The organism is Campylobacter sp. BCW_6461 (assembly GCF_001762735.1).
In the GTDB taxonomy this organism is placed as follows: Bacteria; Campylobacterota; Campylobacteria; order Campylobacterales; family Campylobacteraceae; genus Campylobacter_D; species Campylobacter_D jejuni.
Map to the genome: position 1 here is coordinate 1 of NZ_MJXJ01000002.1, position 43,931 is coordinate 43,931.

Annotated in this window: 49 protein-coding genes and 1 pseudogene; 43 read left to right on the forward strand and 7 right to left on the reverse strand. The window is 29.0% G+C overall.

Annotated features, from left to right (window positions below; genetic code table 11):
* From AJ882_RS00020 to AJ882_RS00170, 33 genes and pseudogenes are all read left to right on the forward strand, one after another.
* A pseudogene (locus AJ882_RS00020) lies at positions 1-186 on the forward strand (phage regulatory protein); the annotation flags it as partial.
* Positions 183-818 carry a hypothetical protein gene (locus AJ882_RS00025; RefSeq protein ID WP_002801682.1) on the forward strand — a complete coding sequence of 212 codons (636 nt, stop codon included), beginning with the start codon at positions 183-185 and terminating at the stop codon, positions 816-818. The pseudogene AJ882_RS00020 and the gene AJ882_RS00025, both read left to right, overlap by 4 nt.
* 33 nt (positions 819-851) lie before the next feature.
* Positions 852-1,274: a single-stranded DNA-binding protein gene (locus AJ882_RS00030; RefSeq protein WP_070279622.1), complete on the forward strand. Its 423-nt coding sequence runs from the start codon at positions 852-854 to the stop codon at positions 1,272-1,274.
* Between the two features lie 15 nt (positions 1,275-1,289).
* Positions 1,290-1,565: a hypothetical protein gene (locus AJ882_RS00035; RefSeq protein WP_002779630.1), complete on the forward strand. Its 276-nt coding sequence runs from the start codon at positions 1,290-1,292 to the stop codon at positions 1,563-1,565.
* 3 nt (positions 1,566-1,568) lie between these two features.
* Positions 1,569-2,546, forward strand: a complete 978-nt coding sequence (locus tag AJ882_RS00040; protein ID WP_070273470.1) for a type IV secretion system protein — start codon at positions 1,569-1,571, stop codon at positions 2,544-2,546.
* Complete coding sequence (locus AJ882_RS00045) at positions 2,543-3,541, forward strand: type IV secretion system protein (RefSeq protein WP_002790209.1); 999 nt, start codon at positions 2,543-2,545, stop codon at positions 3,539-3,541. Before AJ882_RS00040 ends, AJ882_RS00045 begins: the two co-directional genes overlap by 4 nt.
* Positions 3,531-3,695, forward strand: coding sequence for a hypothetical protein (locus AJ882_RS09405; RefSeq protein WP_002788514.1), 165 nt, complete (start codon positions 3,531-3,533; stop codon positions 3,693-3,695). Before AJ882_RS00045 ends, AJ882_RS09405 begins: the two co-directional genes overlap by 11 nt.
* Positions 3,685-4,344 carry a virB8 family protein gene (locus tag AJ882_RS00050; protein WP_002788516.1) on the forward strand — a complete coding sequence of 220 codons (660 nt, stop codon included), beginning with the start codon at positions 3,685-3,687 and terminating at the stop codon, positions 4,342-4,344. Before AJ882_RS09405 ends, AJ882_RS00050 begins: the two co-directional genes overlap by 11 nt.
* The gene (gene virB9 / locus AJ882_RS00055; RefSeq protein WP_070273471.1) at positions 4,341-5,234 is read left to right on the forward strand and encodes a P-type conjugative transfer protein VirB9; all 894 of its coding nucleotides are present in this window, start codon (positions 4,341-4,343) and stop codon (positions 5,232-5,234) included. The genes AJ882_RS00050 and virB9 overlap by 4 nt, the downstream gene beginning before the upstream one ends.
* A 9-nt stretch (positions 5,235-5,243) precedes the next feature.
* Positions 5,244-6,422, forward strand: a complete 1,179-nt coding sequence (gene virB10, locus AJ882_RS00060; RefSeq protein WP_002804394.1) for a type IV secretion system protein VirB10 — start codon at positions 5,244-5,246, stop codon at positions 6,420-6,422.
* Positions 6,403-7,416, forward strand: coding sequence for a P-type DNA transfer ATPase VirB11 (gene virB11, locus AJ882_RS00065; RefSeq protein ID WP_002804391.1), 1,014 nt, complete (start codon positions 6,403-6,405; stop codon positions 7,414-7,416). Before virB10 ends, virB11 begins: the two co-directional genes overlap by 20 nt.
* Entirely contained in the window at positions 7,409-7,975 is a 567-nt protein-coding gene (locus AJ882_RS00070) for a hypothetical protein (protein ID WP_002801292.1), read from the forward strand. The genes virB11 and AJ882_RS00070 overlap by 8 nt, the downstream gene beginning before the upstream one ends.
* Positions 7,976-9,787 (forward strand): type IV secretory system conjugative DNA transfer family protein, encoded by a 1,812-nt coding sequence (locus AJ882_RS00075; RefSeq protein WP_002804389.1) that lies wholly within the window; start codon positions 7,976-7,978, stop codon positions 9,785-9,787.
* Positions 9,768-10,199 (forward strand): cag pathogenicity island Cag12 family protein, encoded by a 432-nt coding sequence (locus tag AJ882_RS00080; RefSeq protein WP_002788520.1) that lies wholly within the window; start codon positions 9,768-9,770, stop codon positions 10,197-10,199. Before AJ882_RS00075 ends, AJ882_RS00080 begins: the two co-directional genes overlap by 20 nt.
* A gap of 2 nt (positions 10,200-10,201) precedes the next feature.
* Complete coding sequence (locus AJ882_RS00085; RefSeq protein WP_002779640.1) at positions 10,202-10,960, forward strand: TrbM/KikA/MpfK family conjugal transfer protein; 759 nt, start codon at positions 10,202-10,204, stop codon at positions 10,958-10,960.
* A 2-nt stretch (positions 10,961-10,962) separates the two neighbouring features.
* Complete coding sequence (locus tag AJ882_RS00090) at positions 10,963-11,760, forward strand: hypothetical protein (RefSeq protein WP_070279623.1); 798 nt, start codon at positions 10,963-10,965, stop codon at positions 11,758-11,760.
* A 75-nt stretch (positions 11,761-11,835) separates the two neighbouring features.
* The gene (locus AJ882_RS00095) at positions 11,836-12,456 is read left to right on the forward strand and encodes a hypothetical protein (protein ID WP_002834102.1); all 621 of its coding nucleotides are present in this window, start codon (positions 11,836-11,838) and stop codon (positions 12,454-12,456) included.
* 86 nt (positions 12,457-12,542) lie between these two features.
* Positions 12,543-13,184: a hypothetical protein gene (locus AJ882_RS00100; RefSeq protein WP_002779643.1), complete on the forward strand. Its 642-nt coding sequence runs from the start codon at positions 12,543-12,545 to the stop codon at positions 13,182-13,184.
* A 10-nt stretch (positions 13,185-13,194) separates the two neighbouring features.
* Positions 13,195-15,387 (forward strand): DNA topoisomerase 3, encoded by a 2,193-nt coding sequence (locus AJ882_RS00105; RefSeq protein ID WP_002779644.1) that lies wholly within the window; start codon positions 13,195-13,197, stop codon positions 15,385-15,387.
* A gap of 105 nt (positions 15,388-15,492) precedes the next feature.
* Positions 15,493-16,914 (forward strand): hypothetical protein, encoded by a 1,422-nt coding sequence (locus tag AJ882_RS00110; protein ID WP_002790581.1) that lies wholly within the window; start codon positions 15,493-15,495, stop codon positions 16,912-16,914.
* A gap of 18 nt (positions 16,915-16,932) precedes the next feature.
* Positions 16,933-17,112, forward strand: coding sequence for a hypothetical protein (locus AJ882_RS00115; RefSeq protein ID WP_002779751.1), 180 nt, complete (start codon positions 16,933-16,935; stop codon positions 17,110-17,112).
* Between the two features lie 358 nt (positions 17,113-17,470).
* A complete protein-coding gene (gene tet(O), locus AJ882_RS00120) occupies positions 17,471-19,390 on the forward strand; it encodes a tetracycline resistance ribosomal protection protein Tet(O) (RefSeq protein ID WP_002779752.1) in 1,920 nt (639 codons plus the stop codon).
* 51 nt (positions 19,391-19,441) lie between these two features.
* Complete coding sequence (locus AJ882_RS09130) at positions 19,442-19,615, forward strand: cysteine-rich KTR domain-containing protein (RefSeq protein WP_002779755.1); 174 nt, start codon at positions 19,442-19,444, stop codon at positions 19,613-19,615.
* A 203-nt stretch (positions 19,616-19,818) separates the two neighbouring features.
* Entirely contained in the window at positions 19,819-20,412 is a 594-nt protein-coding gene (locus AJ882_RS09475; RefSeq protein ID WP_228761947.1) for a relaxase/mobilization nuclease domain-containing protein, read from the forward strand.
* The gene (locus AJ882_RS00130; RefSeq protein ID WP_002790442.1) at positions 20,402-20,707 is read left to right on the forward strand and encodes a hypothetical protein; all 306 of its coding nucleotides are present in this window, start codon (positions 20,402-20,404) and stop codon (positions 20,705-20,707) included. The genes AJ882_RS09475 and AJ882_RS00130 overlap by 11 nt, the downstream gene beginning before the upstream one ends.
* Before the next feature lie 141 nt (positions 20,708-20,848).
* Positions 20,849-21,247, forward strand: a complete 399-nt coding sequence (locus AJ882_RS00135) for a hypothetical protein (protein WP_002790713.1) — start codon at positions 20,849-20,851, stop codon at positions 21,245-21,247.
* A complete protein-coding gene (locus tag AJ882_RS00140; protein WP_002779702.1) occupies positions 21,244-21,756 on the forward strand; it encodes a hypothetical protein in 513 nt (170 codons plus the stop codon). The genes AJ882_RS00135 and AJ882_RS00140 overlap by 4 nt, the downstream gene beginning before the upstream one ends.
* Positions 21,753-22,310 (forward strand): hypothetical protein, encoded by a 558-nt coding sequence (locus AJ882_RS00145; protein ID WP_002779703.1) that lies wholly within the window; start codon positions 21,753-21,755, stop codon positions 22,308-22,310. Before AJ882_RS00140 ends, AJ882_RS00145 begins: the two co-directional genes overlap by 4 nt.
* Positions 22,311-22,314: 4 nt before the next feature.
* The gene (locus AJ882_RS00150; protein ID WP_002779704.1) at positions 22,315-22,581 is read left to right on the forward strand and encodes a hypothetical protein; all 267 of its coding nucleotides are present in this window, start codon (positions 22,315-22,317) and stop codon (positions 22,579-22,581) included.
* Positions 22,582-22,639: 58 nt separating this feature from the next.
* Positions 22,640-23,200, forward strand: coding sequence for a hypothetical protein (locus AJ882_RS00155; protein ID WP_002790730.1), 561 nt, complete (start codon positions 22,640-22,642; stop codon positions 23,198-23,200).
* A 2-nt stretch (positions 23,201-23,202) separates the two neighbouring features.
* Entirely contained in the window at positions 23,203-23,469 is a 267-nt protein-coding gene (locus AJ882_RS00160) for a hypothetical protein (protein WP_002804244.1), read from the forward strand.
* A gap of 46 nt (positions 23,470-23,515) precedes the next feature.
* Positions 23,516-29,314, forward strand: coding sequence for an SNF2-related protein (locus AJ882_RS00165; RefSeq protein ID WP_014517311.1), 5,799 nt, complete (start codon positions 23,516-23,518; stop codon positions 29,312-29,314).
* A gap of 253 nt (positions 29,315-29,567) precedes the next feature.
* Positions 29,568-30,179 carry an NYN domain-containing protein gene (locus tag AJ882_RS00170; RefSeq protein WP_031263757.1) on the forward strand — a complete coding sequence of 204 codons (612 nt, stop codon included), beginning with the start codon at positions 29,568-29,570 and terminating at the stop codon, positions 30,177-30,179.
* 9 nt (positions 30,180-30,188) lie between these two features.
* Here AJ882_RS00170 and AJ882_RS00175 read toward each other — a convergent pair whose 3' ends face one another.
* Genes AJ882_RS00175 through AJ882_RS00185 form a run of 3 tightly spaced genes read right to left on the reverse strand, consistent with a single transcriptional unit; the run spans position 30,189 to position 32,855 of the window.
* Positions 30,189-30,893: a GNAT family N-acetyltransferase gene (locus tag AJ882_RS00175; protein WP_002790552.1), complete on the reverse strand. Its 705-nt coding sequence runs from the start codon at positions 30,891-30,893 to the stop codon at positions 30,189-30,191.
* Positions 30,894-30,915: 22 nt separating this feature from the next.
* Positions 30,916-32,304 (reverse strand): MobP1 family relaxase, encoded by a 1,389-nt coding sequence (gene mobP1 / locus AJ882_RS00180; protein ID WP_002790553.1) that lies wholly within the window; start codon positions 32,302-32,304, stop codon positions 30,916-30,918.
* Positions 32,304-32,855, reverse strand: a complete 552-nt coding sequence (locus tag AJ882_RS00185) for a hypothetical protein (RefSeq protein WP_002779777.1) — start codon at positions 32,853-32,855, stop codon at positions 32,304-32,306. The genes mobP1 and AJ882_RS00185 overlap by 1 nt, the downstream gene beginning before the upstream one ends.
* A gap of 193 nt (positions 32,856-33,048) precedes the next feature.
* Between AJ882_RS00185 and AJ882_RS00190 the strand changes: the two genes are divergently transcribed.
* The 4 genes from AJ882_RS00190 (at position 33,049) to AJ882_RS00205 (ending at position 35,596) form a co-directional block, all read left to right on the forward strand.
* The gene (locus AJ882_RS00190; protein ID WP_002779778.1) at positions 33,049-33,330 is read left to right on the forward strand and encodes a hypothetical protein; all 282 of its coding nucleotides are present in this window, start codon (positions 33,049-33,051) and stop codon (positions 33,328-33,330) included.
* A 27-nt stretch (positions 33,331-33,357) separates the two neighbouring features.
* The gene (locus AJ882_RS00195) at positions 33,358-33,969 is read left to right on the forward strand and encodes a hypothetical protein (protein ID WP_002779779.1); all 612 of its coding nucleotides are present in this window, start codon (positions 33,358-33,360) and stop codon (positions 33,967-33,969) included.
* Between the two features lie 20 nt (positions 33,970-33,989).
* Positions 33,990-35,216: a DUF5710 domain-containing protein gene (locus AJ882_RS00200; RefSeq protein WP_070273472.1), complete on the forward strand. Its 1,227-nt coding sequence runs from the start codon at positions 33,990-33,992 to the stop codon at positions 35,214-35,216.
* A 116-nt stretch (positions 35,217-35,332) separates the two neighbouring features.
* Positions 35,333-35,596, forward strand: coding sequence for an EexN family lipoprotein (locus AJ882_RS00205; protein ID WP_057993026.1), 264 nt, complete (start codon positions 35,333-35,335; stop codon positions 35,594-35,596).
* Positions 35,597-35,683: 87 nt separating this feature from the next.
* Here the strand turns inward: AJ882_RS00205 and AJ882_RS00210 are convergent, their stop codons facing one another.
* Positions 35,684-35,959 (reverse strand): hypothetical protein, encoded by a 276-nt coding sequence (locus tag AJ882_RS00210; protein ID WP_070273473.1) that lies wholly within the window; start codon positions 35,957-35,959, stop codon positions 35,684-35,686.
* Positions 35,960-36,452: 493 nt separating this feature from the next.
* Here AJ882_RS00210 and AJ882_RS00220 point away from each other — a divergent pair, with 493 nt between their 5' ends.
* The 3 genes from AJ882_RS00220 to AJ882_RS00230 are packed head-to-tail and all read left to right on the forward strand — an operon-like array spanning position 36,453 to position 38,664.
* Entirely contained in the window at positions 36,453-36,671 is a 219-nt protein-coding gene (locus AJ882_RS00220) for a type II toxin-antitoxin system HicB family antitoxin (protein ID WP_002789241.1), read from the forward strand.
* Entirely contained in the window at positions 36,664-36,867 is a 204-nt protein-coding gene (locus tag AJ882_RS00225; protein ID WP_002790340.1) for a type II toxin-antitoxin system HicA family toxin, read from the forward strand. Before AJ882_RS00220 ends, AJ882_RS00225 begins: the two co-directional genes overlap by 8 nt.
* 3 nt (positions 36,868-36,870) lie before the next feature.
* Complete coding sequence (locus AJ882_RS00230) at positions 36,871-38,664, forward strand: AAA family ATPase (protein ID WP_070273475.1); 1,794 nt, start codon at positions 36,871-36,873, stop codon at positions 38,662-38,664.
* 129 nt (positions 38,665-38,793) lie between these two features.
* Here AJ882_RS00230 and AJ882_RS00235 read toward each other — a convergent pair whose 3' ends face one another.
* Genes AJ882_RS00235 through AJ882_RS00245 form a run of 3 tightly spaced genes read right to left on the reverse strand, consistent with a single transcriptional unit; the run spans position 38,794 to position 40,126 of the window.
* On the reverse strand, positions 38,794-39,408 hold the full coding sequence (locus tag AJ882_RS00235) for a recombinase family protein (RefSeq protein WP_002803413.1): 615 nt from the start codon (positions 39,406-39,408) through the stop codon (positions 38,794-38,796).
* The gene (gene vapD, locus AJ882_RS00240) at positions 39,405-39,812 is read right to left on the reverse strand and encodes a VapD family protein (RefSeq protein WP_002801138.1); all 408 of its coding nucleotides are present in this window, start codon (positions 39,810-39,812) and stop codon (positions 39,405-39,407) included. Before vapD ends, AJ882_RS00235 begins: the two co-directional genes overlap by 4 nt.
* Positions 39,803-40,126: a hypothetical protein gene (locus tag AJ882_RS00245; RefSeq protein WP_002779624.1), complete on the reverse strand. Its 324-nt coding sequence runs from the start codon at positions 40,124-40,126 to the stop codon at positions 39,803-39,805. The genes vapD and AJ882_RS00245 overlap by 10 nt, the downstream gene beginning before the upstream one ends.
* Positions 40,127-40,295: 169 nt before the next feature.
* Between AJ882_RS00245 and AJ882_RS00250 the strand changes: the two genes are divergently transcribed.
* Genes AJ882_RS00250 through AJ882_RS00260 form a run of 3 tightly spaced genes read left to right on the forward strand, consistent with a single transcriptional unit; the run spans position 40,296 to position 43,917 of the window.
* Positions 40,296-40,559: a TrbC/VirB2 family protein gene (locus tag AJ882_RS00250; protein WP_002779625.1), complete on the forward strand. Its 264-nt coding sequence runs from the start codon at positions 40,296-40,298 to the stop codon at positions 40,557-40,559.
* 12 nt (positions 40,560-40,571) lie between these two features.
* A complete protein-coding gene (locus tag AJ882_RS00255; protein ID WP_070273476.1) occupies positions 40,572-43,340 on the forward strand; it encodes a VirB4 family type IV secretion/conjugal transfer ATPase in 2,769 nt (922 codons plus the stop codon).
* Between the two features lie 10 nt (positions 43,341-43,350).
* Positions 43,351-43,917, forward strand: a complete 567-nt coding sequence (locus tag AJ882_RS00260) for a Rha family transcriptional regulator (protein WP_057991364.1) — start codon at positions 43,351-43,353, stop codon at positions 43,915-43,917.
* Positions 43,918-43,931 lie beyond the last annotated feature (14 nt).

Here is a 43,931-nt window from a genome sequence, read left to right on the forward strand (position 1 = left end):
ATTAAAAGCCCTAATAAATACTTAACAGATTTAATGGAACTTATTTATCCAAATTTACCACAAAACGATTACAAGGTTAGTGTGACTATCACAGATAACCCTTATTCCAAAGAAGCTAAAAATGTATTTTCTTTAAATTATCTTGTAGATAATCGCACACCAAAAGATCCAAAGAAGTTGCAATGAGTGATAAAGAATTACAAAAAGAAATATTAGCTTTAGAAAACGATGTTAAGCAACTAGAAGCAACTATTAATGTAATCAAGAAAAGAATTACTCATCTTAAAGACATTGCTTGGGATAAACAAAGCAAAAAAGAAAGCTCTCAAATGTATAAAGTGTTAAAAGAAGATAAAACACATACAAGGGTTAAAAGTAATGTGGGGGACATTAAAGTAGATAAAGACTTTATGGAAAAAGAAATCAAAAAACATTTAGATAATCCAAATTTAAGAGGAATGGTTACTACACAAGAAATGCTTTCATTCCCTAAGGTGGCTAAAGGTGTGGAGGCAGAGTATGATGAAAGATATCAGGGGTATAGTTGGAAAACCAAAGCAAATGATGGAAGTATTTTAAACTATGGTGAAAGAGATTTTGGAAAAGGACACAGATTATTAACTGCTCACAGCAAAACAGAGAGGGGCGAACGGGGTCAGCTTCGCCAAGAGTTTAACGACCGCGATTTTCACAACTCTGTTGAAAGTATTATACCACAACAAAACCAATCTGTGAATGATTTTAAAGCAAAATTAGAAGAATTTAGCACCAAAAAAACAAATGCAATTAAATCTATAAATAAGGAGTTTAAAAGATGAAAAAACATTATACAAATGAAAAGGAGTTAAACAATGAATAATGTAAATTTAATCGGATACTTAGGAAAAGATTTCGAAATAGGCACCACAAATAGTGGAAGAATTTTTGCAAAAAACTCTCTTGCCATTACTAAGCGTTGGAAAAATGAAAGAGGTAATGAAGAGAGTAGCACAGTTTGGATACCCATCGTTTTATTTGGCAAAAGTGCCGAAAGTGCGTCAACACATATTAGAAAAGGTTCGCAGTTTGCATGCAGTGGTGAATTATCTTCTAGTCAATATCAAGATGAATCAGGAAATACAAAAACAGCATTGAGCGTTATTGTTTCTAAATTTTATTGGCTTGGCAAAAAAGATAAAGATGACAATGGAGCACAAAATCCACAAGTCCCACCAAAAGAGCCAAATATTGATTATCAAAACACAAATATAGATGAAGAAACACAAGTATTTTAAGATTTAAGGATAAAAATGTCTATAAAAAATTTAAGTGTAGAAGAATTAGCACAAGAATTAGAAACTTCAAATCATGAAAAGCTGATTAAAGCTTTGTTTTTATTTGAAAAAAGTTCTTCAATGGAAGATCTTAATTCAGATCAAATAGAAATAATTTTAGATGAAGTATATGAATTTTATATCAATCATAAATCTATATCTTCTTTTTTACAAGAAGATATAAACCAAGCATTAGATGAAGCTATTGATAAAGAGCTTTGCAAAAAACAAGAAAAATCATTTGAAAGGTAAAAAATGAAAAAAATTATCTTTGGTGTTAATAATAATAAAGCCATAGGTAAATCTCATCCCCATGAAAATGGGGCAAGACTAATAAGCCTTGACTATAATTATACAAAGGAGTATAATTATAACTATGAGATTTGCGTAACTCAATTTAATCACCTCTTTTCTGAGGTTAAATTTAGCCACAGGGTTGCAGCCCTATGGCTAACCCCACAAAATTATATCCAAAAATTTAAAAAATCTATTCTCATTTTTACTTCTATATTAATTTTGCCTTGCTTTTCACTTGGTGCTGGCATTCCTGTAGTTGATACAACTGCAAATCAACAAATGGCAACTCAAAATGCAAAACAAATAGCAGAATGGACAAAAGAGGCTTCAAGATGGACTGAAACTGTATCACACTACCAAAAACAAATACAAGCATACAAAGATGAACTCTTATCAAAAACAGGTGTAAGAGATTCGGTATCTTTTGTGAAAGATATAAAACAAATTTATTCAGATTTCGCAGAATCTGGACAAAATATACAATCTTTTTACAATGATGTTTTAAGAGATCCGCAGGATTTTTTAAGTGATAAAGGTAGCGAAATTTTTGGAAAATATACGAGCTTTGATCGATGTAATTTTGATTTTTTAAGTCAATCAGAAAAAAACATTTGCAAAATGAATTTAATCACTTATGCTGCTCAAGTAGAAACCTATAATCAAGCTTCAAAACAAATGGATACAATTAGCCAAACACTCCAAAAATTGCAAGATAAATTAGCAAATTCCAAAGATATTAAAGAAAGCACAGATGTCGGCAATGCTATCCAATTAGAAGTAGCAAAAATTCAAATGGTTAAAAATCAAGTTGATTTAGCCAATGCAAGCTATGAAAACCAAAGAAGAATCCAAGAAGATATGGCTATGCAAGAATATTCTAAGTCGTTACAAAAGCCACGAGAAAGTGCTATGGAATTTTTTAAGAATAACAAATGAATTTAGATCTTTTTCAAACTCTAGGTAAAAGCATACAACAAATTGTTGATGCGATAAGACAAGTAGGCGCGAGTGATAAGGTTGCTGAGCTTAGTGTATTGCTTTCTATAATCATAACTTTAGTTATTATGTATAAAGGCTATGAAGTTTTAATGGGAACAAGCCAAAGCCCTATTAGAGAACTTACTTGGGATATAGCAGGAAAACTTCTTGCCATTACTTTTGCTTTAAATATCGGTGGATGGCTTACTTTAGTCATTAATGCTATGGATGGAATTTATGAATGGGCTGGGGGTGGAACACAAATGTATAAAACATTAGATGAAATGTATGCGAACACAGCACAACTAGCAAACATAATTTGGGCTAAATCAAGTGGTGTTGGAGGTGCTATTTTAGCCATTGTAGCAATGCTGCTTTGTTATGTAGGATTTGTAATCGCTGTTGTGCCGACACTTGCTATCTTTGTGATTACAACTTTTACACAAACACTACTCGTAATAACCGCTCCTATAGTCTTTTGGCTTTTAATATTTAAATCCACTAAAAATGTTTTCACGCAATGGATAGGACTTTTACTTTCAAATACTTTAGTGATTTTACTTGTAGGATTATTTTTGAGTGTTTTTATGGAGCAAGTATCAACTTGGATTAAGTATTTTGCAAAAGTAACTCAAGCAGGAGACGAAGTATTAGGCACAAGCATTTTCTTCGTCATTGCTTCCTTAGTTCTTGTCATTATGATTATTTCTGCAAAACTTTATGCTGAAAAAGTCGCAAATGTTTCAATGGAAGGAGCTATGGGCGGAGCTATGGGATCTGCTTTAAATCCTGTTAGTAGATTGGCAGGTTGGACTGCAGGAAAAGCTGCAGGAAAAACTGTAAATGCAGGAAAAACTGGTGCAAAGTTAGCTGCTAAAGGTGCGAAGTTAGCTGCTAAAGGTGGTTATAGTTTTGCAAAAAAAATGTATGAAAGGGCTAGAAATGCAGGCTAAATTAATTTTTATTTTATTTTGTGGTGTGTTATTTTTTAGTGCTTGTAGCACTAAAAATCAAGGCAAATATGATGAATTTTTTAATAATCAAACAGGGTGGATTCCCATCAATCAAAACAAAGATTTAAATAAAGGAACTATGAATGAAAAATGACTTTAATACCGCAATGGATTATGAAGCTAGTTTCAGATATTTAATCGATAAAAGTAATAAAAGAGCTTGGCTTATCGCTTTTGTTTCTATTTTTATAGCCATAATTTCAATCGTAGCAGTTGTCTTACTTACCCCTCTAAAAACAATAGAGCCATATGTAATTCGAGTAGACAATACTACAGGTATGGTAGATATTTTAACTATGCTTGATGAAAAAGAAATTTCAAGTAATGAAGCTCTTGATAAGTATTTTATCTCTCAATATGTAAAAGCTAGAGAAGGATATTACTATGAGCTTTTAAATCAAGATTATTTACTCACTCAATTGATGAGCTCTGAAAAAGTCGCAAATGAATATAGAGCTTGGTATGAAGGTGAAAATGCTAGAGATCAAATTTTAAAAAACTCAAATGAAGTAAATGTGCAAATTTTAAGTATCGTTCTTGGCAATAGCAATGGGATTAAAACTTCAACTATAAGAGCAAAAATTATTACAAAAAATTTAAATACTAGAGGATTGTCAGAATCCACCAAAGTAATCACATTAAGCTATGACTATATTTTAGCTAAAGCTAGTGAGGAAAATAGAATTTTAAATCCTCTTGGCTTTAAAGTAACTAATTACAGAATTGATGAGGAGATAAGATGAAAAATATTACTTTAGCTATCCTTTCTTTTTTATTTTTGGCTCCTGCTTTTGCCTTAAATATCCCAAAAACTTCTTCTTTTGATAAAAGAATTGCTTATGCGGTTTATAATGCAAATGATGTTTTCCAAATCAATGCAAAAAATGGCTATGTAAGCGTATTAGAATTTGGCATTGATGAAAGGATTATTAATACTGCCACAGGTTTTGCAGAAGGTTGGGATTTAATAGAAAAAGATAATCTCTTATTCATTAAGCCAAAAGCTTATAAAACACAACTTGTGCAACAAGATAATAATAATATGGGGGAAAGCCAAGTATCACAAGAATTCGTTTTAGATCCAAATCCTCATGATTGGAAAACAAACTTAATTGTTATTACAAATCTAAACACTTATGTTTTTGATTTAAAACTTGTAAATCAAAATAATAACACTACCTATAAACTTAGTTTTTCTTATCCTAAAAAAGACTTAGAAGCAACTAAAGAATTTTTAGAAGCACAAGAACAAGAGAAAATACGCACAGATTTAAATAAGAATACCATTCCTAGAAATTGGGATTTTTATATGAAAGTTAATAAAGGAAGTGAAGATATAGCACCGAATTTTGCTTATGATGATGGTGTTTTTACATATATAGGATTTGATAATACTAAAACCTTTCCTGCTGTTTTCATGTATGACAATGGTAAAGAAAGTATTTTGAATACTCATATTAAAAAAGATGGAAATTATGAAGTTTTGGTGGTTCAAAAAATCGCAAAACAAATTCTATTGAGAAGTGGCGATAAGGTCGTTGGTATTTTCAATCGTGGTTATGCAAAAAATCCATTAAATAAAACAAGAGAAACCTCTAATGAAAATATTCAAAGAGAAATAAATAAAAAATAGGAAGCAGGCATGCAAGATAAAGAACAAGATAATTTAGACAATGATTTTGAAAATCACACAAGTGATTTGCATGAACAAAAAAATCATCTTAAAAAAATACAAGCTTACGCAATTTTTGCTGTTGGCGGCTTACTGTTTATTTTTTTAATGGTTTATTTCCTGAAATCATTTTCAGGAAATAACAACGATATAGAAGAAGCACCAAAAGAAGAAAATAATGATATAGCTCAAAGTGTTAAAACAAAGGAATTTGCTCCACCACCTTCATCTGCTCAAAAAACATTTGATGAGCTCGTGGCACAAGAACAACCTACACAAACTACAGCTTTGATGCTTGAAGCAGAACCTCCAAAACCTAGAATTGTTAAAGGCATTGGAGTTACTGTTGTTGCTTCATCTAATAATGGATTTAATGGGGGTAGCACAGGAGATAGAGGAGAATTTGGAGATAAGCCAAACACTGTATTTGAATTTGGACAAAATGGTTCAGGTGCTTTACAAAATTCTAACAATTTCCAAAGCGGTGGAGAATTTACAGGTGAAGTATTTACTCCGACAATTGCCAAAGTTAGCGAATTTGATCAAAATTTACTCTTACCTAAAGGCACTTATATAGGTTGTGCCCTAAAAACAAGATTAGTAAGCTCTATTAAAGGTGGTATTGCTTGTATTGTTTCAAATGATGTTTATTCAGCAAATGGAAATACACTTTTAATAGAAAAGGGTAGCACCATTACAGGAACTTTCAATGCTGGACAATTAGATGATGGCATGGATAGACTTTTTGTGATTTGGCAAGAAATTAGAACACCAAACAATATTATCATCCCTGTTTATTCTGGTGCAACCGATGAACTTGGAGCAAGTGGAATGCAAGGATGGGTAGATCATCATTATTTAAAACGATTTGGCTCTGCTATTTTATTATCAATGATAGATGATTCACTGGCTATCTTAGCGGATCAAATTACAGGCAAAGATAATAAAAATAATTATGCCAATTACACTGAAAATACAAGAGATTCTGCAAAAGAAATCGCAAATACAGCATTAGAAAAAATGATTGATATTAAACCTACTCTTTATAAGAATCACGGAGATTTGGTCGGTGTTTATGTAAACAGAGATATAGATTTTTCAAAGGTTTATAAGCTTACAAGGAAAAAGAATGTCAATAACGCTAGATAAATACACTCAAAAATATTTCGGAGAATTTTTAAAAGATGATAATATCAATGAAATCTGCTATAACGGCGATAATAAAATTTGGGTACAAAACTCCAAAGGATTATGGGAATCTGTACAAACAGAACTTGATTTTGAGTCCGCAGGACATTTTGCAACTGCTTCAGCCTCTTTTAAAAAAGACAAAATAGATGTATCACGCCCTATTCTTTCTTGTATTTTGGTAGGCGGAGAGCGTATGCAAATTGTTATTCCGCCTGCTACCAAAAGCGAACATATTTCAATTACTATCAGAAAACCAAGCAAAACTCGCTTTAAAATGGAAGATCATGTTAAAAGTGGACTTTTCGAAGATTTAAACCCTGATGATAAAAATATAATCAAACCAAGCGATGAAGAATTAATCAAGTTATATAAAGAAAGAGATTATCAAGCTTTTATATCAAAAGCTGTTAGCTATGGTAAAAATATCATCATCGCTGGTGAAACTGGCAGTGGTAAAACCACTTTTATGAAAACTCTTATTGATTTCATAAGCCTCGATGATCGGATCATAACAATAGAAGATGTTGAAGAAATCAAATTCTACGAACACAAAAATTTCGTGCAATTATTCTATCCGAGTGAAGCAAAAAGCACAGATTTTTTAAATTCTGCAACGCTTTTAAAATCTTGTCTAAGAATGAAGCCTGACAGAATTTTACTTGCAGAGCTTAGAGGTGCGGAAACTTATGATTTTATCAATGTCTTAGCTAGTGGACATGGTGGAAGCATTACAAGTTGTCATGCAGGAAGTCCTGAAGAAACATTCACACGACTTGCCTTAATGACTTTGCAAAACCCACAAGGTCAATGCGTTCCTTTTGAAATTATCCAAAAAACACTTAAAGATTTAATTGATATTGTCGTGCATATCCACGCTCATCACGGAAAAAGGCGTATTAGTGGCATTTATTTTAAAGAAATAGAGAATATCAAAAAGGATTCTAATGAGTGATAAAGAATTAGAAATCTTTGAGCTTTGCGAAAGATTATCAAAGCTTTTAGGAGACAAAGAAGCAATCGCTGATTTAAAGAAGTTATATACAAATCACCCCGAAATGTTTAAAGATATGCAAGAAGTTTCAAACACAATTAAAGAAGTGGTTAAAGAACCTGAATTAATTATTAAAAATCCTAGACCTAAAAATGAAAAGGATTTTATAGCAGTCAAACATTTGCAAGACAAAAAGCAAAAAATTGGCGATATTGGTATTAGAAATGATAGTGGAACTAATACAATTTTTCACGCAAATATATCATCAAATAGAAATTTTAAAAGATTGGCTAAAAAAGAACAAGCAGTTACTGGTGAAGCCGTCCACTCCCTTCACACCTCGAGACCTGCCGAGCTGGGCGGTAATAATCAAGAATTATCTGGTGCAAATGCACATTCAGTAACCGCTAACAGCATTATACCACAACAAAACAAATCCGCAAATGATTTTAAAGCAAAACTAAAAGAGTTTGACGCCAAAGGAAAGAACCATATTCAAACCAAAGAAAAGGAGAGATAAATGCAAAATAACAAAAGTATTCAAATTATTTTTCTTGCGATTTCTAGTGTTTTTCTTACATATTTACTAACGCCTCTTGTTTTCTTTTTTTTAAACAAGGTAAAAATAATGAAAGCGATTGAAATTTATAACATAAATTTTACGCTACAAGCAATCGCTAATGGTTATCCAAAAATATGGCTTTCTTTGAGTATTACTTTTGGCATTTGTTTTGTTGTTTTTTCTGTTTTGGTGTTATCTTTAAAAGCCAAAAAATCTCAATTTGGTGAAGCTAGATTTGCAAATTTTAATGAGATTAAAAAAATGAATTTATTTGGCGATAAAGGAATTATTATCGGAAAATATAAAGGAAAATTGCTAAGATTTGGCGGTCAGCAATTTGTAGCTTTAGGAGCTCCCACAAGAAGTGGTAAGGGTGTAGGTATAGTAATACCAAACTTATTAGAGTGGCAAGAAAGTGCTGTTGTGCAAGATATTAAGCAAGAATGTTTTGACTATACAAGCAAATATAGAAAAGAGATTTTAAAACAAGAAGTGTATTTGTTTAATCCATTTTCAAGACAGACTCATCGTTATAATCCTTTAACTTACATTGATATGAGTGATAAAGAACATTGCGATAGTCAATTAATGGATTTGGCTAACATACTTTATCCACTTGATGGGGATTCTACTTCAAAATTTTTTAATGGTTTAGCACAAAATCTCTTTATAGGTCTTTGTTATTTATGGCGTGATTTGCAACTCACAGATATGGGTAAAGAATTTCAAAAATCTTTTAATGTAGATGTAGGAAATTTTAACTTTTACAATATCTTGCAACTCTCAAAAGGCTTTTCACTCAAGAATGAAGAAAAAACCTTAAGAGGTTTTGATGATACATATAATTTCTTGGTCTATTGTGAAATCTTAGATGAAGCAACTATAAGGCGTTTAGAAACTTATTTTAATATCAACTCAGATGCTACTAAATCAGGCGTAATGAGCTCTTTTAATGCTCCGCTTGTGCCATTTGAAAGTGAAACATTAAGATTAAGCACAGAAACAAGTGATTTTGATTTGCGAGATTTGCGTAAAAAGAAAATGACAATTTATATAGGTATTACACCTGATCAACTCGCAAATGCTCAATTTATTTTAAACATTTTTTGGTCGCAACTTATTTTATTAAACACCAAAGAATTGCCACAAAGCAATAAAGAATTAAAATACACTTGTTTGATGGTTATGGATGAATTTACTGCACCTAGCAGAATTCCTATTTATCAATCTGCGATAAGTTTTATGGCTGGATATTGGTTACGCTCTTTGATGATTTATCAATCTAATTCACAACTTGAAACACAACCGCCTTTAGGTTATGGCAAGGAAGGGGCAAAAACCCTTTTGACTAACCATGCTTGTCAAATTTTCTATGCACCAAGAGAGCAAGAAGACGCAGAAGCTATCTCTAGGATTTTAGGAAATACTACTTTTAAAACAAGCTCAAGAAGTATTAATTCAGGTGGTAATGGTGGCGGATCAAGAAGTATTAGCGAAGCAAGTAGAGCATTAATGCTTCCACAAGAACTTAGAGAAATGCCTTTTGAAAATGAACTTATTACTATTGATAGTGGTAAGCCCATTTTATGCAATAAAGCATTCTACTATTCAGATTCATATTTCATGGATAAATTTAAGGCTGTTTCAAAAAGCCTATCAGGAATAAAAAAAATCCCTTCACGCAAACAATTAGAAGATGCAATCTTAAAAGGAGAATGCAAAATTAAAATTCAAATTATAGGAGAAAACAATGAAAAAAATGTCGCTTAGTTTAGCTTTAATCACTTCATTAATGGTTGGATGTTCTGCACCAAAAGCAAAGCGATTAGATGATAGCTCTGCATTATCTATTAATAATTCTATTTTGGAGCACAAATACAGTTTCGTTCCAAAAGATCCTTATTTAAGTGGATTTAACTGGACTTATCATATTGTGGTTGAAAAAAAGACTGTGGATGATGATTTTATTAAAAATGATCTTGTTACTAAAACTTTTTTACTCGCCCACAATTCAACAAAAATTATTTTAGTAGGTAGAGATGATTTAATTAAACAATACAAACATTATTTTGAAAAAAATCAAGTTCTTGCACCCATAGAATTACAACCTGTGAGCCCTATTGAACGCGATTTTAATAAAGTAAATATCTTATTTTTCAATAAAACTAACTTAGGAGAATAAAAATGAAAAAAATTACTTTCGCAACAATTTTGTTTTTTGGAGTTGTATCATCATCTAATGCAATAAAATTAGATGTTTTAACAGGAGATACTAAATTAGCTTGTGAAGCGATGCTTTGCCTTGCAAGTCCTGTTAAACCACCTGAATGCGGTACAGCTTTGGCAAGATATTTTAGCATTGATGCACGAAAATGGGCAGATGTAATCGCTAAACGCAGAAGTTTTTTAAATTTATGCCCTGTAGATGCTTCAAGTGATCCTGAAATGTATAAATATAAAAATGATATTTTGGTTCATTTGGATGGAGAATGCTCTGTACCTGCATTAAATAACCGAGTTGAAAACACTCTATTAAGAACTGAAACTATAAAAAAATGCGGAGCTGAAAGTTCTTGCACTACTGAAATTATAAAGCATTATGGATATAGAATTAATCCACAACTTACAAATTCTTGTAGACTTTTAGCTTCATCTAAATATACAGACTATCATCTAAAATATACTTGCAATACTAAATTTTATGAGAAAAAAGACTGGGAAAGAGGTTATGAGTTAAAAGAAGTATCACAAGAAATTTATAATGCTTTACCTATCTCTCAAAGAGAACAAGGAGAGAAATTAGTCCCTGTAAGCTATGCGGAATTTATTAGATTGCCTGCTGACAAAAGAAAGCAAGGAGGATTTGGTAAATATTACAGAATCGATATTGCTTTTTACCAAAAAATAATTATTAAAAAAGATTGCTGGATAAATGAGAAATAACTATGAATGAAGAAATTAATTCTAATGAAAATAACCTTTATGAGTTGGCTAAGGAAGATAATTCAACCAATATGGTTATACAAAATTATAATGAACTATTGAGTAAATTTGAGAATCTTATCAAAACAATTATTGCTAAAATTAATATTGGGAAACAAAATTCAAGCAATAATACAGAAGATGGAATTTTTAAAGATTTAGAAAAAAATATTATTGAGCTAGATAATACTTTTCTAGCTCTTATTTCTTATTTTAAAAATCCGCCAAGCGATGAAGAAAAAGAATTTATTAATAAAACAGCCTCTATTAAAAAAACAATGGAAGATTTTGCAGAATTTGCTAATGAAATTCAAAAATTATCGCTGGATGATAAACTTAAAAAATATAATGAACAAATCAACAAATTTTGTGAAATAGTAGAATATAAACTTTCTCATAATGCAGAAAATTATAATTCATTTCTCGATCGTTTCGTTGAAAATGGAAAACTAAAATTGAATACATTTTCAGAAATTTTTACAAAAATGACAAAAAATACAAAATGGTATCTTATATTTTTTAGTTTTACTTCTATAGGGTTAGGTATGGCTCTTGGCATTTTAATTTTGCTTACTTATATAAAATATTCAGAATATAACAATTTAAAAGAAAGAGTAAGCACAATCACTCAAGGTTTAGCCACTATCTCTATTGATGAAAATAGCAAAGGAAGCTTTACCTTGAGCTTTGCAAAAAACAAAAAAACTATTTTCAATGAGAATAAAAATAGTATTCAAATCACACTACAAGGAGGTGAATGAACAAGGGAATTATATACAAAAAAAATGCAAAAAACAAAAAACAAATCACAAATTTATTAAAAAAAGGAGCAAAAAATGGCATTTGGAAAATTAGTTAATGATAAAATTGTTATCGATACAAACAATGCTTTAAATTATAGAGGCAAGGAAGGTGATATTCAACAAAGAAAGGTAGATACTGCCCTCATCGATGTTATTAAAGAAGCTGGACAAGTTGCTGCAATGGAACACGGAGCTGTGCTTTTTTCTGCAAAAGTTAACGAGGTATGGAAAAACTATTTTGTTAATAGAGATGAAAAAACTCACAATATAGTTTTAAAACCTACAAATTCACAAAATAGAGATGATTTCATTTATATCAACTCTAATATAAATGAGCAAGGTTATTTTTACTACACAATTAATCAGAAGCGAGAATCTGCAAAAGAATTAATTGAAGGAGTTGGAATTGTAGAACACCAAAATCAAGATGGAACTAAAAGCCACTATTTAGAAACTAATGTAAGGCTTTATAATGAAGAATTAAAACAAGAACTTAAAGAAAAAGGGAATGAGTTTATAGCTGTAATTTCAAATGCTGGAATTAAAGTTGTTAATGAAGCTGAAATGAAAGCACAAAAACAAGAACAACAAATACAGCAAACTCAAGAAATCAAAGAGCCTGAAAAAACTCAAAACCAAGAGTTTGGAAGATAAAAATATGCACCTTATAAAGGTGCATATTTATAGTTATTATTATTTATTAATAGTAATTATAAGTAACAAAATTAAAAGGAATAAAAATGAAAGTAAATTATATAGAGCTTGAAAAAAAAGAAGGACAAATAGGCAATATTCCATATATTATAATAAAAGTTGAATATCCGAATCTAAAAAAATTACAAGAGAATGATCTTTTAATGGCAAATGATAAAGGACAATGGCTTTGCGGTTTTATAGGCTTAAAAGAAAATCAAAAAGTAGATTTTAAAGAATTAGATAATGGATATATAGCTCCTCAATATTTATATTTAAACTCAAAAGATCAAAAAGAAATTGATTTATTTTCGAATAATCTAGAAATTACAAAAGTTTTACAATTTGATTTAAATCATTCTTGGAATAAAACCGAAAAAAATACTCAATTAGATGAAGAAGAATGCTTAAAAATCATTAAAAACACCATAGAATATATTAATAATTTCAATAAAAATATCAGCAAACAAGAATTTGAAGAGCTAAGTAAAGAAGAAAATACCCATAAAACTCATAAATTAATTGAAAGACTTATGATGCAAGAAGAAGGAACAAGTGGATTAATAGAAAAAGATTTAAAGGAAATAAAAAAAGATAAAAGTTATTTTTTTGACAAGATGAGTAGTTTTGCAAAAAATCAAACTATAGAAAAATCGAGGACAAAAGAAGATTATAGCATTAATAACTAGAAAGGTGAAAATGAAATTATTTATAGCAGAAAAACCCGAACTTGGTAGAGCAATTGCAGAAGGACTAGATGGCAATTATAAAAGCGGAGAAGGATATATACAAAAAGGTGATAATATTGTTACTTGGGCTTTTGGGCATATTCTAGAGCTTGCGAAACCTGAAGAATATGATGAAAAATATAAGTTGTGGAAACTTGAAGACTTACCACTACCCATTAAAGAATTTAAATATTTACCCAAAAAAGAAAGTAAAAAACAATTAAAAATTATTTGCGATTTAATCCATAGCGACAAGATTACTTCTATTGTAAATTGTGGGGATGCAGATGATGAGGGTCAAATTCTTGTTGATGAAATTATTCAATACTCCAAAACTTCTAAACCTGTATTTAGGGTTTTAATTAATGATTTAACACCAAAAGCAGTAAAAGAAGAAATAGCAAAAATTAAGCCAAATGCAGATTTTAAAGGAATGAGCGAAAGAGGTTTTGCAAGAAGTCAAGCAGATTGGATAGTAGGCATAAATCTTACTAGGGCGTATACCATAATGGCACGAAAAAATGGATATGAGGGCATTTTAAGCGTAGGTAGAGTTCAAACGCCTATTTTGGCTCTTATAGTTAATAGAGATAAAGAATTTGAAAATTTTAAAAGTATAAATTATTATTCTTTGCTAGGTGATTTTAATATCAACAATAATACTATTAAAGCAAGATTGAAAACAGAAGATAAAATTTTAGATGAAAATTTAGCTAAAGAGATCAAAGAATCTTGTGAAAATCAAAATGCAAAAATTAATTTAAAAATAGAAAACAAAAAGGAATATCCACCGCTACCTTATAATCTACTTGTTTTACAAGCTGAATGTGCAAAACTTTTTGGTTTTAGCCCTGATAAAACATTAGAAATCACTCAAATTTTAAGAGAAAAACACAAGGCTATAACTTATAATAGATCAGATTGCCAATATTTACCTGAAACAATGTTTGAACAAGCACCAAATATTTTAAATATTATAAAGGAAAATTTAAATTCTAATGATGAAATTCAAGCTCTCATTGATAGCAGTGATTTAACAATAAAAAGCAAGGCTTTTAACGATGCTAACATTTCAGCACACTATGGAATAATCCCTACCCAAAATAAAATTTCATCGCAATTAACTCAAGATGAATTAGTCGTTTACAATCTAATCGCTAAAAGATTTATTATCCAATTCTTTCATCCTAGAGAATATCAAACTACTACAATTAATTTAGAAGTAAATCAAAGAATTTTTACCGCTACTCAAAACAAGACAACAAAAAGTGGTTTTAGAAGTCTTTGGCAAAATATAGATAGCGAAGAGGAACAAGAAAATAATGAGAACGATATAAACGATTTATCTATCTTAAAAAATGGTGATATTGCAAAATGCTCTTTGATACAAATTGAAAAAAAGCAAACAAAGCCACGCCCTTACTACACTATGACAACGCTACTTAAAGATTTAAATAGTGTCGCAAAGTATGTGTCTGATGAAAGAATTAAAAAATTACTGATTGAAAAAGACAAAGACAAAAAAGGTGAAAGTGGTGGTATAGGAACACCTGCAACAAGATCTAATCATATAAAAACATTAATTGAAAGAGAGTATATAGAAGTAAGTAAAGATAAAAAACAAATTATCAAATCCACTAAAAAAGGTAGAGATTTAATTAAACTTTCTCCAAAATCACTTATTACTCCTGACATGACAGCATTGTGGTTTGAGCAACAAAAAATGATAGAAATATCAGAATTAAGAAGAGAACAATTCTTAGAAGAAATCACAAAAGAAGTAATTAGCGAAATTCAAAGAATTGATAAAAATCAAGAGTTTAAAATACTAGATAATGAAAACAAACCAAAAATTCAATGTCCGCAATGCAATAAAGGATTTTTAACCAAACGAAAAGGGAAATATGGAAACTTTTGGGGTTGTAGTGAATTTAAACAAGGTTGCAAAGCCATTTATCCTGATAACAAAGGCACACCAAACTTTGAAACAAAACAAGCAAGCAACGATACTACTCATAAATGTCCGCAATGCAATAAAGGATTTTTACAAAGAATAAAAAGTAAAAATGGTAATAGTTGGTGGTGGGGTTGTAGTGAATTTAAACAAGGTTGCAAGGCTATGTATTATGACGATAATGGAAAACCTAAAATAATAAATGTATAATATTAATAAATATTAATTTATTTTAATTAATATTAATAAATAATATTTTTCAAATATAAAGAATTTTATGATTATGTAAAAATATTTTTTGAGAGGAGGTAAATTATGGAAGAAAAAAATAAATATAATCAATGCTTGTTGCTTAATGGCTATGAGTTTTTAGATTTTGAAAATACTAAAAATACAACCTTAAAAGAATGGTTAAAAGATGAAAATTTTTTGCTTTTTATTAAAAGCATTCCAAAAGATTATATTTTTATTATAAAAAAATATAGCATAGCTAATGGAATATTTTTGACACATAAAAAAACTTTTGAATTCGCTCAAAAAATACTAGAAAAAGTCAAAGATATAAATTTTGACTTTTCTTATAGTGAATTTGAATTTAATCAAAATATTTTTTACGCATTAAATTTTAAAAATAAAGAAATTTCATTTACAGAACTTGTTTTTAGTTTTAAAATAAATTCATTGGATAGAAAAAGTTTTGATATTAGTAACATTTATAATAAAAAACATTTCATCATACAAAAAGATAATAGCTTAATTACCTTTAAATATAGAAAAATTCAAAGCAAGGGTTTTAATCTTGTTTTTTTATTAGAAAATAATATTTTAAAAAATTATTATTTTAACTATTTAGAAAAAATAAATCCTTATATTGCCAAAGATTTTAAAAATATCAAAGAAAATCATTCTTTTGAAATATATAAGCTTTTAAGAATAGATTTTAATGTTTTAATCAATTGTCATAGCGTTCAAGAAGTTATAGAAAAATCATTAAATACTAAAATTAATTTCAATCTAAATAAATTTGATATCCACTTGGCTTTATCTTTTGCAATTTCTTTAAATTTTATTGCAAAAAACGAACAGAATAAATTGTATAAATTTGTTTTGGAGAATAACAAATTAATATATGATTATATTGATTTTATTAATAATAATTTTGCCAACGAGCATTTTATTAAAATAAAATACAAAAGAAAAAAATACAAAATTATTAATATTGCCTCATTTTTATTGTATCACAAATTAAAACCACAGAAAGAAAGCTATCAAAATGAATTTCTTGAAATTTATATACTAATAAATGATTATATTAAATTAAGCTATGAAACAAATAATTTAATTAACCTTAACATTAATTCTATAAATAGAATAACAAACGAACATAATGTTTTAACGATAGAATTAGAAAAAAAACAAATTCCAAAAAATAAAAAACTTAAAATTAAAGAAGATTTTATCAATTTAAAACTTCCAGAAGAATTTAAACTAATAGAAACGCATAAAGAACTTTACTTGCACGGAATGGAGCAAAAAAATTGCGTTTATACAAGAAGAAGAGAAATTGAAGACGGCTTAAGTGCCATTTATAGTTTAAATTACGAAGGAGGAGTTTATACATTGGAAATTTTCAAAAGAAAAAATAAATTTGCAATTAAGGAAATCAAAGCAAAATATAATGAATTTGCAAATAAAGAAGTTATAAATTTTGTTGAAAAAAGCCTGAAAGCTGTTTAAAAAATACAAGGAGTTAAAATGAATACAAACAAAATTACAGATTTACACATACAAATTTCAAAGGAAGACTTGAAAATTTTAGATTTACTACTTAAAGCCAATGAGTATTCTAATATTGTTTTTTATTGCGAAAACGATGAAGAACATTTTATTTTTACAGAAGTAAAACTTGGAAATTATTTTTGCATAAACAGATGATTAGTGGCAGGGGGAAATCCTGCCGCTTTTTCTGCTTTAGTTTGTCAGCTTGACAAATAAAGGGTTAAGGAATATAATTAGATTCAGTATTATACAAGGAGTTAATAAATATGCGGCAAGGTATTCTTAAATAAACTGTCAATTTGATAGTGGGAACAAAAAGTGGCAGTCCCGTTTCACTTTTAATATGGGGCTTAGTTTTTTGTACCCAGTTTAAGAATACTTTTATCATGTAATTTTATATGCCCGAAAACATATAAGTGTTTTGGGGCTATTGGAGTTATTTACCCAGTGATAGGAGTATTTATCACTGGGTATTTTTATGCCCTTTTTTGGGTGTTGATAGGAATAAAATCACATGAAAATAATTAACTTAGGCATTCTGGCTCACGTTGACGCAGGAAAGACAACATTAACGGAAAGTTTATTGTATACCAGTGGTGCAATTGCAGAACTAGGGAGCGTAGATGAAGGCACAACAAGGACAGATACAATGAATTTGGAGCGTCAAAGGGGAATCACTATCCAGACAGCAGTGACATCTTTTCAGTGGGAGGATGTAAAAGTCAACATTATAGATACGCCAGGCCATATGGATTTTTTGGCGGAAGTATACCGTTCTTTATCCGTATTAGACGGAGCAGTATTATTAGTTTCTGCAAAGGATGGCATACAGGCACAGACCCGTATACTGTTTCATGCACTACAGATAATGAAGATTCCGACAATTTTTTTCATCAATAAAATTGACCAAGAGGGGATTGATTTGCCAATGGTATATCGGGAAATGAAAGCAAAGCTTTCTTCGGAAATTATAGTGAAGCAAAAGGTTGGGCAGCATCCCCATATAAATGTAACGGACAATGACGATATGGAACAGTGGGATGCGGTAATTATGGGAAACGATGAACTATTAGAGAAATATATGTCAGGGAAACCGTTTAAAATGTCAGAACTGGAACAGGAAGAAAACAGGAGATTCCAAAACGGAACGTTATTTCCCGTTTATCACGGAAGCGCTAAAAACAATCTGGGGACTCGGCAGCTTATAGAAGTAATTGCCAGTAAATTTTATTCATCAACGCCTGAAGGTCAATCTGAACTATGCGGGCAGGTTTTTAAGATTGAATATTCAGAGAAAAGGCGGCGTTTTGTTTATGTGCGTATATATAGCGGAACATTGCATTTGAGGGATGTTATTAGAATATCTGAAAAAGAGAAAATAAAAATCACAGAGATGTATGTTCCGACAAACGGTGAATTATATTCATCCGATACAGCCTGCTCTGGTGATATTGTAATTTTACCAAATGATGTTTTGCAGCTAAACAGTATTTTGGGGAACGAAATACTGTTGCCGCAGAGAAAATTTATTGAAAATCCTCTCCCTATGATCCAAACAACGATTGCAGTAAAGAAATCTGAACAGCGGGAAATATTGCTTGGGGCACTTACAGAAATTTCAGATTGCGACCCTCTTTTAAAATATTATGTGGATACTACAACGCATGAGATTATACTTTCTTTTTTGGGGAATGTGCAGATGGAAGTCATTTGTGCCATCCTTGAGGAAAAATATCATGTGGAGGCAGAAATAAAAGAGCCTACTGTTATATATATGGAAAGACCGCTTAGAAAAGCAGAATATACCATCCACATAGAAGTCCCGCCAAATCCTTTCTGGGCTTCTGTCGGGTTGTCCATAGAGCCGCTCCCTATTGGAAGCGGAGTGCAGTATGAAAGCAGAGTTTCACTTGGATATTTAAATCAATCGTTCCAAAATGCGGTTATGGAGGGGGTTCTTTATGGCTGCGAGCAGGGGCTGTATGGATGGAAAGTGACAGACTGTAAAATCTGTTTTGAATATGGATTGTATTATAGTCCTGTAAGTACCCCCGCAGACTTTCGGCTGCTTTCCCCTATCGTATTGGAGCAGGCTTTAAAAAAAGCAGGGACAGAACTATTAGAGCCATATCTCCACTTTGAAATTTATGCACCGCAGGAATATCTCTCACGGGCGTATCATGATGCTCCAAGGTATTGTGCAGATATTGTAAGTACTCAGATAAAGAATGACGAGGTCATTCTGAAAGGAGAAATCCCTGCTAGATGTATTCAAGAATACAGGAACGATTTAACTTATTTCACAAATGGGCAGGGAGTCTGCTTGACAGAGTTAAAAGGATACCAGCCAGCTATTGGTAAATTTATTTGCCAACCCCGCCGCCCGAATAGCCGTATAGATAAGGTTCGGCATATGTTCCACAAGTTAGCTTAACAGCTTGCAAAAGTCATATAAAATGAGATTTGAAAGGATTAGAGACTAATTATGATGAAATGCGAATGGATATTGTGTCCTGTTTGTGGGAGCAAAACCCGTAATAAAATTAGGAAGGACACTGTTTTGGAGAATTATCCCCTTTATTGTCCAAAATGCAGACAAGAAAGATTGATTAAAGTTGACAACTTGAAGATAACTGTCATCAAAGAGCCAGACGCTTAAGACGCAGAGCCGATGAAATTGTGGAACAATTCACGAATCATCGGCTCTTTTTGTTTCGTATTTGAAAGAACAAACTCACCAAATAAAAAAAACGATATTCGGGTGGGTTATTTTGTTATACCCTAAATTACCCTCTGAGTAAGCACGACCTTAAAGACTTAAAGGAACGGTGCAACGAGCAGAGCTGGGAACAGGGCTTGCATGTGCCGGAGAAAGGAAAGACATTTGCTGGAGAAGTCCGGGAAGAAACGGTGGCATGGAGCAAAGACACCTACCAGCTTTTGAAACAGGCAGAGCAGGGAAAGGTCAAAAGCTATGTGCAGGATATTGCCCTTGCGGTGCTGGATTGTAAGGAAACAGCGACCAGCCGGGAAACCTTTATCCGGCTGATGAATGAAAGAGGGTACGGGGTGGACTGGCAGGACAGCCACAAGTACATCACATATACCGACTTAGCCAGGGAACAGGCAGGAGAAAAGGCTTGTAAAATCAGGGATAACAAGCTGGAAAAATACTACAATATGGATTTTGGAAAGGAGAGTATGGAGCATGAGTTTGAGAGAAATGCACGAACAGCAGAAGCAGAGCAGTCCAAGAGAGCAGCTTCAAGAGTTAAACCGACAGAGCCGGACAGAGCTGGAAAACAGTCTGCTCAAAGAAGCGTTGGCGATGTCGAGCGAGAACTGCGAGGAATTGATGAAGCAGTCAAATCAAGAACAATTCAGCCGAATGAAAAATTTATTTTCAAATGTCCTAATTGCTCGAGAAAAAATAGAAAGGTTTTTTATGCGTTCTAGCTTAGAAAAAGTGATAAAAAACTATAATGAAAATTTTTCAAATAAAAGAGATAATGATTTTGCACAGGGTTTAATAAAGTATCTTTACGAAAATGCTATTATAGGAGAAAATGATAAATTTTTTTTAGAGAAAAATTTTCAATATATTAGGATAATCAATGAAAAAGAAAAAAGATTGATTAATGTGTATTTTTGCGAAAAACCAATAATTGATTTTTTTCAAAATGCAGAATATGAAAAAGAATTGCAATATTATGGAATAAATGAAAAAGATTTTATAAAAACTGATATTTGAAAAACACTCTATATCTACTATAAGATTAATAAATGTATAACATTAATAAATGTAAATATATATTAATTAATTTAATTTAATTTTAATAAATAATATTATATAATTATATATAAAAATTTTTACAAAAGATGAGGAGCAAAAATGATTTATGAAAAAAAAATAACTAAAAAAGAAATATTTTCTTATGCAATTTTTATAGCAATTATCGCTTTAATTTGCATTTTTAAAAATGAAATTTGGGAATTTGTAAAATTTATTTTTTCTAATTTAGATTTCATATGTGGTAATTTTGCAAATTTTGTAGGCGAAGATAATATAGTATTTTTTCCAATTACAACTCTTTTAATAGTATTTACTATAGCTATTTGTGCTGTTTGGGGATTATCTAATGTTTTATCTCTCTCATTATTTATAATGCCTATATTTGTCGCGGTTTTTTATATTTTTAATATTGATATAAGTTTAAAAAACCTTTATGGCTCTTATTTTATATTTTTAATCATTATTAATGGTCTTTCATGGAGTGTAAATCAAAGATGAAAAAAATTACAATAGTAGCATACGCAATATGTTTTTTATCAGGCTTATGGTTTTTATTTAGTAGTGTTAAAGATGATTTTGGTATCTTATCTTTTATTCTTGGAATTGCACTTATTTATTTTGGTGTTATTAATATAAAAAGAATTTTGAATGATTCTAACGAGAATAAAACCGAGCTTGAAACTCTATTTGCTACAGCAAATATTATTTTTGTATCGATAAGTTCTATTTTTCTTTTAATGCTTATTGCCTTTTTTACTTTTCAAAATGAAATAAATATTAAATTCTTTTCGGATCAAGGACTTGTATTAAAAAATGATAAAAAGATTTCTATTTATTTAAAAGGAAAAGAGATTAAAAGCTTTGATGAAAACAAATATGGATTTGTAATGGCTGTTTATGGCGATAAACACATTGAAGTTGTTTTGCAAAACAAAGAAAACGATACCTTTTTTGAGTTAAGATGTAATGAGGAAGGTTGCAAAGAAATATTAAAGGAGGATAAATGAGAGTAGTAAATTTGTCAAAAAAGATTGTGGATAAAATTTTGTTTTTGAGAATAAATCGTGTTGTTAATATCCTTATGTTAATTTTTGCCTTGTTTTCAACTATCGCTATTGCACTATTTTTATCCTATTTTATAGAAGAAGAAAATTACTATGCTTATTTTGTATCTAGTTTTTTTCTAGTGAACGGGTTTTTGCTAACTATTCATTTAATTGGTGAAAAAAAGTGTGCAAAAGAAGTGGATTATGATGATAATTTTATCAGTAAACTTAACAACTCTTTGAGAAAAGAATTAGAAGATGATCTTTTAAAGCTTCAGGAATACTATGATGGAATTAATGTTTTAGAATACAAAACTTTTGCTTTGTTAAAATGTAATTCTTATTATGAAAAAGGCAGAATTAATGAGGAACTCATAGATAAAATCAAAAAATATTACATTAATCTTTTTAAAAAGAAAATAGCAAAAGAATTAGAAGAAATGCAGAAAGAGAAAGAGAGAAGAAATATTTTAAAAACAAATCAAGAGCTAATCTTGAAAAAGATAGGAGAGTAATAAAATGCTAGAGATGGATAATAATAAAGAATTTAAAATCTTAAGACTAAATAAACAAGAAATTTTAAAAATTGGAGGTTATGGCATTTGCGATAGTTGTAATAGAAGATTAAGCAATGATGGATATATGATTTGTGTTTTATATAGCTGTTATTGTGAAAAATGCTACAAAGAATGGTATAAAGTTGCAATTAACCATAAAGAAGATAGAGAAATTGAAAAAGATGTTTATGAAAATATTAAATCGAAAATAACTAATATTTATTTTTAGTTCTTATTAATAAATATTAGTATATAATATTATACAAAAATATAAAAAAGGTTTTTTTATGATAATATCTGTTGTAAATAAAAAAGGTGGTGTTGGAAAAACTCCTTTTGCTTTTTCAATTGCTAAAGATCTGGAATATTTTTTACAAAGCAATGACAATTCTATTATAGAAAAGATTTATCCTGAAAAAGCAAAAATTTTACCGACTCCAAAAAAAATAGATAATTGCGTTTATGATTTTGGTGGTTTTGTAGAAAAAGGGGTATTAGATATTATTAAAGAAAGTAATAAGATTATTATTCCTTGCACGAGTAATTACAATTCTTTACTTAGAACATTGGAAACTTTAAATGAAATAGGTAATGATGATAGAGTTTGTATCTTGGTTACAGATTATAGAGATGAGAAAGAGAAAAGGCAAATTTGTGAAACTCTTGAAAGCAATTTTACAGATTTAAATCTCTTTTTCTTTAAATTTTCAAAGATAATTGAAAATTCTATGAGTAGTGGAGCTTCTTTTACTGAACTTTATAATGAAAACAATCTTTCAAGATTAAGTTATACAAATTTTTTCAATGAGTATCAAAGACTTTTAGATTTTATTAGAAAGGATAAATAATAATGGAAAAAAAACCCTTTACAATAGCAGAAGCTTTAAACTCTGAAACAAGCTCTCAAAAAACATATAGTAAAGCTGATAAAAAGTCAGCTGGAAGAAAAACTATAGATCAAAAACTAAGAAGAGACAATTTAGTAGTTTGCAGACTTAATGAACAAGAAATGGAAATTTTGAAAAAATTAATGGATTTAGATTTAGTAAGTGAATATGGTACTTATATAAGAAAATTAATCTTAAAAGAGGCACGAGCTTTAAATATTAATAGTTAAAAATGTTAAAATATCCTTGCAAAAAACAAAAATTACAAGGATACAAATGAGTAAAAAAACAAAAAGACAAATTGAAGATGAAAAAGATTATGGCGGTCGAAGTTTATTTGATCTAATCGAATTAGAATTTTCACAAGGAGAAGAAAATGAGCAACAAAATAGAGAATTATCCGAACATAGAGAAGTTACAGACAATATTGAACGAACTAGCATTTCATCAAATACACCAAGCGTGGATAGACAAGAAAATTCCACAATACAGCTTGATAATACTAGAGAGATGGGCAGAGTTTTATCCGAACACAATCAAGAATCTAGGAATGTCAGATCTAATGACACTAGCATTGCCACAAACACAAATGGAATTAGCAATCTTGGAGAGCAAAGAAGCAGACAAGAAGAGAGAACAGGGGCTAACAGATATGGAGATACTAGCAGAAGAGCAAATAAATCTCAATCAATACATAGCGATAGAACCCCAAATTTATTCTCCTTTATTTCAAGAAATGATGATGAAAGACAAGGAACAGATGCTGCAAGAAGCTACAATCAACAATCAGTATTGGAAACTGCAACAAGAAATGATGGATATGAAAGAAGAAGCCTCAAATCTGGGCAAAAATTAGATTTTATAAGCGATGATGAAATCTATCTTGGCTCTTTAAAAGATAGATTTCAAAAAAACCTCCAAGCCATTAAACTTTCAAAAACTATTGAACAAGAAAATCGCTACGCTACCAAACAAGAACAAGAAATTCTAAATAAATTTTCAGGATGGGGCGGTATTCCTCAAGCTTTTGATCATCAGAATAAAGAATGGGAAAAAGAATTTAAAGAACTTATTAGCACACTTGATTATGCAGAATATGAAAAGGCAAAAACTTCAACTTTAGATGCTTTTTACACTCCAAAAATTATTATCGATACAATTTATCAAGGGCTTAATCAGTTAGGATTTAATAATGATGGTCACACCAAAGAAATATTTGAGCCAAGTGCAGGTATAGGCTCTTTTTTGTCTTATGCAAAAAATTATAGCGATAAATATCATTTTACTTGCGTAGAGCTTGATACTATAAGTGCAAATATATTAAAGCATTTACACCCAAATCAAACAATTTATAATAAAGCATTTCAGCACCATTTATTTGATAAGCCATACGATGCTTTTATAGGTAATCCACCTTTTGGTCAAAAAAAGATTTTAGATTTAAATGATACTACACTTAATAAAACAAGTGTGCATAATTATTTTATCGGTAACGCAATTAAAAATTTAAAAGAAGATGGAATTGCTGCTTTTGTAGTATCAAGTTATTTTTTAGATTCTAAAAATAGCACAATAAGAAATTATATAGCCGAACAAGCAACATTTTTAGGTGCTGTAAGATTGCCAAATAATGCTTTTAAAAAACGAGCTAATACAGAAGTTACTACCGATATTATCTTTTTTAAAAAAGGTAAAGATTTAAATATAGATAAATCTTGGCTGGAAAGCGTAGAATACTATGACGATCGTTTTGATGAAGCTGAAAAAAGAGGTATGCACCCTGATGTTTTTAATGACTTTAGAATAAATGAGTATTTTAAAAATAATCCACAAAATATCTTAGGAAAAATGAATATTAAAAGCTCTCAATATGGTTATAGTTTAGAATGCTTAGATGATGGAAGAGATTTAAAAATCGCTTTAGAAAATTTTACAAAAACCTTACCTAAAAACATTTATAAATATCAAGAAACAAAAATCAAGCTATCTTATTACAGGATTGATAGAGAATCGCCTGAATACGAAAAATATAGCAAAACTCTAAGTAAGTTAAAAGATGGAAATTATTTTGAATACAATAATGAAATTTACATGAAAATCAGAAGCGATGATGAGTTAGTCTTTTCAAAACCTGTTTTAAATGAACACGATACAAGAAGAATTAAAAAACTCATTGCTCTTAGAGATCAATTTAACACTCTTATTGAATATGAAAAAAATGAATCTAACGATCTTTTAGTAGAAAATCAAAGAAAATCTCTAAACAAGCTTTATGATGAATTTGTAGCCAAAGAAGGATATTTAAATAGAGATGCAAATAAAAAAGCCTTTAGAGAAGATGTAGAAGCAAACAAAATTTTAGCACTAGAAAAAAATTATAGCAGTGGTATTTCAAAAAGTGTAGCTTTAAAAGAAGGTATAGATCCTATTGCACCAAGTGCAACAAAAGCAGATATTTTTTTCAAAAGAACTATAAATGCACAAAAAGAAATTAAAATCTCGACTCCAAAAGAAGCATTAATTGCTAGTATCAATGAATATGGGAGAATTGATTTAAAATTTTTAGAAACGAATTTAAATCAGCCTTTAGAAGAAACCCTTAAATCTTTAGAGCAAGATAGATTAATCTTTAAAGATCACAAAAATCCTGCAAATTATGTTTTGGCTGAAAAATATCTTTCTGGCAATGTTAAAGCAAAGCATAAAGAAGTAAAAAAATTAGTAGAAGATGGCTTTAATGAATTTGTTAATAATTTAGAAAGCTTAGAACAAGTCTTGCCTAAAGATTTAAAAGCGGTTGATATTTCAATAAGCTTAGGGACAACATGGATACCTATAAAATATTACAAACAATTTATAGAAGAAACCTTACAAATTACTCCTAAAGATTATGATTTATTTTTAATGGAAAAAACAGGCGAATGGAGTCTTAAAGGTTTTGGCTATTCTTTAAGTTCTTATATTCGTTCAGAATATGCCACAGAAAGAATAGGTTGCTTTGATTTGTTGGAGCATGGATTATTAAGAAAGCCTATTCGCATTTATGATAAAAAACTAGATCCATCAGGAAAAGAAATCAGAGAATTAAATCCTAAAGAAACTGCAATCGCTAATTCTAAATTAGAAAATTTAAAAAATGAATTTATAGAATGGATTTATAAAGACTATGATAGACGCACAGATTTGGAAAATATCTATAATGAAAGGTTTAATACAAATATAGAACCACGATACAATGGAGAGCATTTAGAACTTCCAAATTTCAATGCCAATATCAAACTCAAAAAACACCAAAAAAATGCTATATATAGGGCTATTCAAGAAAATAGTATTATTTTTGATCATCAAGTAGGTGCTGGAAAAACTTTAGTGGCAATTTGCTCTGTGATGGAGCAAAAAAGAATGGGGCTTTTAAATAAACCCTTAATTGTAGTCCCTAATCATTTAGCAAGACAATGGAATGATGAGTTTTATCACGCCTATACAAATGCAAACATTTTAGTTGCTACAAATGATGATTTAAAAAAAGATAATAGAGAAAAGTTTTTTTCCAAAATTACAACAAATAATTTTGATGCCATCATTATGACACACTCGCAATTTAAATTAATCCCCGCACCTTATGAAGTTATCAAAAAACAATATGAAGAAGATATTAATATCTTAGAACAAACATTAGAAAAAAAACAAAACGATGATAATGTTATGCGATATTCTGTAAAAGACTTAGAAAAACGCATTGAAAATTTTAAGGTGAAATTGAGTGATTTGCAAACTACACATAAAAAATCTAAAGCGATAGATTTTTCAGAATTAGGAATTGATGCATTAATTATTGATGAAGCACATGAGTTTAAAAATTTACTCATTACAACTTCAATGGGTGATATAAGTGGTCTTGGCAATTTAAAAGGCTCACAAAAAGCCTATGATCTTTATTCTAAAACACAATATATTCACGAGCAAAATAAAAAACTCTATTTTTTAACAGGAACGCCTATAAGCAATTCAATTACAGAGCTTTATACTTTGCAAAGATACATACAACCAAATATCTTAAAAGAAAAAGGGATACAAGCTTTTGATTCTTGGGCTTCTACTTTTGGAGAAGTTACAAACGCTTGGGAGCTTGATAGTTCTGGAATAAATTATAAAATCGTTGCAAGATTTAACAAATTCAAAAATGTTCCTGAACTTTCTACCATGTATAAAAGTGTGGCTGATATTGTAACAAATAATGATATTATGAAATATCAAAAAGATTTCGTGCCAAAGCTTTACAATGACAAACCTATTAATATCGTTGCTCCTAGAAGTAAAGAAATAGCAGAATTTATAGGCATTCAAGATGAAAATGGAAGATGGAATGAAGGCTCTATTGTGTGGAGAATGGAGCATCAACAAGATGATATTACTAGAAATAACTTACTTGCTTGTACCACAGATGCTAGAAAAGCTGGACTTGATTTTAGACTTATTAATCCACATTGTGATGATTATGCAAATTCTAAAATTAATAAGCTTATTGAAAATGTTTTTAATGAGTATAATGCTTGGAATGATGATAAAGGCACACAATTAATATTTTGTGATTTATCCACTCCAAAACAACACTCACAAAAAGTTGCTCTAAATGGCAATATTGCTACACCAAATTTAAATAAAGAAGAATTTGTCAATATTAATGAAACAATAGAACAAACAGAAGAAGAGAATAGCAAAAGCCTTGATGAACTCTTAGCAGAACAAGCAAAATTTGATGTATATACTGATATCTTAAAAAAACTTGTCGCAAAAGGTATTCCACAAAATGAAATTCGTTTCATTCACGATGCAAAAACAGACTTACAAAAAGGACAGCTTTTTGCAGATATGAACTCAGGAAAAGCTAGAATTTTAATTGGATCAACGCAAAAAATGGGTGCTGGAACAAATGTGCAAAAAAGAATTGTAGCCTTACACCATTTAGATTGCCCTTGGCGTCCGAGCGATTTAGAACAAAGAAGCGGTAGGGTTATAAGACAAGGCAATGAACTCTTTATGAGAGATCCACAAAACTTTAGAGTAAAAGAGTTTAGATATGCAACTGAAAGAACCTATGATGCTAGAATGTGGCAAGTCATTGAAAGCAAAGCAAGATCCATAGAACAATTTAGAAAAGCTGGTGCTGATGTAAGAACCTTAGAAGATGTTACAAGTGGTGCAGCTGATGCTGCAGAAATGAAAGCAGAAGCAACAGGCAATCCACTCATTTTACTACAGGTGCAATTAAATAGTGATCTAAGACAAGAAGAAATGCTTTATAGTGGTTATAAAAGACAAATACACAATAATGAAGAAAGTCTTATAACTAATCTTTCAAAGATTGAACTACTAAAAAAAGATATAGCTAAAATGGAAATTTTAAATTCAATCATTAAAGAAAACAATAGCGAGCATTTTCAAGGAAAGTATTACATTAATGATGATGAAAAAGATTTCATTGTCTTTAAAAATGATACAAGCGATTTAAACAAAAGCAGACAAGCAGAACTTGAAAGAAATTTTGAAAAGATTGTTAAAACAATAGCTGATGACTATCAAAAAGAATATAAGGTTTTAGAGTTTAAAGGACTGCTTATAAGCGGAGAAAGAACAGATTTAAACACTCTTAATTTTTATGTGAGTACTACTGATGGTAAAACAATAATCGAGCCTGAAAATTTGATTTATAAAAGAGATGAAAAAACTTTTTTTAAATTGGAAAGTTATGTAAATTTTGGTGGTTTTGTAAAGAGATTAAACAATTTTTATAATGACTTAGAAAAATTTACTCAACTCAATAAAAATAAGATAGAAAATCTTGAAAAAGAAATTGTGGAGCTAAAAAGCATTACAGGGGATAACACTCCAAAATACAAAAGAAAGGACTATTTAGAGGCATTAAGAGAAGATAATCGCATTATCATGGATGAAATAGAAAAAATGAGTAAGCAAAAAAATTACAAAAGTGATTTTGTGCCAAAATCTGCAAAGATTTTAGAAGATTTAAATAAGCACAATAAGATTTTGAAAGACAGAGAATTGCTTATCTAAACCAGCTAAAGCTCTCATTAATATTTTTATGATATAATTCCGCCATCATTAGCACATAGAGGGGTCTTTTTAGCATCATATTTTTAAATTGACGACTCTTTGTGCTTCCAATTTAATAAATTAGGACTACGCAACAATGAATTCAAGCAATCCAAATATGGAATTTTCAATTATTCAGCCTAAAAAGACTGCAGTTCTTGTAGATCTCTCTTTTTTTCTTGAAAGATATAATACTCACAAGAGTATTAAAACAATGGAGGCTAAAGAATTGGCTAAGAGATTAAAAGACTATGTATGGGAAACCCTTAGAAGAAATGAAGATTATTTGCATAGAGTTTATATTTACGATTGCGAACCATTAGATAAAAATGTTCCTATGCCTCCCATAGAAAAAACTGATAAATCTAAGAACTTAAGCAAAACTACAACATACAAATTTAGAAGCGAACTTTTAAATCACCTAAGAAAGCAACCTTATTTTGCTGTAAGATTAGGTGAAATCGATGAAAATTCGTTTCAATGGAAATTTAGAGATTATGATAAATTTAGAAAAATTCTACGCAAAGAAATAGACATTTGTGAGCTTACAAGCGAAGATTTCGTTTTAGACATTAAACAAAAGGGTGTCGATATGAAAATAGGGCTTGATATTGCAACTTTAGCAAATAAACATCACGCCGAAAAAATAATTTTAATCACAGCAGATAGTGATTTTATCCCTGCTGTTAAGCACGCCAGAAAAGAAGGAATTATTGTTCAATTAGATCCAATGAGAATTCCAGAAACTCAAATTAAAAAAGGTTTGTTGGAGCATATTGACATCCTTTCGTCTGTTTTTATTAATAAAAATAAAAATGGCAATTAATTTTTGCTTTTATTTTATTAAACAAACAATTAAGAAAATTAATGCTATACAAAAGCAAAGTATAAATTTATTTCTTGTGCGAAGAGCAGCATTCTCTTTATTTAATTTGCGCATATCGTCTTTATGGGATTCTAATTGTCGAATACAGCCTTCTTTTTCGTGCTGTAAATTGCTTAGCTGATAACACATATTAAGAATATGAACTTCTTGAATATAATCAAAATCTTTCCTTATCTTTAAATCACCAATTTGCTCTATACTAAATCCTGTATTATCTTCATTAAATATAAAACCCAAATTTTTATATAACTTATCTCTTCTTATGTGATTTTCCAAGATTTCTTCATCCACAGCACTTAATGTTCCGCTAAGTCTTGCTGTTGGCACATACTTTAAAGCAATTTCTAGCATTTTATTAATTAAAAATGTTCCTATGCCTAAAGATTGATATTCATCGCGAATTGCTATAGAAGAATGAAAACTCCACCTATCACACTCGTAACTTAACCACCAATCATTTTGATTTTTGTGAATATTTGGAGTAATATTATTTCCATTTTTTAAATATTGATAATCCACAAACGCTCTTATTTCAACTTTATAAATTTTTTCACCTCCTCCACTTATCTCTATTTCAAAATTCAATTTAAAACAAACTTCTTTTTCGCTTTTTTTAGAGATATAAAATTTACTTGTATAAAATGCCTGTCTCATTATTTCTTACTCCTATATAATTTTATCCATCTCTTTTAATCTCATTATTCCTAGCACTTGTCCATCGCAAGATATTATCGGATCGTCCTCGCTCTCCTTGCTGTAACTGATTGAGTGCATTGATGTGCAAAAGCATTTGAGTTCGTTTTGTGTTATGAACCACAGGCTGTTTGGACAATATTCGCATAGAGTTTCTTTCTTGGGCAGTTTCTCTTCGGATAGTTGATTTATTACCGAGCTCTTGTAAGATTCTCTGTCTATATTGTTTTGTATAATCTCTCTCATTATTCACTCCTTTATCTTGTATAATTTTATATTTTTTTGTTGTTTTGGCTTTGTTGATCTGTTTTAAATCTTTCTCTCTACCTATTACTGATACTTCCCAAATAGGTTTTTTAAGTGTTTTAACAACTTCTTGCCACTTGTTATTAATTTTTGCCTTTCTTTTTATCTCATATTCTTCTTGCCCTACTATTTTAAATCTTGCATATTCACCCCTTAAAACTTTATTTTCTCTTACAACCCTTTCTAAATCTTGTCCCCAAATTGTAGTTATTCCTTTTTTGGTTTTATAACTCACATAATAACTTTTTTTGGCATTTTTATCTGTGCTAAATTGATAGTTTGCTTCTCCGAAATCCATAACTTGATAATAGTGCATTTTTATTTTTGGTGCTTGATTAATCTCATTATTTGCATTTAATTTAACTGAAAATTCTTGATTTATTTCTACTTCTCTTTGCTTTTTATTTGTAGCCTTTGCTTCAACTCCTAACTCATTTAATGCTTTTGCAAATTCTGCTCTTAAATTTGCTAAATCTGCTTTTTTTGGATTAATTCTTTTGCCATTTTTATCCGCAACTTTCAAGCAAACATGGCAATGCGGATTATCAGTATCATTATGAAAAGCAACTACAAAAAAATTATTTGGATACATTCTTTTTAAAGTAGTAATTACAGCTTGTTGTAATTTTTCTTTTGGTGTTGTAGAATGTTCTTTCATGGAAAAAACCATATTAATGGTATGTCTTTTTTCTTTAGCACCTTCCTTATATAATGGAATAGGAGATCCTTCATTTTTAAAAATTCTTTTAACTTCTAAAATCTCATCTTCTCCCGCATATCTATCAAAATCGTTTGTAATCAATTCTACATTTCCATCACGAGAAATATAATCAAGATGTTTTGAAAGTGCTTGAGAATTTTTAGAACCTGAAGTAATTTTTACAACGACTTCTGTATTTTTTCTAAACATATTTTTACTAATAAGCTTACCTGTTTTTATATCTTTGGTGTATTTATCTCTATTTTTATTGATGTAATTTAGTGGTAGCTTTGAAGCATTTTCTATTTTAGTAAAAACTTTTTTAGCAATTATTTCATCATCAAATATTCTTATACTACGCGACATTAAATTCTTTCATTATTTTTTTCTATTATAGCCCCAAGCTGATCGGATAATATATCAATTTTATCTCTAATATTATCCATAGTTTTATTTAAATTATTTTCATTTATTTTGACAGAATTTCCACTTCTAAGAATCTTCAATAATTGATATATATTTTTACCTATTGCATTGATTTCTGTTCTTGTTTTTATAAACTCATCTATTTCTATATTAGTAAAAAGTTTTTCATTTTTTATGGAGTTTAATAGCAAAAATTTTGCTTGTTTTGTAATACTTGAAAATCCTGTATTTTTAGAGATTTCTTTTAAAATATTTACTTCATTTTCTGTAAGTTTTAGTTTGATTATTTTATTTTCATCACTTGTATAAAATTTATTTTTAGATATCTCATCATTGATTTTATTCTTCTCATCTGTATCACAAGAATTAAACTTTTTTAATAAAATAGATATTATTTTACTATATGATGCATTTGTTTCTGATTTTATATATTCTAAAATTATTTTATCATCTTTGCTAACTTTTATGACGCAATTATTGTTTTTATTCATTTGCACTTCCTTAATGAGCCTCGCAGAGTTTTTGCCTTTTATTTTTTAAAAAGGTAACTTTTTGAGAAATAAAAGGCTATCCTGCAATCATTAAATTATTTCAATTAATCGCTATTCTACATTATTAAGCTTTATAAAACATTAAGACTACTTTGCGATAATACATTTACATAAATATTATAAAGGAGATGTTATGCTTAAAGAAAGCAAATTGATAGAAGAATTAAAGCGTGAGTATGATGAAAAATTAAAAAAATTACGCCAAAAAGAAAAAGAAAATAAAGAGCGTATATATAAAAAACTTTCATCGGCACTATTTAAAGATTTTGAAATAAATGAAGATTTTAAAAATGAATTTAATTTATTGGTAGAAAAGTTTGATTGTAAAAATACTAAAAATATCTTAGATAAAATAAATAACTTATATGATTTTAATCATAGAAACGATAAAATAGATACTGCAAAAAAACAATAAAACAAAACTTATCATAGGAGAATAAAAATGGAAAAAGATTACAAGATAAAAGTTACAGATGTAAGCGAACTTAATGAGCAATATAAAGAAGCTATACAAGAGGGAACTTATGAAGGTGAAGATGTAAATAAATTTTTTAATACAATAAAAACTTTTGATATTGCAGAAAGTTTATTAAAAAAAGATTTTTCAAATCAATATATTAAATTTGATATTATTACTGATAAAGAAAAAATACCATTAAATATAAGACTTGGTGATAAAAATTTTGAAAAAGGTATCGAACATTTAATTAATATTGGTAGTTCTAAAATATCTAAAGAAAATATAAATCCTGAAATAAAAAAAGATCTCAATAATCAACTTGGAACTTATAAACCAAAAGTATATGATGAAATGCTAGATGGAACTTTTAAAGCTTTAAAAAATTTATCTGAAGTAGCTAATAAAGATATAGGAGTAATGATATCAGAATTTGCAAATTCTTATTCAGAAACTAGAGAAAAATTTGAAAAAAAACAAATTAATAAAAAATCATTTTTTAAAGAAAAAATGAATGAATTTTTCAAAAAAAAACTAAATAAAATTTTACCAAATAAAGAAATCAGCAATGAAAAAACATATTCTCGATCAAGATAAAGAAATCAAAAGGATATGCAATGCCACAAAAAAGAATTTATCTTTATGTTCCATTTAAAGACAAAGAAAAAGCAAAATCATTAGGGGCAATGTGGGATGACAAAGAAAAAAAATGGTTTGCTCCAAAAAGCTTAGATAAAAATATTTTTTCACAATGGCTTTATCCACACCAAAAAAAAGAATTTTCATTTGATGAAAATGAAGTTTTAACTGCTTTTAAATCTGCCTTAGAAAATCAAGGTTTAATTATTGAAGGCTTACCTATCATGGATGGTAAAATTCATAGAGTAAAAACAACTAATGATAAAGGTAGAGAATTAAGCGGTGCCTATAGCGGTTTTTTAAACGATTATCCTGCAGGATTTGTGCAAAATTTTAAAACAGGCATTAAAGAAAATTGGAAAATGCACATAGAAAAAAATCAAAGCAATAATATAAAAAATTCTCAAAAATTACATGAGCAAATAAAAAAAGATCAAGAGCTTAGAGAAAAAGAGATTTTAGCTTTGCAAGAAAAAACCGCTTTAAAACTTGAAGATGAGTATAATAATGCAAGATGGGCTAATTCTAATCACGCTTATTTAAAGAAAAAAGGCTTTGATGAAAACTTTTATCTTAAACAAGACAACAAAGGTTCTTTACTTATTCCTTTAAAAGACGAGAATGGAAAATTATGGTCTGTGCAAAGAATATTTCCAAATGGAGATAAGATCATAGGAGTCATTAAAACTCAAGAAGAAAAAGATCAAGGCGTAGAATATCTTGCAAAAAAACAAGGTTGCTTTCATATAATAGGAGCTAAAACACTGCATAATTTAAAAGAATTTTATATTTGTGAGGGTTTTGCTACTGGTGCAACTATATATAAGGCACTTAATAAGCCTGTGATAATGGGTGTTGATGCTGGAAATTTATCGAAAATTGTTGAAACCCTAAAAAATAAATTTGAAAATACTCCTATAACTTTAATAGCAGATAATGATAAAAAAAGAGAATTAAAAGGTCTTTCTAATGTTGGCGTGGAAACTGCAAAAGAAATTCAGCAAAGATTTTCAGATATTAAAATTATCATTCCAAAAATCAGTGATCAAGAAGCAAGACAAGGCGTGAGTGATTTTAATGATATCTTCTTAAACAAAGGGCTTGATGAAGTCAAAAAACAATTAAATTTTATTGATTTTCATAACAAGCTTAAAGCTTTTAAATCTATGGAAAAAACACAACCTGAAAAAGAGATAACTAGATAATAATAGTTACTCTTTGTAATTATAATATATAAATAATATATAAAAATATTTTTTATATATTATTAGTTAATAATAGTATATTATAATTATTATAAATATACAAAAAAGGATTAAAAATGAAAAATACAATCAAACTAGCTTTATTGGGTGCAGTTATTACTGGTGTCTTTTCTGCTTGCTCTTCAGAGCCAAAAACAGTGCAGTATTACGAAGATCCAAAAAATGCTACAGAATTAGAAGCTAAAATCAAAGAATGCGATAAAAATGCTAATTCTGCGAAAACTGACACAGAATGTGCAAATGCTTATAAGGCAAGTTATTCTAAGTCGTTTCAAAAGCCACGAGAAAGTGCTATGGAATTTTTTAAGAACAACAAATAAATTTTAGTTCTGATTCTTTTTCAAAAAACAAAAGTAAAAAATTATTAAATATTAGGGCTCTTATTCTTTAAGATAATGCCTTAATATTTAAATGAACTCTTCTCTTTTATTACTTTTTAAAATTTCTTTGTATTTTCTCAAACCTTTACAAGTATGAAATAAACCTATCATTCCAATGATAAAAATCACAGACATTAAAAAACAATCTTGAAAGAAAACAGCAATATTTTCATAAATGAAAAATTCAAAAACAAGAAATAAAAAACTTAAAAAAGTTACAATTGCCATAATTGTTAAATCAAAATACAGCTTTTCTAGGGTGTTAAGTCTAGCATAATCTAAATATTTAATAATTTTACACATTCTTTCACCTCTGCTTCTTATGCTTATTTTCTATTAAAACATTATATCATAATTTCTATTTCTATTAGCAACACTTTCTGTTTGGAGTTTTTTAAAATAAAAGTTCAAAAATTTTAATTTTTGATTTACCTTATTTAATATTATAAAATTTAATAAATTTAAGAATTTAGGAATTATTACATTTAAGTCAATTGTTTTTTTAAAGTCCCTATTTTCCATATGTTCTTTTCGTAAAAATGTCAAAAATCATTACATTTAAGTCAAAAATCATTACATTTAAGTCAATTTTATTTGGGAATAAGAGAAGAATTTAACAATTTTTGTTGACTTTAATGTAATAGATGCTTACATTTAAGTCAATTTTATTTGATAATGCTCGAAAATTGATATCTATTGACATAGATGTGATACTTTGATATAATTTATTCAGAAGGTTAAAATATTTGTTACATTTAAGTCAATTTTATAATTTTTTAATATAAGGAATCAAATAATGCTATTAAATATTATTATTGAAAAAGATCAGGATGGATATTTTGCACGCATTTTAGAGTTTGAAGGTTGTGTTTCTCAAGGAAATACTTATGAAGAAGCTTTAGTCAATATAAAAGAAGCTGGAGAGCTTTATTTAGAAAGTCTTGCAAATGAAGAGAAAAGGATTATTGAAAATAAAACGACTTCAATTATTCCAATGGTTTTAGCAAATGCCTGAATTGCCAAGAATGACTGCAAAAGAAGCGGAAAAGCTTTTATTGCAAAATGATTTTTCGATTGATAGACAAAAAGGCAGCCATAGAATCTATAAAAAAGGACTTTATAGAATGGTTATTCCTCACCATAGTGGAGAAATATTGCACCCTAAAATCATAAAACAACTATTTGAGATCATAGAAGTAGCGAAGGATTAAAAAATGCCAAAAAGAAATACTATTAATACTATTACACTCGGACTTTTTAGTGATGAAGATGTTTCTATAATCTGCGAAGATACAATTAAACTAGAAAGGGGCTCTGTAGCTGTATTAAGTGGTAATAGTGAAGTAGGCAAGTCTTTTTTAGCTTTAAAAGTTTGTGCTAATGCTATTAATGATGGCTTAAAACCCTTTTTTTGGAGTGTAGAAGATAAAAATAAAGCAATTTTAGAACGCATAAAAAATATTGAAAGTTTTTATTCTTTTAATACTGCGGAACTTGAATTTTCGAATGAACTTCCGAAAATCAATAAAGAACCTATAAATTGTTTAAAAGAAGAACTTAATGAGTTAGCAGATTGTGATTTAATTGTTCTTGATACCTTTAGTGCATTTTTCTCAACATTAGGCTTTAAAGATCAAAACAATCAAAACGATGTGCAAAATTTCTTTAATATTCTAACAGATGTAGCAAAATCAAATAATCAAGCTATTTTATTACTTCATCACTTAGACAAAAAAGGCGAAAGTCTTATGGGTAGCTCTGTTATTATCAATGCTCCTAGACTTGTTTATAAACTTTCGTTCGAAAAAGGAGAAGATAAAAATTCTACCACCTATCGCTTGCTTGAAGTGCTAAAGGATAATAATAATATCAATGCTGGAGAATTTCAAAAAACGATTAAAGTATTACAAAATTCTAGTATTGATGAGCCTTCAATTGTAAATCTTAGAGCTAATAGCATTGATTCTAATACTTTGGAGATTATCAATAAAAAAGATATTTCTGCTGTAAGTGTTAATGAATTAGCAAAAGGCTATGTAACAATGAATGAAAATAGAGGTGTTTTTTATTTAAGCTCACGAAAGCTTACAGACACTAATTTTTATAAAGTATTTAAAGAAAATGATAATAAAATAGATTTTAAAATGACAGGTGCGAATGGCTCATCATATGCCATAAGTTTAAAGAACTCTTTGCTTACGCAAACTCATAGGAATATTTTAGATGCTTTATTTTTATATATCAAAAAAAATGTGGATACAAGTGTTATTAAAAAATATCAAGAAAATTTTTGGGATATGGAAGTAAGATTAGAGCCCTATAAATTCTTAAAACAATATCTTAATAAAAATTCTAATAATTATTCTTGGTTAAAACAAAAATTTACAGAAATCTCTCGTTTTGCATATGATTTGGCTTTCACTCAAAATGTAGAAGATAAAGATAAAAAAACAATCACTCAAAGAGATAAAGGCATTTTAATGTTTGACTCTGTAGAGCGTATCACAAAAGAAAATGGAACAATTGTATCTGTATTCGTGCTAACAGTTCGTAGGGAATATATTAAAAAACTCGAAACAGAATCCACTCTTTCTTATGATGATGATTTATCAAAAATTCTTATTAATTTAAATTCTTTAGTCGCACAAGATTTGATTAGATTTTTAACAAGTTTCCCTGATAAAAAAATTCTTAGTTATAGTGAGTTTTGCGAGATTAAGGCATATAAATTTTATAAAGAAAATTCTATCATTTCAAGACAAAAAAAAGAAATCATTAAATTAAAAGACAAACTTATAGAGTTTGGTATCAATATCTATGGCAAAGGCGTAGAATTTGCTGATTATGATGATGAATTTTTTCATAATAAGTATAAAAATGAAAATGATTTATTTTTCATCTATCAAAGCAATAATAAGGTAAAAAGATATATTAAGCGTGATGATCCAATGAATCAACTAAACACCAAAGACAATAGATTTCTTTTACAAAAGTCTTTATTTGATTGATGGTTGATGGTATATAATTTTAAAATATTAAACTTAATTTTATATAATTAAAATATGCTTTTTTACATTTGATTAAATGTTCGTTAAATTTTATTACAAAATTTTTTATATTTTTCTTAAATAAAAAATTTATTTTTGTTTTAATTTTCGTTTTTTAATAAACCATAATAGCCCATCGTAAGTTTTTCCACTATCTTTATAAAATAATTTCCAAATGCTTCTGATAGATAAATCTTTATCAAGCAAAGTTTGTATTTTATCTATATCCTTATCATAAATACTATTTAATGACCCTTTCGGGCGTCCTAGTTTTTTACCACTAGCCTTAGCATTTTCAAGTCCTGCTTTTGTTCTTTGGCTGATCAGATCCCTTTCATTTTCCGCCAAGTAAGCATAAATTGACAGAATGAGTTTTGAAGAAGGATTGTTAAAATTGCTGAGTTCTCTTTGTCTTAAAAATAGAAAATTAATATTATTTGCATTAAATTCAAGAACCAAATTAATTATTTCTAGCATACTTCTACCAAGTCTTGAAAGTTCTGTCGCTATTAATAAATCGCCTGATTGTAATCTTTGTTTTAAATCCTTGATTTTTCGTTTTTCTTGAGATTTTGTAGAGCTTATTTTTACTTCTAAAATTTCATCTAAAATGATATTGTTTTTATGACAATATTCCATAATTTCTAACTTTTGAGAATCTAATTCTTGTTTATTTGTTGATACTCTAATATATGCTATATTCATCGTTCTAAATCTTTTAACTTTTGATTTTTTGGTGTTTTTTGAGTAAATTCTTTAAATTTGCCATGAAAATCCTTATTGTAACCAGCTTGTTTATTAATTTCTTTGATACATAGATTTTGTATAGTATCTTTTAAGCTGTATTGCTCTCCTATTTCAGTAATATCAAATTCTTTAACACATTCGCCAAACCAAGTAAATTTTTTAGCAAGTTTAGTAACTATTCTAGCAACTCGTCTTTCATCTATTGGTTCTTTTGAAGTATAACCTGAATATTGTCTATGCTCAAAACCATTTTCGAGCATAAATTTTTTAATCAAAGAATAGGGTTCTCTTGTGTCTTTAAAATATTTTTCAAGACTTTTTGTAGATAAATCAAAATTAATTGCTTTGCGATTTATTCCCAAATTCCTTCTCCTTCGGCTTTACTTGCAGAAATCAAATCGCTATTTCCTTCTTTTTCACTAATCCAAATCCATTCTTTTGCATTTTTTGTAAACCATTCAGAATCAATCAAATATTTATATATAAATAAAGCCATACAGCCCAAATCATACTTATCTCCCTTGCAATGATAAGTTTCTTTGTTGATTTTTATCATTCCTGATTCTTTGGCATATTCATCTATCATTTTATACATATCTTCTAAATTATATTTGCCTTCTTTTAAAATTTTTTCTTCATCTAAAACTATTCTTGTGCCTAAAAGTGGATATGCCATTTTTTATCCTTTCATTAAAAATCTAATAAATTCTAGTAAAAAATAACTGATACTTAAATAAAAGCTTTTGAATAATATTAATCTAATTACAAAACAAAAATTAAATTATTTTTTTAACTAATAATAAAACTAAAATTTAACGAACAATTTTTTTAATAAAGGATATAAAATGAAAATAAAATTATTGTCGTTAATTTTATTAAGCCCTATATTCGTATTTGCGGCTGGTGGTATTGACAAAGTTAATACCTTTATGGAAAATTTAAGCACTGCTTTGTATGCACTTGGAGCTGTGCTACTCACAATTGCATTTATGTGGGGTGGATCTAAAATTATGTTTCAGGGGCAAACCCTTAGAGAAGTTGCACCTATTTTCATTGGCGGTGTTATTTTTGGATCAGCTTCGGCAATAGCTGGTTATATCATTACATAAATAGGACTAGCTATGGAGAAAAATCCACTTTTTAAAGGCTTAACGCGTCCCCCTATGATTTTTGGCGTTCCGATGACACCTTTTGTTATAGCAATGGGAAGTATTATTTTAGTTGCGTTTTATAGTCAAAACATTTTTTTAGTTGGCTTTTCTATTCCTGTGTTTTTTATTATGAAAGCAATGACAAAAAGAGATGATTTTATTTTTCGATTAATGTTTTTAAAAATGAGATTTTTCTCTAATCCTGCGTCTAAGAATTATTATAAAGCTAAAACTTATAGCACAAATTCTTATAGACAAATGCCACCAAATTCTAATTTTCCAAAAATATCTGTTTTCGGACTTAATGCAGAACCTAATTTTGAAAAATTAATTCCTTTTTCATCACTAATAAACGATTCTGTAGTCATTACAAAAGATTATCTTTTAATGACAACTTGGGAGATTGGAGGAATTAGTTTTGAAGCAGAAGATGATGATGAGCTAGATATTAAAAATGATCTTTTGAATATGCTATTTAAATCATTTGCAAATGAACCTGTAAGCTTTTATTTTCATAATTGTAGATATTCTATCGAAGACAAATTAACTTCGAAATTTAATAATGCTTTTTTAGAAGAAATTGACAGAAAATATTATGAGAGTTTTAAGCAAGGAACTCTTAGAAAAAATTCTTTATATTTAACTCTTATTTTCAATCCTTTAAAAGTGAAAATAGAAAAAACAACTTTTATGAAAAGCTCTTTTGAAAATAAAAGAAAAACAATTAGCGTATTTCTAGCTAAATTTAGTGAATTTGCTGATAGACTAGAAGCAAATATTAAAGATTTTAACCCAAAAAGATTAAAAACATATTCCAAAGATGATAAAACCTACTCTAAACAACTAGAATTTTATAATTATTTACTTGGTGGTAAATTTAATCCTATAAGAGTATTACCAAGTCCTATAGATCAGTACCTTAATGGTAATTTACAAAACATACAATTTGGACACGATACTATTCAATTTAACCAAAATGATAGCACAAAAAGATTTGCTAGATGCATTGAAATTAAAGACTATACAAATGAAACTTTTGCAGGAATTTTAGATATCCTAATGTATTTAGATGTGGAATACACTATAACTCAAAGCTTTTCTCCTATTCCTAGAGTGGATGCAAAATCAGCAATATCTAAACAGAAAAAACAACTCATTGCAACCGAAGATGATGGTTTTTCACAAGTAGCACAAATCGACGAAGCACTAGATCAACTTACAAATGGAGAAATCTCTTTTGGCAAATATCATTTTTCAATTCTTGTGTATGGAAATACTATAAAAGAATGTAAAGACAACACAAATGAAGTTGTTACAAAGATGAACGAATTAGGATTTGGAGTAACTTTAGCAACAATCGCCCTACCTGCGACATTTTTTTCGCAACTACCATCAAATTTTGCAATACGCCCACGCATTAATCTTATCTCATCCATTAATTATTCATCTTTAATTGCTCTACATAATTTTTCTATAGGCAAAAGAGATAAAAACTGCTGGGGTGACGCTGTTAGCATTTTAAAAACACCAAACAAACAACCTTATTATTTTAATTTTCACCAAAGTTCTGGTGCAAATAAAAATGATTTCGGAGAACTCTTTTTAGCTAATACCTTAATTTTAGGACAAAGTGGTGGCGGTAAAACAGTGTTTATGAACTTCATTGTAGATCAAATGATGAAATACGCTAGCAAAGATACATTTCCTGATGATATTCCTGAAGAAAACAGAAAATTTACAGCCATTTATTTAGATAAGGATAAAGGTGCGTTAGGCAACATACTTTGTGGTGGCGGTAGATATATTAGCATTGAAAACGGTAAGCCAACAGGATTTAATCCTTTCATGGTTGAAAGCACACAGGAAAACATAAGACAACTTCAATCGCTAATGAAACTTTTAGTAACTAGAAATAATGAAATTCTTACAACTAGAGAAGAAGAAATGCTCAATAATGCTGTTAATTCTCTTATGAAAGGTTTTGAAAAAGAAGAAAGAAAATATCCTATCTCTTTACTTTTAGAAAACTTAACTGAAAATGTAGATGATGATAATTCTCTTAAATCAAGATTAGCACTTTTTAAAAAAGGCAAACAATTTGGCTGGGTATTTGATAACGAATACGACAATTTAGATTTTCCTGACGATATCAATTTATTTGGAATCGATGGAACAGAATTTCTTGATGATAAAGATGTATCAGGGATACTAAGTTATTACATTCTTTGGCGTGTAATGAGCTTAGCAGATGGCAGAAGACTTTGTATTGATATTGATGAAGCTTGGAAGTGGCTAGAAAATGAAATCGTGCAAGAAGAAGTTAAAAACAAGTTTAAAACCATTAGAAAGCAGAATGGATTTTTAAGACTTGCTACACAAAGTGTAGAAGACTTTTTAAAGCTTAAAAATGCTGCAACTCTTATAGAACAATCAGCAACAATGGTATTTTTACCAAATCCAAAAGCCAAAGAAGAAGAATATGTAAATGGAATAGGCTTAAGCTATGATGAATATATGATCATTAAAGGTTTTAATCCTGCGAAAAGACAATTTTTAATCAAAAGACAAGATGAAAAAGTAATTTGCACTCTTGATCTTAGTTCTTTGGGGAGTGAAAACCTAAAAATACTATCAACTGGAACAGCACACATAGATACTATAGAAAAAATTTTTTCACAAGAAAATAAAAGTCTTGATGAAAAAGTATTAGAACTAAAAGAATTTTATAAAAATTCATAGGAGATGAAAAATGAGTAATAAAGTGCTTATTAATAAACAAGAAGTGCAATTTGGCACCAAAGGTAATCAAATCTTTTGCACAAGTTTAGATGTGGCTAAGGTTTTTGGGAAAAGACATGATAATGTTTTAAGGGATATTGAGAACATTTTAAATGATTTGCGAGAAATAGGGACTTCTCAAGATCTCCTCAATTTTGGGGAGACCTACAGAAATACTGAAATTAGGGGTTTTGGCAAAGTTAAAGGAAAAACAAGAAAAGATCGTTGTTATAATCTAACTCGCGATGGATTCTCTCTTTTAGCAATGGGTTTTACAGGCAAAAAAGCTTTACAATTTAAAATCGCTTTCATTAATGCTTTTAATGAAATGGAAAAACTTTTACAAAAAGAAATTAAAAGCCCTAATAAATACTTAACAGATTTAATGGAACTTATTTATCCAAATTTACCACAAAACGATTACAAGGTTAGTGTGACTATCACAGATAACCCTTATTCCAAAGAAGCTAAAAATGTATTTTCTTTAAATTATCTTGTAGATAATCGCACACCAAAAGATCCAAAGAAGTTGCAATGAGTGATAAAGAATTA

Bases quoted from the DNA above. Each gene is read 5' to 3' on its own strand.
- AJ882_RS00025 (WP_002801682.1), top strand. From the start codon at position 183: ATGAGTGATAAAGAATTACAAAAAGAAATATTAGCTTTAGAAAACGAT.
- AJ882_RS00030 (WP_070279622.1), top strand. From the start codon at position 852: ATGAATAATGTAAATTTAATCGGATACTTAGGAAAAGATTTCGAAATA.
- AJ882_RS00035 (WP_002779630.1), top strand. From the start codon at position 1,290: ATGTCTATAAAAAATTTAAGTGTAGAAGAATTAGCACAAGAATTAGAA.
- AJ882_RS00040 (WP_070273470.1), top strand. From the start codon at position 1,569: ATGAAAAAAATTATCTTTGGTGTTAATAATAATAAAGCCATAGGTAAA.
- AJ882_RS00045 (WP_002790209.1), top strand. From the start codon at position 2,543: ATGAATTTAGATCTTTTTCAAACTCTAGGTAAAAGCATACAACAAATT.
- AJ882_RS09405 (WP_002788514.1), top strand. From the start codon at position 3,531: ATGCAGGCTAAATTAATTTTTATTTTATTTTGTGGTGTGTTATTTTTT.
- AJ882_RS00050 (WP_002788516.1), top strand. From the start codon at position 3,685: ATGAAAAATGACTTTAATACCGCAATGGATTATGAAGCTAGTTTCAGA.
- virB9 (WP_070273471.1), top strand. From the start codon at position 4,341: ATGAAAAATATTACTTTAGCTATCCTTTCTTTTTTATTTTTGGCTCCT.
- virB10 (WP_002804394.1), top strand. From the start codon at position 5,244: ATGCAAGATAAAGAACAAGATAATTTAGACAATGATTTTGAAAATCAC.
- virB11 (WP_002804391.1), top strand. From the start codon at position 6,403: ATGTCAATAACGCTAGATAAATACACTCAAAAATATTTCGGAGAATTT.
- AJ882_RS00070 (WP_002801292.1), top strand. From the start codon at position 7,409: ATGAGTGATAAAGAATTAGAAATCTTTGAGCTTTGCGAAAGATTATCA.
- AJ882_RS00075 (WP_002804389.1), top strand. From the start codon at position 7,976: ATGCAAAATAACAAAAGTATTCAAATTATTTTTCTTGCGATTTCTAGT.
- AJ882_RS00080 (WP_002788520.1), top strand. From the start codon at position 9,768: ATGAAAAAAATGTCGCTTAGTTTAGCTTTAATCACTTCATTAATGGTT.
- AJ882_RS00085 (WP_002779640.1), top strand. From the start codon at position 10,202: ATGAAAAAAATTACTTTCGCAACAATTTTGTTTTTTGGAGTTGTATCA.
- AJ882_RS00090 (WP_070279623.1), top strand. From the start codon at position 10,963: ATGAATGAAGAAATTAATTCTAATGAAAATAACCTTTATGAGTTGGCT.
- AJ882_RS00095 (WP_002834102.1), top strand. From the start codon at position 11,836: ATGGCATTTGGAAAATTAGTTAATGATAAAATTGTTATCGATACAAAC.
- AJ882_RS00100 (WP_002779643.1), top strand. From the start codon at position 12,543: ATGAAAGTAAATTATATAGAGCTTGAAAAAAAAGAAGGACAAATAGGC.
- AJ882_RS00105 (WP_002779644.1), top strand. From the start codon at position 13,195: ATGAAATTATTTATAGCAGAAAAACCCGAACTTGGTAGAGCAATTGCA.
- AJ882_RS00110 (WP_002790581.1), top strand. From the start codon at position 15,493: ATGGAAGAAAAAAATAAATATAATCAATGCTTGTTGCTTAATGGCTAT.
- AJ882_RS00115 (WP_002779751.1), top strand. From the start codon at position 16,933: ATGAATACAAACAAAATTACAGATTTACACATACAAATTTCAAAGGAA.
- AJ882_RS09130 (WP_002779755.1), top strand. From the start codon at position 19,442: ATGATGAAATGCGAATGGATATTGTGTCCTGTTTGTGGGAGCAAAACC.
- AJ882_RS00130 (WP_002790442.1), top strand. From the start codon at position 20,402: ATGCGTTCTAGCTTAGAAAAAGTGATAAAAAACTATAATGAAAATTTT.
- AJ882_RS00135 (WP_002790713.1), top strand. From the start codon at position 20,849: ATGATTTATGAAAAAAAAATAACTAAAAAAGAAATATTTTCTTATGCA.
- AJ882_RS00140 (WP_002779702.1), top strand. From the start codon at position 21,244: ATGAAAAAAATTACAATAGTAGCATACGCAATATGTTTTTTATCAGGC.
- AJ882_RS00145 (WP_002779703.1), top strand. From the start codon at position 21,753: ATGAGAGTAGTAAATTTGTCAAAAAAGATTGTGGATAAAATTTTGTTT.
- AJ882_RS00150 (WP_002779704.1), top strand. From the start codon at position 22,315: ATGCTAGAGATGGATAATAATAAAGAATTTAAAATCTTAAGACTAAAT.
- AJ882_RS00155 (WP_002790730.1), top strand. From the start codon at position 22,640: ATGATAATATCTGTTGTAAATAAAAAAGGTGGTGTTGGAAAAACTCCT.
- AJ882_RS00160 (WP_002804244.1), top strand. From the start codon at position 23,203: ATGGAAAAAAAACCCTTTACAATAGCAGAAGCTTTAAACTCTGAAACA.
- AJ882_RS00165 (WP_014517311.1), top strand. From the start codon at position 23,516: ATGAGTAAAAAAACAAAAAGACAAATTGAAGATGAAAAAGATTATGGC.
- AJ882_RS00170 (WP_031263757.1), top strand. From the start codon at position 29,568: ATGGAGGCTAAAGAATTGGCTAAGAGATTAAAAGACTATGTATGGGAA.
- AJ882_RS00175 (WP_002790552.1), bottom strand. From the start codon at position 30,893: ATGAGACAGGCATTTTATACAAGTAAATTTTATATCTCTAAAAAAAGC.
- mobP1 (WP_002790553.1), bottom strand. From the start codon at position 32,304: ATGTCGCGTAGTATAAGAATATTTGATGATGAAATAATTGCTAAAAAA.
- AJ882_RS00185 (WP_002779777.1), bottom strand. From the start codon at position 32,855: ATGAATAAAAACAATAATTGCGTCATAAAAGTTAGCAAAGATGATAAA.
- AJ882_RS00190 (WP_002779778.1), top strand. From the start codon at position 33,049: ATGCTTAAAGAAAGCAAATTGATAGAAGAATTAAAGCGTGAGTATGAT.
- AJ882_RS00195 (WP_002779779.1), top strand. From the start codon at position 33,358: ATGGAAAAAGATTACAAGATAAAAGTTACAGATGTAAGCGAACTTAAT.
- AJ882_RS00200 (WP_070273472.1), top strand. From the start codon at position 33,990: ATGCCACAAAAAAGAATTTATCTTTATGTTCCATTTAAAGACAAAGAA.
- AJ882_RS00205 (WP_057993026.1), top strand. From the start codon at position 35,333: ATGAAAAATACAATCAAACTAGCTTTATTGGGTGCAGTTATTACTGGT.
- AJ882_RS00210 (WP_070273473.1), bottom strand. From the start codon at position 35,959: ATGTGTAAAATTATTAAATATTTAGATTATGCTAGACTTAACACCCTA.
- AJ882_RS00220 (WP_002789241.1), top strand. From the start codon at position 36,453: ATGCTATTAAATATTATTATTGAAAAAGATCAGGATGGATATTTTGCA.
- AJ882_RS00225 (WP_002790340.1), top strand. From the start codon at position 36,664: ATGCCTGAATTGCCAAGAATGACTGCAAAAGAAGCGGAAAAGCTTTTA.
- AJ882_RS00230 (WP_070273475.1), top strand. From the start codon at position 36,871: ATGCCAAAAAGAAATACTATTAATACTATTACACTCGGACTTTTTAGT.
- AJ882_RS00235 (WP_002803413.1), bottom strand. From the start codon at position 39,408: ATGAATATAGCATATATTAGAGTATCAACAAATAAACAAGAATTAGAT.
- AJ882_RS00245 (WP_002779624.1), bottom strand. From the start codon at position 40,126: ATGGCATATCCACTTTTAGGCACAAGAATAGTTTTAGATGAAGAAAAA.
- AJ882_RS00250 (WP_002779625.1), top strand. From the start codon at position 40,296: ATGAAAATAAAATTATTGTCGTTAATTTTATTAAGCCCTATATTCGTA.
- AJ882_RS00255 (WP_070273476.1), top strand. From the start codon at position 40,572: ATGGAGAAAAATCCACTTTTTAAAGGCTTAACGCGTCCCCCTATGATT.
- AJ882_RS00260 (WP_057991364.1), top strand. From the start codon at position 43,351: ATGAGTAATAAAGTGCTTATTAATAAACAAGAAGTGCAATTTGGCACC.